50 protein-coding genes and 2 pseudogenes (2 of these 52 only partly in view) are annotated in these 57,372 nt (G+C 65.7%); 23 read left to right on the top strand and 29 right to left on the bottom strand.

Annotation, left to right across the window (positions count from 1 at the left end; translation table 11 throughout):
* From RW112_RS18895 to RW112_RS18885, 4 genes and pseudogenes are all read right to left on the bottom strand, one after another.
* On the bottom strand, positions 1-861 hold the 5' portion of the coding sequence (locus tag RW112_RS18895; protein WP_317783226.1) for an aldo/keto reductase family protein. It extends 138 nt beyond the left edge of the window; the window shows 861 of its 999 coding nt (coding positions 1-861); its start codon is at positions 859-861; its stop codon lies beyond the left edge, outside the window.
* An 11-nt stretch (positions 862-872) separates the two neighbouring features.
* Positions 873-1,778: a substrate-binding domain-containing protein gene (locus tag RW112_RS18890; protein ID WP_317783225.1), complete on the bottom strand. Its 906-nt coding sequence runs from the start codon at positions 1,776-1,778 to the stop codon at positions 873-875.
* Positions 1,779-1,829: 51 nt separating this feature from the next.
* Positions 1,830-1,958, bottom strand: a pseudogene (locus RW112_RS20895) (LacI family DNA-binding transcriptional regulator); the annotation flags it as partial.
* Positions 1,959-2,112: 154 nt separating this feature from the next.
* Complete coding sequence (locus tag RW112_RS18885; protein ID WP_317783224.1) at positions 2,113-2,607, bottom strand: hypothetical protein; 495 nt, start codon at positions 2,605-2,607, stop codon at positions 2,113-2,115.
* A 305-nt stretch (positions 2,608-2,912) separates the two neighbouring features.
* Between RW112_RS18885 and RW112_RS18880 the strand changes: the two genes are divergently transcribed.
* Complete coding sequence (locus RW112_RS18880) at positions 2,913-3,941, top strand: Gfo/Idh/MocA family oxidoreductase (RefSeq protein WP_317783223.1); 1,029 nt, start codon at positions 2,913-2,915, stop codon at positions 3,939-3,941.
* Positions 3,942-3,947: 6 nt separating this feature from the next.
* Here RW112_RS18880 and RW112_RS18875 read toward each other — a convergent pair whose 3' ends face one another.
* The gene (locus RW112_RS18875; RefSeq protein WP_317783222.1) at positions 3,948-5,579 is read right to left on the bottom strand and encodes an alkaline phosphatase D family protein; all 1,632 of its coding nucleotides are present in this window, start codon (positions 5,577-5,579) and stop codon (positions 3,948-3,950) included.
* A gap of 200 nt (positions 5,580-5,779) precedes the next feature.
* Here RW112_RS18875 and RW112_RS18870 point away from each other — a divergent pair, with 200 nt between their 5' ends.
* The 7 genes from RW112_RS18870 (at position 5,780) to RW112_RS18840 (ending at position 12,833) form a co-directional block, all read left to right on the top strand.
* Positions 5,780-6,577, top strand: a complete 798-nt coding sequence (locus RW112_RS18870) for an ABC transporter ATP-binding protein (protein WP_317783221.1) — start codon at positions 5,780-5,782, stop codon at positions 6,575-6,577.
* Positions 6,574-7,398: an ABC transporter ATP-binding protein gene (locus tag RW112_RS18865; protein WP_317783220.1), complete on the top strand. Its 825-nt coding sequence runs from the start codon at positions 6,574-6,576 to the stop codon at positions 7,396-7,398. Before RW112_RS18870 ends, RW112_RS18865 begins: the two co-directional genes overlap by 4 nt.
* Positions 7,395-8,651 (top strand): MFS transporter, encoded by a 1,257-nt coding sequence (locus RW112_RS18860; protein ID WP_317783219.1) that lies wholly within the window; start codon positions 7,395-7,397, stop codon positions 8,649-8,651. The genes RW112_RS18865 and RW112_RS18860 overlap by 4 nt, the downstream gene beginning before the upstream one ends.
* A 46-nt stretch (positions 8,652-8,697) precedes the next feature.
* On the top strand, positions 8,698-10,230 hold the full coding sequence (locus RW112_RS18855) for an ABC transporter substrate-binding protein (RefSeq protein ID WP_317783218.1): 1,533 nt from the start codon (positions 8,698-8,700) through the stop codon (positions 10,228-10,230).
* 29 nt (positions 10,231-10,259) lie between these two features.
* Positions 10,260-12,002 carry an ABC transporter permease subunit gene (locus tag RW112_RS18850; protein WP_317783217.1) on the top strand — a complete coding sequence of 581 codons (1,743 nt, stop codon included), beginning with the start codon at positions 10,260-10,262 and terminating at the stop codon, positions 12,000-12,002.
* Between the two features lie 20 nt (positions 12,003-12,022).
* Positions 12,023-12,343, top strand: a complete 321-nt coding sequence (locus RW112_RS18845; protein ID WP_317783216.1) for a DUF1905 domain-containing protein — start codon at positions 12,023-12,025, stop codon at positions 12,341-12,343.
* Between the two features lie 142 nt (positions 12,344-12,485).
* A complete protein-coding gene (locus RW112_RS18840; protein ID WP_317783215.1) occupies positions 12,486-12,833 on the top strand; it encodes a hypothetical protein in 348 nt (115 codons plus the stop codon).
* Positions 12,834-12,943: 110 nt separating this feature from the next.
* On the opposite strand, the gene RW112_RS18835 is transcribed toward RW112_RS18840, so the two are convergent.
* On the bottom strand, positions 12,944-13,093 hold the full coding sequence (locus RW112_RS18835; RefSeq protein ID WP_317783214.1) for a hypothetical protein: 150 nt from the start codon (positions 13,091-13,093) through the stop codon (positions 12,944-12,946).
* Positions 13,094-13,211: 118 nt separating this feature from the next.
* Between RW112_RS18835 and RW112_RS18830 the strand changes: the two genes are divergently transcribed.
* Entirely contained in the window at positions 13,212-15,014 is a 1,803-nt protein-coding gene (locus RW112_RS18830) for an SARP family transcriptional regulator (RefSeq protein WP_317783213.1), read from the top strand.
* A gap of 390 nt (positions 15,015-15,404) precedes the next feature.
* Complete coding sequence (locus tag RW112_RS18825) at positions 15,405-15,887, top strand: hypothetical protein (RefSeq protein WP_317783212.1); 483 nt, start codon at positions 15,405-15,407, stop codon at positions 15,885-15,887.
* Between the two features lie 135 nt (positions 15,888-16,022).
* On the opposite strand, the gene RW112_RS18820 is transcribed toward RW112_RS18825, so the two are convergent.
* Positions 16,023-16,226 (bottom strand): cold-shock protein, encoded by a 204-nt coding sequence (locus tag RW112_RS18820; protein WP_003806113.1) that lies wholly within the window; start codon positions 16,224-16,226, stop codon positions 16,023-16,025.
* A 148-nt stretch (positions 16,227-16,374) separates the two neighbouring features.
* Positions 16,375-17,631 (bottom strand): FHA domain-containing protein, encoded by a 1,257-nt coding sequence (locus RW112_RS18815; protein WP_317783211.1) that lies wholly within the window; start codon positions 17,629-17,631, stop codon positions 16,375-16,377.
* A 90-nt stretch (positions 17,632-17,721) separates the two neighbouring features.
* On the opposite strand from RW112_RS18815, the gene RW112_RS18810 reads away from it, so the two are divergent.
* Entirely contained in the window at positions 17,722-17,970 is a 249-nt protein-coding gene (locus tag RW112_RS18810) for a hypothetical protein (protein WP_317783210.1), read from the top strand.
* A 16-nt stretch (positions 17,971-17,986) separates the two neighbouring features.
* Here RW112_RS18810 and RW112_RS18805 read toward each other — a convergent pair whose 3' ends face one another.
* A complete protein-coding gene (locus RW112_RS18805; RefSeq protein WP_317783209.1) occupies positions 17,987-19,264 on the bottom strand; it encodes a S8 family serine peptidase in 1,278 nt (425 codons plus the stop codon).
* 805 nt (positions 19,265-20,069) lie between these two features.
* Positions 20,070-20,918 (bottom strand): esterase/lipase family protein, encoded by an 849-nt coding sequence (locus RW112_RS18800; protein WP_317783208.1) that lies wholly within the window; start codon positions 20,916-20,918, stop codon positions 20,070-20,072.
* Positions 20,919-21,381: 463 nt separating this feature from the next.
* Here RW112_RS18800 and RW112_RS18795 point away from each other — a divergent pair, with 463 nt between their 5' ends.
* From RW112_RS18795 to RW112_RS18780, 4 genes are read left to right on the top strand one after another with little or no spacing between them, the layout of a single operon-like run.
* Positions 21,382-22,824 carry a DUF3375 domain-containing protein gene (locus RW112_RS18795; protein WP_317783207.1) on the top strand — a complete coding sequence of 481 codons (1,443 nt, stop codon included), beginning with the start codon at positions 21,382-21,384 and terminating at the stop codon, positions 22,822-22,824.
* On the top strand, positions 22,821-23,453 hold the full coding sequence (locus RW112_RS18790) for a DUF4194 domain-containing protein (protein ID WP_317783206.1): 633 nt from the start codon (positions 22,821-22,823) through the stop codon (positions 23,451-23,453). Before RW112_RS18795 ends, RW112_RS18790 begins: the two co-directional genes overlap by 4 nt.
* The gene (locus tag RW112_RS18785) at positions 23,453-26,860 is read left to right on the top strand and encodes an ATP-binding protein (protein ID WP_317783205.1); all 3,408 of its coding nucleotides are present in this window, start codon (positions 23,453-23,455) and stop codon (positions 26,858-26,860) included. The genes RW112_RS18790 and RW112_RS18785 overlap by 1 nt, the downstream gene beginning before the upstream one ends.
* Positions 26,850-28,088: a Wadjet anti-phage system protein JetD domain-containing protein gene (locus RW112_RS18780; protein ID WP_317783204.1), complete on the top strand. Its 1,239-nt coding sequence runs from the start codon at positions 26,850-26,852 to the stop codon at positions 28,086-28,088. The genes RW112_RS18785 and RW112_RS18780 overlap by 11 nt, the downstream gene beginning before the upstream one ends.
* A gap of 14 nt (positions 28,089-28,102) precedes the next feature.
* Here RW112_RS18780 and RW112_RS18775 read toward each other — a convergent pair whose 3' ends face one another.
* From RW112_RS18775 to RW112_RS18725, 11 genes are all read right to left on the bottom strand, one after another.
* Complete coding sequence (locus RW112_RS18775; protein WP_317783203.1) at positions 28,103-28,429, bottom strand: type II toxin-antitoxin system PemK/MazF family toxin; 327 nt, start codon at positions 28,427-28,429, stop codon at positions 28,103-28,105.
* On the bottom strand, positions 28,426-28,629 hold the full coding sequence (locus tag RW112_RS18770; protein WP_317783202.1) for an antitoxin MazE-like protein: 204 nt from the start codon (positions 28,627-28,629) through the stop codon (positions 28,426-28,428). The genes RW112_RS18775 and RW112_RS18770 overlap by 4 nt, the downstream gene beginning before the upstream one ends.
* A 232-nt stretch (positions 28,630-28,861) precedes the next feature.
* Positions 28,862-29,542 (bottom strand): SDR family oxidoreductase, encoded by a 681-nt coding sequence (locus RW112_RS18765; RefSeq protein ID WP_317783201.1) that lies wholly within the window; start codon positions 29,540-29,542, stop codon positions 28,862-28,864.
* Complete coding sequence (locus RW112_RS18760) at positions 29,535-30,794, bottom strand: sialidase family protein (RefSeq protein ID WP_317783200.1); 1,260 nt, start codon at positions 30,792-30,794, stop codon at positions 29,535-29,537. Before RW112_RS18760 ends, RW112_RS18765 begins: the two co-directional genes overlap by 8 nt.
* 4 nt (positions 30,795-30,798) lie before the next feature.
* Positions 30,799-31,590 carry an HpcH/HpaI aldolase family protein gene (locus tag RW112_RS18755; protein ID WP_317783199.1) on the bottom strand — a complete coding sequence of 264 codons (792 nt, stop codon included), beginning with the start codon at positions 31,588-31,590 and terminating at the stop codon, positions 30,799-30,801.
* A 64-nt stretch (positions 31,591-31,654) separates the two neighbouring features.
* Complete coding sequence (locus tag RW112_RS18750; protein ID WP_317783198.1) at positions 31,655-32,644, bottom strand: aldo/keto reductase; 990 nt, start codon at positions 32,642-32,644, stop codon at positions 31,655-31,657.
* Between the two features lie 56 nt (positions 32,645-32,700).
* On the bottom strand, positions 32,701-33,534 hold the full coding sequence (locus RW112_RS18745; RefSeq protein WP_317783197.1) for an ATP-binding cassette domain-containing protein: 834 nt from the start codon (positions 33,532-33,534) through the stop codon (positions 32,701-32,703).
* Positions 33,531-34,418: an ABC transporter ATP-binding protein gene (locus RW112_RS18740; RefSeq protein WP_317783196.1), complete on the bottom strand. Its 888-nt coding sequence runs from the start codon at positions 34,416-34,418 to the stop codon at positions 33,531-33,533. The genes RW112_RS18745 and RW112_RS18740 overlap by 4 nt, the downstream gene beginning before the upstream one ends.
* Before the next feature lies 1 nt (position 34,419).
* On the bottom strand, positions 34,420-35,367 hold the full coding sequence (locus RW112_RS18735) for an ABC transporter permease (protein ID WP_317783195.1): 948 nt from the start codon (positions 35,365-35,367) through the stop codon (positions 34,420-34,422).
* Positions 35,364-36,299, bottom strand: a complete 936-nt coding sequence (locus tag RW112_RS18730) for an ABC transporter permease (protein ID WP_317783194.1) — start codon at positions 36,297-36,299, stop codon at positions 35,364-35,366. Before RW112_RS18730 ends, RW112_RS18735 begins: the two co-directional genes overlap by 4 nt.
* Positions 36,300-36,302: 3 nt before the next feature.
* On the bottom strand, positions 36,303-37,943 hold the full coding sequence (locus RW112_RS18725; protein WP_317783244.1) for an ABC transporter substrate-binding protein: 1,641 nt from the start codon (positions 37,941-37,943) through the stop codon (positions 36,303-36,305).
* A gap of 137 nt (positions 37,944-38,080) precedes the next feature.
* On the opposite strand from RW112_RS18725, the gene pdxA reads away from it, so the two are divergent.
* Complete coding sequence (pdxA, locus tag RW112_RS18720) at positions 38,081-40,465, top strand: 4-hydroxythreonine-4-phosphate dehydrogenase PdxA (RefSeq protein ID WP_317783193.1); 2,385 nt, start codon at positions 38,081-38,083, stop codon at positions 40,463-40,465.
* 64 nt (positions 40,466-40,529) lie between these two features.
* Positions 40,530-41,309 carry a DeoR/GlpR family DNA-binding transcription regulator gene (locus RW112_RS18715; RefSeq protein ID WP_317783192.1) on the top strand — a complete coding sequence of 260 codons (780 nt, stop codon included), beginning with the start codon at positions 40,530-40,532 and terminating at the stop codon, positions 41,307-41,309.
* Positions 41,310-41,503: 194 nt separating this feature from the next.
* On the opposite strand, the gene RW112_RS18710 is transcribed toward RW112_RS18715, so the two are convergent.
* Positions 41,504-42,235 (bottom strand): hypothetical protein, encoded by a 732-nt coding sequence (locus RW112_RS18710; protein ID WP_317783191.1) that lies wholly within the window; start codon positions 42,233-42,235, stop codon positions 41,504-41,506.
* A 251-nt stretch (positions 42,236-42,486) separates the two neighbouring features.
* Between RW112_RS18710 and RW112_RS18705 the strand changes: the two are divergent.
* Both RW112_RS18705 and RW112_RS18700 read left to right on the top strand, forming a co-directional pair.
* A pseudogene (locus RW112_RS18705) lies at positions 42,487-43,299 on the top strand (ribokinase); the annotation flags it as partial.
* A gap of 122 nt (positions 43,300-43,421) precedes the next feature.
* Entirely contained in the window at positions 43,422-44,036 is a 615-nt protein-coding gene (locus tag RW112_RS18700; RefSeq protein WP_317783243.1) for a helicase associated domain-containing protein, read from the top strand.
* Between the two features lie 12 nt (positions 44,037-44,048).
* Here RW112_RS18700 and RW112_RS18695 read toward each other — a convergent pair whose 3' ends face one another.
* Positions 44,049-44,321, bottom strand: coding sequence for a recombinase family protein (locus RW112_RS18695; protein ID WP_317783242.1), 273 nt, complete (start codon positions 44,319-44,321; stop codon positions 44,049-44,051).
* A 1,029-nt stretch (positions 44,322-45,350) separates the two neighbouring features.
* Here RW112_RS18695 and RW112_RS18690 point away from each other — a divergent pair.
* Positions 45,351-46,388: a hypothetical protein gene (locus RW112_RS18690; RefSeq protein ID WP_317783189.1), complete on the top strand. Its 1,038-nt coding sequence runs from the start codon at positions 45,351-45,353 to the stop codon at positions 46,386-46,388.
* Between the two features lie 99 nt (positions 46,389-46,487).
* Here the strand turns inward: RW112_RS18690 and RW112_RS18685 are convergent, their stop codons facing one another.
* Positions 46,488-46,751: a hypothetical protein gene (locus RW112_RS18685; protein WP_317783188.1), complete on the bottom strand. Its 264-nt coding sequence runs from the start codon at positions 46,749-46,751 to the stop codon at positions 46,488-46,490.
* A gap of 184 nt (positions 46,752-46,935) precedes the next feature.
* Here RW112_RS18685 and RW112_RS18680 point away from each other — a divergent pair, with 184 nt between their 5' ends.
* From RW112_RS18680 to RW112_RS18670, 3 genes are all read left to right on the top strand, one after another.
* Entirely contained in the window at positions 46,936-47,241 is a 306-nt protein-coding gene (locus tag RW112_RS18680; protein ID WP_317783187.1) for a hypothetical protein, read from the top strand.
* Complete coding sequence (locus RW112_RS18675; protein ID WP_317783186.1) at positions 47,238-47,837, top strand: Fic family protein; 600 nt, start codon at positions 47,238-47,240, stop codon at positions 47,835-47,837. Before RW112_RS18680 ends, RW112_RS18675 begins: the two co-directional genes overlap by 4 nt.
* A gap of 161 nt (positions 47,838-47,998) precedes the next feature.
* Positions 47,999-48,961, top strand: a complete 963-nt coding sequence (locus RW112_RS18670; protein WP_317783241.1) for a DUF4365 domain-containing protein — start codon at positions 47,999-48,001, stop codon at positions 48,959-48,961.
* A 144-nt stretch (positions 48,962-49,105) separates the two neighbouring features.
* On the opposite strand, the gene RW112_RS18665 is transcribed toward RW112_RS18670, so the two are convergent.
* From RW112_RS18665 to RW112_RS18645, 5 genes are all read right to left on the bottom strand, one after another.
* Complete coding sequence (locus tag RW112_RS18665) at positions 49,106-50,635, bottom strand: hypothetical protein (RefSeq protein ID WP_317783185.1); 1,530 nt, start codon at positions 50,633-50,635, stop codon at positions 49,106-49,108.
* Between the two features lie 224 nt (positions 50,636-50,859).
* Positions 50,860-51,804 (bottom strand): hypothetical protein, encoded by a 945-nt coding sequence (locus tag RW112_RS18660; RefSeq protein WP_317783184.1) that lies wholly within the window; start codon positions 51,802-51,804, stop codon positions 50,860-50,862.
* Positions 51,805-51,881: 77 nt separating this feature from the next.
* Positions 51,882-52,694, bottom strand: coding sequence for a GIY-YIG nuclease family protein (locus RW112_RS18655; RefSeq protein WP_317783183.1), 813 nt, complete (start codon positions 52,692-52,694; stop codon positions 51,882-51,884).
* Positions 52,691-55,207, bottom strand: coding sequence for an N-6 DNA methylase (locus RW112_RS18650; RefSeq protein WP_317783182.1), 2,517 nt, complete (start codon positions 55,205-55,207; stop codon positions 52,691-52,693). Before RW112_RS18650 ends, RW112_RS18655 begins: the two co-directional genes overlap by 4 nt.
* A 13-nt stretch (positions 55,208-55,220) precedes the next feature.
* Positions 55,221-57,372, bottom strand: the 3' portion of a protein-coding gene (locus tag RW112_RS18645; protein ID WP_317783181.1) for a type I restriction endonuclease subunit R. Its footprint extends 1,088 nt past the window's final position; 2,152 of the gene's 3,240 nt are visible here — the last part of the coding sequence; its start codon lies off the right edge, out of view; the stop codon is at positions 55,221-55,223.

Raw genomic sequence — 57,372 nt, 5'->3', positions numbered from 1 at the left:
CCGGCTGGCGCCGACGATCGCCGCGGAGACGTTGGGGTTTGCCAGGACCCAGGCCACGGCCAGGGTTGCCAGGGGGACGTCCAGACCGGCGGCGATAGGCTGAAGCTTATCGACGGCCTCCAGGACCTCCGGCTTCATGAACCTGTGCTCAGTCTTCAGCGTCCCGTCACCATCACTGAAGCGGGACGATGACGGCACGGCCCGGCCGCCGTCGTACTTTCCACTAAGCACACCCTGGGCCAGCGGTGACCAGCACACCTGGGTGATCCCGAGCTCTTCGCAGGCCGGCACTACTTCCGCTTCGATGACGCGCCACAGCATGTTGTATTGCGGCTGGCTTGAAACGAGCTGGATACCCAGCTCGGCTGCCAGCGCGGCACCGGCGCGGATTTCCTTTACTTTCCATTCGGATACGCCAATATAGTGGGCTTTGCCGGCCCGCACGATGTCCGCGAAGGCGCCCATCGTTTCTTCCAGCGGGGTTTCGTAGTCGTAGCGGTGCGCCTGGTAGACATCCACATAGTCCATCTGGAGACGGCGCAGGGACCCGTTGATGGATTCCATCACGTGCTTGCGGGACAGCCCGCGGTCGTTCATGCCGGGGCCAGTGGGGAAGAACGCCTTGGTCATCACCTCGATGCCCTCCCGGCGGACGCCTTTGAGGGCTTCGCCGAGCATCGTTTCAGCTTTAGTCCCCGCGTAGGCATCAGCCGTGTCGAAGGTGGTGATGCCCAGGTCCAGGGCCTTTTGCACGCATGCGGTGGCAACGTCCTGGTCCACGGTTTCGCCGTGGGTGGCCCAGTTTCCCAGGGCAATGGCACTTACGTACATGCCGCTGTTGCCGAGTTTGCGGTATTGCATGAAGTTTCCTTTCAGAGGTGACCGGAGTGACCGGCAGAATCCCGGGAGTCCGGGCCAACAGGTGTGGTGCGCAGGGCACGGGGTGGTGCGGTACTCTCGCGGACAACAAGCCTGGCGGGCCGGCTAAGGGCCCTGGGCACGCTGCCGTCCAAGGCGTCCAAGGCGTCCAAGGCGTCCAGGAGGATCCCGGCGACGTCCCGGCCCTGTTCGGCCACCGCGTGGTCCATGGTGGTCAGGCCCACCACGTCGCACAGTTCGTGGTTGTCAAAGCCCAGCACGGAGAAGTCCCGGGGAACGTCCAAGCCTGCCTGGCGGAGAACCTTGAGGACACCGAAGGCCATCTCGTCGGATGCTACGAATGCCGCGGTGGGCGCATGTTCCGCGACGAGCAGCCGGGACATGGCAGCCGCGCCACCCGCGACGCTGTTTTCATCGAATTCTTCAAGGAGGTCGCCCCCGGCCAGCCCGGCCTCGCCCAGGGCATCCCGGTAGCCCATGAGCCGTTGAAGAGGCGGCACGCCGCCCAAGTTACTGCCGTCCTCAGCGCGGATACCGATGAACGCTACCCGCTGGTGACCGAGATTCAACAAGTGCCTCACAGCAGCCCGCCCGGCCCCACGGTTGTCCACGTTCACGGATCCGACACCCGGTGACTCGGCTCCGAGCAAAGCGACCCTCTGGCCCTGCGAAGCGAGCGATTCCAGTTCCTCCCGGCTCGGCTGCAGGGCCATGATGATCACCCCGTCCGTGCGACCGTGCAGATGGACGCTGCCAAAGAACCTCTGCCGCTGTTCGGCCGTGGCCAGCTCATAAAGGAGCACATCGAATCCGGCTTGCCGGAGCCTTTGCGTTGCCTCACCGATGACTTTTCCGAAAAACCACTTGGCTAGCACCGGCACCACGATGCCTACGGTCATGGTCCTCCCCGTTGCAAGGCGGGAGGCGGCAGGGGATGCCGCGTAGCCTAACGCATCGGCGGCATCCTGCACGCGCTTGCGTGTGGCTGCCGAAACGCCGGGAATTGAACGCAGCGCTCGGGATACCGTGGAAACCGAAACACCTGCTTGCTCCGCAACCGCTTCAACACTAACCAACATGCTGTCCATGCTAGACATCCTTGCGTTCATTTTGCAAGCGCTTGCATCACGGTGGACTGCTCAGGTTAAACAACCCAAGGCCCGGTTGGGGGAACCGGGCCTTGGGCGTTCCAGGGGCGGGCCCGCCAGGACCCGCCCCCCTCGGTGATGGGCGTCAGTTCGTCATTGAAGTGACGCCGCTGTGGTACCAGCCGGTGTACGGCGACCAGACGCCGTTGCTGCCTTCCTGGAAGCGGACCTTCTGGTAGACCTCCTCGTTCCCGATCTCGCCGTCCACCAGGGTTCGGACGTTGGAAATGGTCACGGCTCCGCTGTACTGGTTCAGGTGACGGCTGAAGTACGAGGTGCCCAGGTGGTCGTCACCGTTGGGCCAGTCGTCTTCCTCCCACCGCTCCTGCGTGATGTTGATGTAGCGGTCGGTGTTGCAGTACACCCGGATCCGGTAGTCCACCAGTTTCTGGCCCGACGAGTTGTGGCCGGCGAACACCGGGGACAGCGGGGTCACCGAGCAGGCGTAGCTGGTTCCGGCCGCCTGCGCCGGGGCGGCCAGCGCGAACGGCGCCGCCACCGCCCCGAGCCCGATGGCGGTCAACAGGGCCACCTTGCGGCGGACGGTGTGCGGCTTCTTGGTGCTTGATGTGTGGGACATGGAAGTGCTCCTGAGGGGACATGATGCGGTGTGGGTGGGGTGCGTTGCCCGGCGACTCCGGGCGGTGGATTGAGCCTTCGGATTGAGGCTCCGGATCCGCCGGGATTCCCGCGCGTTCCGATGTATCCATGGTGACTCCGGGCACCCCTCCCCCACTTCCGTGCTAGCACGGTTTCTACCCGCCGGTACGGAACCGCGCCTGGCAGGGAGACCACACCCCTCCCATATTCACGCAGTTTGTTCTAACATAAGGACAAACTTAGGTACGTATGAATGAACACCCTCACGGGGACGAAGGAGATCTTGTGAAACTTGGACTTGTTGGATTCGGCTTTGGCGGCCGGGTCTTCCACGCACCGTTCATCACGGCCGCGGACGGGGTGGAACTCGCAGGCATTGTCACCCGCTCCCCCGTCCGCCGCGCGGAGGCAGCGGACGAATACCCGGACGTCCCGCTCTACGATTCCCTCACCGACCTGCTGGCAGCCGGTGTGGATGCGGTGGTCATCACCACGCCGCCGGAGACGCGCCGCGAGCTCGTCCTGGAAGCCATCAAGGCCGGCGTCCACGTGGTGGCGGACAAGCCCTTCGCCCCGAATGCGGAGGTGGGCCGCGAGCTGGTGAAGGCTGCTGCCGACGCCGGCGTCATCCTCAATGTCTTCCATAACCGCCGGTGGGACACGGACATCCGCACGCTGCGCTCGGTGCTGGAGTCCGGCGCGGTGGGTCAGGTGGCGCGCTTTGAGTCCCGCTTCGACCTGGACCAGCCGGACACCCTCGAGGCCGGGCCGGCGGGCGGACTGCTGCGCGACCTCGGCAGCCACCTGGTGGACCAGGCACTGTGGCTGTTCGGCCCCGCGGCCAGCGTGTACGCCACCCTCGACTGGGTTAACCTCGACGCCGGCCGCACCGACTCCGGCTTCTTCGTGACGATTGCGCACCGGAGCGGGGTGAAGTCGCACGTCTCCGCCACCAAGAGCAACCGGCTGGTCGCGCGGGAACTGCGCCTGCTCGGCTCCGAGGGAAGCTACGTCTCGCAGCAGGCCGACGTGCAGGCCAACGCCGCGATTGCGGGCCGGCGCCCGGCGGAGGACCCCGCCGGCTGGGGCTACGAGGAAGAGTCACGCTGGGGAACACTCACGACGGCGGCCGGCGCCACGCGCGTGCCGTCCGAGCAGGGCGCGTACCACCGGTACTACGAGCAGTTCGCGCTGGCCGTCGCCGGCAAGGGACCCGAGCCGGTCCCCGGCGCCGAAGCTGTCCACACGCTCGAGGTCCTGGACGCCGCCCGGCTCAGCGACGCCGAGCGCCGCTCCGTGGACATCGAGGGCTGAGCGCCGCTACCGCACCGGCTGCAGCTCCTTGCTCCAGAGCACGGTGCCGTTGGCGTTGCGGAGGCTGACGGTGAAGACGTCGTCCTCGTTCAGGTCCACGTGGCCGAAGAACTGGTTCTCGCCCGTGCGCGGGGACTGGTTGGGGTAGGCGCCCGTCTTGTAAAAGGCGACTTCGGGCCCGAACGTGCCGTCCAGTTCCCCGGGACCGAAGCTGCCGGCGTTGATGGGGCCGGCCACGAATTCCCAGAAGGGGTCGAAGTCGGTGAAGCCTGCGCGCTCGGGTGAGTAGTGGTGGGCGGCGCAGTAGTGGACGTCGGCGGTGAGCCACACCACGTTTTTAACCCGGTTGCGCTTCAATGCGGAGAGCACGCCGGCGATCTCGAGTTCCTTGCCCAAGGGGGCGCCGGGGTCGCGGTTGGCGAGGGATTCCTGGTTGACGGGGCCGTCGGGGACGATCAGGCCGAGCGGGAGGTCGGCGGAGATGACCTTCCAGGTGGCCTTGGACTTGCTGACTTCGCGGATGAGCCAGTCGGTTTGCTCCTGGCCCAGGATGTGGGTGAGGCTCGTTTCCTTGCCGTCGGTGTTGAGGTCCTTGAACGTGCGCATGTCCAGGCAGAAGATGTCCAGCTGGGGTCCGCGGGAGATTTTGCGGTAGATGCGGGCGGGTTCGAAGCCGGTGCTGCCGTCGCCGATGCGGGTGCTGAGGCCGGAGATTGGCTGATATTCCTGCCAGGCCTGGCGGCCGCGGGCGGCGAGCACGTCCACACGGCGTTCGGTGTAGCGGGCGTCGGTGAGGATCTCCCCCGGGTACCAGTTGTTGGTGGTTTCGTGGTCGTCCCACTGGGCGATCACCGGGACCTCGGCATACATGGCGCGGACATTCCGGTCCATGAGGTTGTAGCGGTGCCGGCCGCGGTATTCGTTGAGGGTTTCGGCCACCTTGGACACTTCCTCGGTGACCAGGTTGCGCCAGATCTGCCCGTCCCGCTCGGTGACCTGCGCGGCGATGGGACCGTCGGCGTAGACGGTGTCGCCGGAGTGGATGAAGAAGTCGGGTTTGGTGGCGTGCATGGCAGCGTAGCCGCGCATGCCGCCGATCTCCTCGTTGATGCCCCAGCCCTGGCCGGCGGTGTCGCCGGTCCAGACGAAGCTCTGTTTGCGAGGCGCGCGGCCGCTGCTGATGAGTCCGGTGCCGGGCGCAGTGCTGAAGGAGCCCTGCGCGGTTTCGCCCGCGTTGCCGTCGGCGTCCTCGAAGTGCAGGGTGAGCGCGAACCGGGTGCCGGACGGGAGGTGCTCGGCGTTGATCCGGGAGGTGAAGTCGGTGGCTTCGCTGGCGGCGCTTCCCCGCAGCACACGCTGGAACGCGCGGCCGCCGCTGAGCGGGGCGCCGTCCTCGTCCACGGCGAGCAGGTTGGCCACCAGCCGGCCGGGTCCCGACGCGCGGGACCACAGCACGCCGGAATCGGCGGTGACATCGCCGGTGGCGATGCCGGACGGAAGGGTGAGGCGGTTGCGGACCAGCGCGACGCCGGCCGGGCTGGTGGCGTGGGCGGTAGCTGCAGCGGCGGGTACGACGGCGGCAGCACCGGCAGCGGCCAGCGCACCTTTGAGGACATTTCGGCGAGTGAAAGCAGTCATGTTGCTAATGGTTTCCGGAGTGCATGAACCGGGGGTGGCGGGGGTGTTAATGGGCCGTTGATCGCGGCTGTCGGGATGCCGGCGGTTGAGGCTTGCATCGGGGCGGCAGCCTGCAACAACGGGATGCGATTGCTTAATTGCGAATGATTATTGATAGCATCAAGCCCATTCCCCTAGCCCGTTCCCCTGAAAGTTGGCACATGACTCCCGCTCTCACGGTCCGGGGCCTGACAGTCGCCCTCCACGGCCGCCCCTTGGTTGACGGGCTCACCTTTGACCTCGCCCCGGGCGAGAAGGTTGCCCTGCTGGGTGCCTCCGGCTCCGGAAAATCGCTGACCGCCGCCGCCGTGCTCGGAGCGCTTCCCGCCACGATGGACGCCTCGGGCGAACTGCAGCTGGATGGCAGGGCCCTGCCCCTGATGCGGAAGGGGGTCGGATCCGCAGTGCGCGCGGCGAGAGGAATCGCCGCGGTGCACCAGGACCCGACGACCGCCCTCAACCCCTTGGTGCCGTTGGGGAAGCAGTTGGCGATTCCGCTGCGCCGGGAGGGACACCCGGCGTCGGCGGCACGCGAACTCGCCGCAGGCCTGCTCGCGGCAGTGGGCATCGCGGACCCTGTCCGGGTCCTGGCCGGCTACAGCGGCGAGTTGTCCGGAGGGGAGCTGCAACGGGTCTGCATTGCCCTGGCCTTGGCCTGCTGCCCCCGCGTCCTTGTTGCCGACGAGCCCACCACTGCCTTGGACATGGTGAACCAGGCCAAGGTCCTGGATGTCCTGGCGCAGCCCTCCGCCCAGGGCCACGCCACCCTGTTCATCACCCACGACCTCGCTGTGGCGCAGGTCCTGTGCAGCCGGGCGCTGGTCCTGTGCGCCGGCCGCATCGTCGAACAAGGCCCTTTGGACACCCTTCTCTCGCGGCCCGCGCATCCCTATACGGCCCGGCTCGTTGAAGCTGCCCGCGCCGTCCTTCCCTCTGCCGAACCGGGACTGACGGCATGAGCATCGACCACGGCGTGGTCCTGATCGCCCGCAACCTCTCGCACAGCTACCGCGGCCACCTGGGCCCCGGCCAGCGAGGCCTCGGCGCACGACGGCGGGTCCGGCCGGCCCTGAATGACGTCTCCCTGGCCGTGCCGTCAGGCAGCAGCATCGGGCTCGTGGGCAGCTCCGGAGCGGGAAAATCCACCCTGCTGCGCACCTTGCTGGCACTGGAAAAACCCGGTAACGGCACCGTGGAAATAGCCGGCTGCCCTGTACGTCCCGGCTCCGCGTCCAGCCTGCGCTGGTACCGCCGGCTGGTGCAATACGTGCCGCAGAACCCCGCGGGAAGCCTGGATCCGCGGATGAACGTGGAGGATCTGCTGACCGAACCGCTCAGGCAGCTCTGCGTGGACGGGCACCATGCCGTCATGATCCGGACGGCCTTGGAAAGGGTCGGCCTGGACGACTCACTGCTCCGGCGCAGGCCCGCCGAACTTTCCGGCGGCCAGAACCAGCGCGTGGCCATCGCCCGGGCCCTGGTGCCCGCTCCGCAGATCCTGCTCGCCGACGAGCCCGTCAGCGGCCTCGACCTTCCCCTGCGGAACTCGGCCCTGTCGCTCCTCCGGGAGCTGGTCCACCGGGACGGGCTGGGTCTCCTGTTCGTGTCCCACGACCTCTCCGCCGTCGCCGGCCTCTGCTCCCGCACCGTGGTGCTCGCGGCGGGACGGATCGTGGAGCAGGGCCCCACCCGGGAGCTGTTTTCCGCGCCGCAGCATCCCTGCACGCGTGAACTCATCGAATCCATCCCGGGACCGGTCCGGACGCTGGAAACCGCATGACCACCGCCACCGCACCCGCCGCTGCCCGGACCGTTAGTCCGCGGCTCCTCCTGTCCAGCCAGCTCATCTTCAACATTGGCTTCTACTCCGTGATCCCCTTCCTGGCGGTCGCCATGCGTGAGGACTTCGCCATGGGCACGACGGCGGTGGGAATCGTGCTGGGTGCCCGCACGTTCGCCCAGCAGGGGATGTTCCTGGCCGGCGGAGCGATTGCGGACGGGTGGGGACCGCGCTGTGCCATGGTCACCGGCTGCCTGGTCCGCGTCACCGGGTACCTGCTCCTCGCTGCGGCGGCCGACTTCCCGCTGTTCCTCCTGGGCGCCATCGTCACGGGCATCGGCGGAGCGCTCTTCTCCCCGGCGCTGGAGAGCCTGCTGGGGCAAGCGGAAGCACGCCGCGAAGCAGGCGCCGGCAACAGGCCCACGCTCTTTGCCTCGCTGGTGATCTTCGGCGAGATCGGCGCGGTGGCCGGTCCACTGGCGGGCGTGCTCCTGCTGGGGATCGGCTTCGATGCCGCCCTCTACCTCGGTGCAGGCATTTTCACCGTGATGGCGTGGGTGTTCTGGCGCCAGGTCCCGGCCACGCAGGAGCCGCTGGCACTTCAGGGGCCGGTGGACCGTCCGCACCCCTGGCAAAGCGTGAAGGACAAGCGCTTCATCGGGTTTGCAGCCTTCTACAGCGTCAACCTGCTGGCCCACAACCAGCTCTACTTCGGCCTGCCCCTTGAGCTGGAACGCAGCGGCCTGGGGGCCGGTCCGCTCGGCGCCCTCTTCGCCTTCGCGTCGATCCTCACCGTCTGCCTGCAGTGGCCCGTCGCGAAGCTCACGGGCCGCGTGTCCCCGAAGTCGGCATTCTCAGCGGGCTTCGCCATCCAGGGGGCCGGCTTCGCCGCCGTCGCCGTCCTGGCCGTCTCCCCGCCGGCGGACGGACTCGAGGCGATTCCCGCCGTCGTGCTCGTCACTGCACTGTGCCTCGGCCACATGGTCGTGGGGCCCACCGCCATGGCGCTGGTCCTGGAGTTCGCGGGCGACCGCCCGACGGGCGCCTTCTACGGACTCCTCGCCGGTTGCGGCGGGGTGATGGCCCTCATCGGCAACATCGCCCTGGGACCGCTGTACGAATCGGCCCTCCAACCGTCGCCGTCGGCCTCCGCACCCTGGCTGTTCACGGCGCTCCTTGCAGCTGCCGCAGCGGCAGGGATCCGCCGCTGCCTGCCAGCCGGCCCGACGGCGGATGCCGCCCCGCGCGCCTAGCCCACCTCATCTGCTCCACCCGACAAACCAGAAGGAAAAACACGCCATGCCGCGTCCACGCGCCACAAGACTCCTGTCCGTTCTCTGCGCCACGGCCCTCTCGGCCAGCCTGAGCGGCTGTTTCGCCGCCAGCGGCGCCACGGATCCGTCAACCACCGGTGCCGGCGAGCGCATCAGGGTGGCCATGCTCCAGCCGCCCCGCTCGGGCCTGACACCGCTAAGCGACGACGCTTTCAAGCTCTCCCGCTGGAACACCGCGGAAACCCTCGTGGTCCTGGACAGCCTGGGCGATGCGCAGCCGTCGCTGTCGACCGGGTGGAAGCAGCTGGACGGCAGGAACTGGCGCTTCGAACTGCGGCAGGGGGTGTCGTTCCACGACGGCACTGCCCTGACCGCCGCCCAGGTGGCGGCGTCCCTGACGGCGGCCGCCCAGGCCAGCCCGAAACCGCGGATTCTCGACGGCGTCCAGCTGACCGTCCGCGCTGACGGGGCCAATGCCGTCGTGGTCACCACTGAAGCCGACGACCCCCTGGTCCCGCAGCGGCTCTCCAGTCCGCAGCTGTCCATCCTTGCGGCGTCGGCGTACAAGCCGGGCGGCGTGGTCAACCCGATCAACGCCGGCACGGGACCCTACACGCTCGCGGAGGTGAACGGCACCAGCTCCGCCACGCTCAACCGCTTCGACGGGTACTGGGGCGAAAAAGCGGCGAGCAGCGGCGTGGACGTCCAGTTCGTCCCCGACGGCACCGCCCGCGCGGCTGCCCTCCGGACGGGGGCTGCGGACCTCGTCGAAGCAATCCCCGTGGGCCAGGTGGCCCAGATCGGCCCGGAACTGGTCCATGAGGTTCCCATGCCCCGGACCAATACGCTGTACCTCAACAGCACCACCGGGCCGTTCGCCGATCCGGGCGTCCGGGCTGCCGCCCGCGAGGCGATTGACCGGGCGGCGATTGTGGAGCGAGTCTACGAGGGCCGCGCCAACGTGGCCGAAGGACTGCTGGGGCCGGCCCTGCCCTGGGCGGCCGATGAGCGCAAGAACCCGTCCCACAGCGAGGTCCTGGCAGGCCGCCGCAAGCCGGCGCCCGTCAATGGCGTCCGTATCTCGCTGGGGACCTTCACCGACCGGGCCGAGCTGCCCGAGGTGGCCGTCCAGCTTGAACAGCAGCTGGAAGCGGCGGGGTTCACCGTGGAACAGGACGTCCGCGAATACGCCCACATCGAATCAGACGCCCTGGCCGGAAAGTTCGATGCCTTCATCCTCTCCCGCGCCACCGTGCTGGACTCGGGCGACCCCGTGGCGTACATGGTCAGCGATTTCTCCTGCAAGGGATCTTTTAACATCGCGCAGTTCTGCGACCCGGCGGTGGACTCGGCGCTGGTCCGGGCCGCCGCGATCCCGGCCGGCCCCGAACGCCGGGCGGCGATCGGCATTGCCGAAGCGCTGATCCTGGCCAGCGACGTTGCCGTTCCGCTGCTGCACGAACGGGTCATCCAGGGCGAATCGGCACGGGTCCGCGGCGTGGAACGCGATCCGCGCGAACGCGCCCTGATCACCGGCCGGACGGAGATCTCCGGCTGATGCTGTCCCCCGCTTTCTGGAAACCCGCCGTGTCGCGCACAGTGGCCTTCGGCGCCGTCGTGGTGCTGATCGGCATGCTGCCGTGGCTTTCCGGGCAGAGCCCTGAGTACACCATCCTCCGCGCACGGTACGCGGACCGGGAGGCGACGCCGGAGGCCCTGGCGATGATCCGGGCCGAACTTGGACTGGACCGCGGGCCGCTGCACACCTTCCTGGCGTGGGCCGGCGGGGCGATCCAAGGCGATCTGGGCAACTCGTGGGTCACCAACACGCCGGTGGGTCCCGGCATGCTCTCGGGCCTGGCGGTTTCCCTCACACTGATGGGGTTTGCCGTGGCCGCGGCCGCGCTGACTGCCGCGTGCGTTTGCGTGCCGGACGTCATCCGGGGCCTCCGGGGTGTTCCGGCGCGCGGATCCGGGATGGCGGCGGCCGCCCTGACTGCCGTGCCTGAGTTCCTGCTCGCCGCGATGCTGCTGGTGACCGGCGCGGTGTGGCTCGGCTGGTTCCCGCCATACGGCTGGGACGGCGCCCACTCCGCCGTCCTGCCCGCCCTGTCAATGGGCTTGCCGGCGGGCGCGTTGATCGGACGGTTGCTCTCCGACGCGGTCAGCGAGGCCTTCGCCGAGAAATGGGTGGCCACGTGGACCATGGCGGGTGCCGGCGGAGGCCACGTGGCAGCGGCGGTGTTCCGGCGCGCCCTGCCGTCCGTCACGGGCCAGATCGCCCTGGTGCTGGTGGGGCTGACGGGCGGGGCCGTGGCGGTGGAAGAGGTATTTGCGATTCCCGGGCTGGGCAGGGCCGTGCTCGGTGCTGCGAGCGCGCAGGACATCCCGGCGCTCCAGTCGGGGGTCCTGGCGCTGCTGGGCCTTGCAGTGGCGGTCGGTGCAGCTGGCAGCGCGGCCCGCCGTTTGCTGCTGGGCCCGGCCCTCCGCTCGGGAACCGTTCCGGTTCCCGGGATTCGGCGGGCATCACGACGGCGGGACGCTGCGGTGCCGCTGGCCGCCGCCGGGTTGCTGGCGGTCATCGTGGTGGCGGGCCTGGTCCGTGATCCGTTCACGTCCGGGCATGCGCGGCTGGCCGCGCCGAGCCTACTGTTGCCGTTCGGTGCTGACGCCAGCGGCCGTGACCTGCTGGCCCGCGTTGGCCACGGGGCGGTGGCCACACTGGGAACGGCGCTGCTGGTGGCCGTCGCTTGCCTGGCCATCGGCCTGGTGATCGGGCTGTTCCCGTTGGCCGCAACGGGTCCGGTGGAGGTTGCCAATGCGGCGCCGCCGATCCTTGCCGGCCTCATCATTGCCGTGATCACCGGGCCGTCCGCGCACGGTGCAGCCATGGCGGTGACCGTTGCCAGCTGGGCTCCACTGGCTGCGCACACAGCAGCCCTGGTGCAGGAGGCCAGGGCGCGCCCGTACGTCCGGATCCTGCCCATGCTGGGGGTGGGCAGGATCCGGGTCCTGTGGCGTTACGTCCTGCCCAGCGTGCTGGCCCCGGTATTCAGGCATGCCATGCTGCGTGTTCCCGGCGTCGCCCTGGCCCTGGCTGCCCTGGGCTTCCTGGGACTGGGCCCGCGGCCTCCGGCCCCCGAGTGGGGGCTGGTGCTGGCCGAGGGCATCAACTACGTTGAGCGGGCGCCGTGGGCCGTCGCGGCGCCCTCGTCGGCGCTGGTCCTGGCGTCGGTCCTTGCTGTTTCGCTGGCGGGCCTCGGCTGGCCGGCGTCCCGGCGGCGGCCGGTGGTTGAGCCTGCGCCGGTGGTTGGGCATGCCGGTGGTTGAGCCTGCCGAAACTCCTCCGGGTGCCATACTCAAAGCGTGACAACGACGTATTCGTTCCGCGGCGAGCTGTGGCACTATCCGGAGGAAGCCGGTGGCACTTCATCACGCTGCCGCAGGACCTGGCGGACGAGATCGGGGACGAGGCCGCGCCCTTCCGCAAGGGGTTCGGCTCAGTGAAAGTCACTGCTTCCATCGCCGGAAACAGCTGGTCCACGTCGATCTTCCCGGACAGCAAGAGCGGTTCCTACCTGTTGCCGGTCAAGAAGGCCATCAGAACTGCGGCCGGCATCCGCGACGGGGATGACGTGGACGTGGAGCTGGTCCTGGAGCTCGAGGGCTGATTTCGCTGGCTGGCGGCCCCAGCCGGAGCACTTGCCCGAGGCCCTGTACCGCGTCTTTCCGCAGGACTATCATGCAGGTGCACGGCTGCCGTTGGACACCGCGCCACAACAATGCTGGAGCAACTGCGTGGAAGGACCTGTCATGGAAAGCATCACCTGGTTCGCGCCGATTCTGCCCGGGAAACTGGACGACTGGAAGTCGCTCATCGAGGAGATTACCGGCCCGGGCAAGGAGGAATACGGGCGCTCCCGCGAGCGGATGGGAGTGACCCGGGAAGTTGTCAGCCACATGCAGACGCCGCAGGGTGACTTTGCCTCCTTGTTCCAGGAAGCGGAAGATCTCAACGAGGCCTTCCATGCGCTCGCCACTTCAACCGATCCCTACGATGTGTGGTTCAAGGAGAAACTCCAGGAAGTTCACGGCATCACCTCCGAAATGCTGGAAGGTCCCATCCCGGCGAAGCTTCTTTTTGACTACAAGGCCGGCTGAGCGCCGGGAACGAAGCAGCGCACGACGGCGGGAGGCCGGCAGCGATTGCCGGCCTCCCGCCGTCGTACTTTCCTTGGCTGTTGAGCCTGTCGAAACAGGCTAGATCCCGGCTAAACGTACGGAGCGCTGGGAAGGTTGCCTGCCGTCCACGGCGCCGTGGACCGGACGTGGGGCGTGTGGCCGCGGCCGTCGGTCAGGAGGGCGCGGACGGTGACGCTGAGAACCCAGAGTCCGAGTAGCAGGATGCCGAGCAGTTCCATGGTGTTGCACCTCTTGTGAGTGTGTGCGGATGGGGTGATTTCAGTGTGTCCGGGCGGCGTGTGAGCAAGCGTGTGAAGCCCGCAGACGCCGGAGGACGCCCGGCGTACCATGAGCCGTATGGCCGAGAATTGGATCCGGCTCCTCGGTCCGCCGCGGATCGAGTCACCTGACGCGACTCCCCCGCAGCCCAGGGGCCGCAAGGCCTGGGCGGTGCTGGCCTACCTCGCGCTGCAGGCCGACGGGACCGGCCGCTCGCGCACGGCGTCGCTGCTTTTCCCTGATGCCGAGGATCCCCTCGGCGCCCTGCGCTGGAACCTGTCCGAACTGCGCCGGACGCTCGACGGCGTGACGGTGGCCGGTGATCCGCTGCGGCTGATGCTTCAGCCGCCGTGGCGCTGCGATGCCTTGGAAGTGGTGGACCCGGCCGGCGGCCAGGGCGTTGACCCTCGGCGCTTCACCGGCCAGTTGCTGGAGGGGCTGTCTTTCGCCGATTCGCCCGTCTTTGATTCGTGGCTGGCGGACCAGCGTTACCGCCTGGACAACGTGGTCCAGTCACTGCTCTACGAAGCCGCGCTGGCCGCCCTGGCGTCAGGCAGTCCCGGCGAGGCTGCCGATCTGGCCGCACTGGCGCTGCGCCGGGATCCGTTCCACGCGGACTGCAACGCCGTGCTCGTCAAAGCCTTCGTTGCCCTCGGCGAGCACCGACGGGCCCGCGAGCACGTCACCAAATGCGGAAACCTCTACCGCGAGGAGCTCGGGCTGCCGCTGCCGGCTGAAGTCCGCCGGGCTTTGTCCGCTGCCGCTCCGGAAACGGACCCCGGGATGCCGGCCACCGTGGCGACGGTGCGGTCCTATCTCGACGCCGGGGGCGCGTCGCTCTGGGCCGGCGCCGTGGACCGGGGGCTGGACCAGCTGCGGCTCGCGGTGGTCCTGGCCCAGCGCACCGGCGACGCCCACTTGATCTCCGAGTCCCTCGTGACACTGTCCGGCGCCCTGATCCACCAGGCGGGCGGCCGCGGTGCCGAGGTGGCGGACTTCCTGCACCGGGCGCTGCAGGCGGAAGGGCCCGACGGCGCCTCCCGGACTGCCGCTGCAGCGTACCGGGAGCTGGGGTACTTGTCCGTGCAGCGCGGGGTCCCGGACCGCGCGGCCGGATGGCTGGACCGGGCGATGGCCGCGGCTCAGGGATTCCCCGACGAGCAGGCGAGAATCCTGGCTATTCAGGGCATGCTGGCCTCGGATACGGCGCGGTACGGGGATGCCGTGACGGCGCTGGCCGAGTCCGGCCGGTTGGCCAAAGCGATCCGGAACCGCCGGCAGCAGGCGTTCAGCGAGGCGCTGCTCGGCCGCGTCCACCTGCTCCGCGGCGAGCTGGACCAGGCGGCAGCTTCCCTGGACCGCGCACTGGTCTGGATCGCCGAGGAGCACTGGACGGCGTTCGAGCCGTTCGTGGACGGGATCCGCGGCGAGACCTACCTGGCTGCCGGAAAGCTGGAGGAAGCCGCAGCCATGATCGACCGCTCCTGGGTGATGGCCGAGCTGGCCGGCGACCACTGCTACATGGCGCTGGCCGCAGGCGCCGAAGCGCGGCTGTTCCTGACTCACGGCGATCTCGCAGCGGCCGAACACTGGATAGAGCGGGGGCTGGAACCCAAGCCGTGGTACCTCTGGTATTCGGCCCGGCTGCTGGACACGGCGGCGGAGGTGGCCATCGCCATGAAGTCGCCGCGGGCTGCCGAGTTCGTGGAGCGGCTAGCCGAGCTGGCAAGCCGGAGCGGGATGCGGGAGTTCACGGTGCGGGCGCAGTCCCACCGGGCAGTGCTCGGGGATGAAGCCGCGGCGCAGGCCGTGCCGTGGCTGGCGAAGGAGATCGGGAACCCGGCGCTGGATGCGTACCTGACGGAGCGGGGGCAGGTCTAGGCTGCTCGAGTGCGAATGGCGGGCACCATCGATAAAATTCTGCAATTAGGTCACGTCATTGTGTTGTTAAATGAGTAGACCAATGAGCGTAGATATCACGGTGAGCAATTAGTAAAGAGCGAAAATAAGTTAGATTATAAAATCGCAGAAATAACTTCCCCGCGGTGCTACAAGACGCTAATATCCTGCATCTAAGCATCATTCAAAGACGTTGATGCTGAGAGTCGACACTTACTTTTGGGTAAGGCTAATGAGCTAATTTCCTGGGGTGACTCATTCGCGCTGTTCTCGCGTGAGAACACGCACTCATTGATTGTCCGGCCGACAATGTGCGCAGTAACTGAGTTGAACGAAATGCGCACTTCCCAACTCATTGAAGGGAATCTCCCCATGAAGAAAATTCTTGCCTTACCGCTGCTATTCGTAGCACTCATTGCCGGTTCAGGGACTGTGCATGCGGCACCGCCCACGCCCGTCGAGGACGGCGGCCTCTTGCCAGGAGGGATCTTTTGCGACTTCGACGTTTCGTACACGCTGACCGGCAAGACGAAGACGATCACGAACGGGAACGTGACAACGGTAACGTCACCGGGTCAAAAGATAACCCTGACCAATGAAGAGACAGACGAATCTGTCAGCTACGTCATTACCGGCGTTCGCAGGGAAGTCGTCGTGGACGCAACGCCGCGCGACATCATCGAGACCGTTGTCACCGGCAGAAACATCGTAGTCAACAACCCGGATTCAGACCTACAAGGCATCTACGTGCTGGTCGGCGAATTCAACTACGCGATCTACGCGGACAACTTCGAAGAAAAGAGGGTGTTCAGCGGAGCGGGCCGAGTAATCGATGTCTGTGCTGCGCTGAGCTGAGCTGATCCCCTCCGCTCGGGATGGCGTTCAACCGCCATGCACGGGCTGTGGCACAACCGGGTTAAACAAAAGCAGGGCCTGCCAAACGGCAGGCCCTGCTTTATGAAACCTAAACGGTCCCGGGTATCTACGAAATTAGATAGCCTGGATGTTTACGGCCTGGGGACCCTTGGGGCCCTGCTCGGTTTCGAAGGAGACCTTCTGGTTCTCTTCGAGGGAGCGGAAACCGGAGGAGTTGATCGCAGAGTAGTGTGCGAAAACGTCCTGTGAGGAGTCATCGGGGGAAATGAAGCCGAAGCCCTTTTCAGCGTTAAACCATTTGACGGTACCAGTAGCCATTATTTTTGTCCTTCGTGAAGGTGGAGGAAAAGTCCCGACTTTCGGGTCCTCCGGTGTGGGGTGTTCAAAACCGCTACTTCAGAAGAACGAGGACTTTCGACCCCGCGTACTGCCTGAACTACCAACTGCATAAACACAACAACAGGAACTACTCTACACGGGTTTCGGCAATCGGCACCACCAGGGGCATGAGCTCGATGTCCGGGACGGTGATGGAGCGCGGCCCGTCGAACCCCTGCAGGAAGACGGTGACGAAGCTGAGGGACACCATGCCGCCTGTGTCCGGCAGCTGGCTCTCGAAGTTGATGGTCCCCCTGCGCTGTCCCCCGGGCGGTATCTCGGGCTGCCAGCTGCTCCGGAAGGAATCGGCGTCGAAGGTGGTGCCATCCGGACCCGTGAGGATGGCGTTGTGGAACAGCGGAAGTGACATGGAATTGCTGGTCCCGTTCCTGACATGGATCTCAACACGGGTGAAATGGTCGGTGCTCTGCACTCCGAGGACGGTCACCGTGACGCCCTGCGCTTCCGTCACCACCTGGCGGGCCAGCCGTTGGGTGCCTTCCTCGTTCCCGGAGAAATAGCCGACGGCGTAACTCACCCCTGCAGCCACCAGCCAGCCGCCGCCGCCAAGCAGGAGCAGCGTCGCGATCAGCGTCACGACGATAGGGCGGGAGCGGGGTGCAGTCTGTTCCGGGCGGCCGGGCCGAAGCGGGCGCGGCGGCCGTGACGGTTGCCTTTGGCTAGAGGGGTGGTACGGACGTACCGGCCGCTTGGGTGCCTTCGCGCCCTTGTCCTTCAAGTAGCTCAGCGTCTCCCCGCCCAGGGCCACTGCCAGGCCCATCGCTGGTGTGACGAACCACGTCCAGGTGGGCGTCAGGTCGGTCAGGAACGCCGTCAGGCTGTTGCCGATGAGGCCCACCACGTTGATCGCCGCCGCGAACAGGAGTGCAGCCCCGAGGCCCTTCTTCGGCGCAGCTGCCGGGGCCCGCTGCCGCGAATCGTGGCCGCCAGCCGCGTGCGGCGGGCCGCTGCCGCCGTCGTACGTCCCTTCAATGAAGCGGAGCAGCACCTGCCCGAACTGGACCTCGTCGCCGTCGGTGAGTTCGGTGGGCGCGGTGATCGGGTGGCCGTTGACCCAGGTACCGTTGCGCGAGTTCTGGTCCTCGACGACGGTCCGGCCGTCCAGCGAGGTCAGCACGGCGTGGCGGCGGCTCACTCCGGACACCGGCAGGCGGAGCCGCGAGCCTTCGCCGCTGCCGATGGTGGTGGTGCCATGCGGAATGCGGATCCGGCGTCCCGCAGCCTCCCCGTTGACCACCACAAACTCGTCCCGCAACCCCGATGCATCCACGACTTCCCCGACCAGCCAGGAGGGCGCCGCCCCCGAAAGGAGAAACACCGCCACCCGCGTTAGCGGACGGCATACAGCAAGTCTCCTCGGGGCGGGTGGGCCTGACAAGAACACGAATCCAGTGCTGCGGAGGCCACGTGCCTCGTGACGTCCCAAAGCACCCGGGCCATCACCAATGACGTGCCGCCGGAGCGAGTATGGCCCTGGATCCTCCAAATGGGGATCTACCGTGCCGGGTTTTATACCCACGACCGGGTGGAGCGGGCGATGTTCCGCGCCCGGGACGTCGAAGGAAAGCACTCGGCGACGCGCATTCACCGGGAGCTGCAGGACCTCAAGGTCGGCGACCAGGTGCCCTACGACGGCGGCCGTGCCGCCGTCGTACAGCCCTAAGGGCGGTTACCAGCGGCTAAGGGACGGTGCAACCTACCGCAGCGCAGGCGTTCACGCGGCCGAACGCCCAGTTGGTGCCCGTCCCAGGGATTTTGTCGGCAGTCAATTCGACCCTTTCCCGGACGGATGCGTTGGTAGGGTCTGTCTGCGATCTCCAGACAAGGGCTGCAGTGGCAGCAACTATCGGCGATGCCATCGAGGTGCCGCTGGCAACGTCGTAACCCGTGGAGCGGCCGTTCTGCGTGCCCAGGACGAAGGTGTGGTTCGGGAAGGTCGAATAGACGTTGACACCCGGCGCAGCGACATCCACCCACTTTCCGTACGTCGAGAAGGAAGCTTTGGTGTCGGTGTTGTCGGTCGCGGCCACGGAGATAACGTTGGGATAGGCGCCCGGGTAGATCTTCGCCTGGGTACCGGCGTTGCCCGCTGCGGCCACGATCACCACACCCCGATTCCAGGCGTTGTTCACGGCGGCTTCGAGGGTGCGAGAAGAGACGCGCTGTCCGAGGCTCAAGTTGATCACCTTGGCACCATTGGCCACCGCCCAGTCAATGCCCCTGGCAATGGATGAGCTGGCACCGGACCCGTTGTCGTTGAGCACTTTGGCATCAAGGATGGTGCAGTCCGGGCACACACCGGCGACACCGTTGGTGTTGTGGACGGCGGCAACGATGCCGGCGACGTGGGTGCCGTGGCCGTATTTGTCGTAGTCCTCGGGTTTAGAGATTTTGGTTTCACTGAAGTTGGTCCGTGCAACGACCCTCGGCGAGATGTCCTCGTGGTCGATTGCCACACCCGAATCGACGATGGCAACCCGCGTGCCCGGTTCTCCGGTGACGGTCCACGCTTCGACGGCGTCCACATCAGCGTCCGCTTTGCCCTCGCCAACAGTCATCGTGTTGAGGGTGTTGGCGAAGGACTGGCCGTCGTTTTGGAGGGCATACTGGCGGTCGAAGAAAAGGTCATCGGTTGCGGCGGTAACGAGCTCGTCCGGCTCGGCGTACTCAACTGCCGGGTTCCGGCTCAACGCCTCGATGAGCTTGAGTTCATTACCGGCCGGCACTTTGACGAGTTGGGCTCCGGTGCTGCCGATTCCCGCACCCTCCCTGAGCCCGTGCTGGCGCAAGACCCCGGCTGCCGCGCCGTTGTCCCGAAACTTCACCACGATTTGTCCCGCGACAGGTGAGGATTCGGAGGCTGCGTTGCCCGGGGCTGCGTTGCCCGGGGCTGCCACGGCAATTCCGCCGAGGCCCATGATTACGGCTGCAAAACCGGCTACGAAGATCTTTTTCATTCCGCCATCTTGCGGCAGAATTCACCCACTGGATAGTGCTTTTTAGCAATTCCCGTTTTGTTAATTCCACTCGGGCGGTTTCCGGTTTGACCCGTCGCGCGGACGCGTCGAGACAATAGTGCGGCGAACTAAGCTGCGTGCCATTGTCCGGTTTGAGGGCAGGCGATATCATGCTGCTCTGGGTGAGGTCCTGGTCTTGCATGACGACCGATAGGGGCCCATTCTAGTGACCAACTTCTTCACCATTCATCCTGGCGAGACCGCGGTCCCTGCGCTCTTTCCGGGCCGCGCAATTCCCGACACACTCTGAGACCGACCATGCTCGTGGTGCTCATCCCTGCAATCGGGATCCTGCTGTGGATTGCTGTGTTGGTGGTTGCCTTGGTCTTGGTCGGCATTATCTGGGTCGTGCTCGGTCTCTTAGCCGGCCTTGAAGTACTTACGCACCGGATCACCGGGCGGAAGAACGCTGGCAGATCCAAGCGCAACATACCCCGGGTGCCGCCCCAGCGGAACGCGCCCCGGGGACCTTCCGGGCCTAAGCCGCCACTGAAAACCGCTGGCACCTCCCCGCGCAACACTCCTCCCGCCCGCGAGCAGGCCGCGGCCGAAACCCGCGTCGCATCTGACATCTGGCCCAAGTGGACTCCGTCGCGCAGGCGGGAGGTGGACCAGGAACTGGCCCACTGGCAGGAGCAGTTCGACGCCTTGAACGCCCCTAAGTAGGCATTACGACGTAGTCATGACGACGGCGCGCGGCCGGCTTTGCTGCCGGCCGCCGTCGTTAGTCACTGGTTTAGGACTGCTAGATGCAGGCGGGTTGATATGCCGGGTCTGCAGGACCCGAAGGCGTGCCCAGTGCATGGGCCACGATCTGGTGCACCACGGGGTCGTTCGGCGTCTGGTCGTGTTCGAAGAGATCGGCCGGGCACTTGTCCTGGATGGTGAGGTTCGTGACCTGTCGTGACGGGCCGCTAAGGAACTGGCTGTTGTAGGGAATGACGACTTCGTCGTAGACCGTCGAGATGACGGTGTAGGAAGGTCCCGCCACGGTGTCGCCGATGGAGTTGAGCTTCTGCATGAATGCCGAGCCTGCCTGCTGGTCGGCGCAGGCTGCACAGCCCAGGCCGGTGTAGTCCGGATCCCCCACAAAGCCCGGCGGCGGGACGATGACGCCTTCAGTGCCATGGTTGGAAGGTGCGATGCCGATGAGCTTGTTGACATTCTTGGCACCGCCGAGGAAGCCCATGTAGTAGCGGGGCATCATGCCGCCCTGGCTGTGGCCCACGAGATCCACCTTCTTGGCGCCGGTGGCAGCACGTACCGCGTCCACGAACGGGGCGAGTTCCTGCGCGGAGTCGGCCACGGGGGCGGTGGCATACACGCCGTTCGTCTCGCCGTAATTGAGGGCGAAGACGCAGTACCCGGCGCTCTTGAGGTACGGCGACAGGGTGGACCAGTTCTTCGCCATGCTCTCAAACGTTCCAGGCACCAGGATGACCGGATACGGATGCTCGGCGGTTGGTTTACAGGACCAGTCGTTGGCCCCCGGCGGGGCAACGTCGAGCGTGTTGGCTTGGGCGGGAGCCACAGCCAGGGATCCGGCAAGGACGGCGGCTGCGGCGACGGACAGGGTCTTGGTAAGCAGTGACATAGAAACCTCATTGTTTGTGTGTCAGCGGGGGCGGCCGATGGGGAGATCGCTTGTGGCGTTCAAGCACCGGCCGGGTTTTTCCATGCTGGCATCACTGCCGTCCCAGCGGGGCCGGGCTGCACGAATGTGCGCCAAAAAGGGCCTTGTTGGGCGGAGCATCCTCCGCGCCCTCAGATACCTCAATCCGAAGCGTTGTTACTGGTCAGTAGCTGGTTCGCTTGCACTTGATCCATGGGAGAGCTCCCACGGGCCGCTGCACAAATGTGCATAATCAGCGCTTCAGTCTGCCCGAGCCCTCTCGGACTCGGCCATCCCCAAACCTTGGGGGCCTGCCTCCGACGTACGCCGGAGCCGGCACCGGAACAGGGCCTCAAGCCCGGCGTCGACACCTGAGGGTGAAGATTGTCTTGGGCGTCGCCTAAAGTAAAAACCGACGACGTGACGCACCAAACACAGGATCCGAATGGACTTTTACGCCATCAACTCCCTGCGGGAAAACCATGCAGGTTGGTCACTGCTCCGCGCCCAGAATGCGCCCCTGGCACTGACGTTTTTCATGGCCGCGTTCACAGGACCCAACCAGCGCAACCTGGGCCGGCAGGAGCTGATCGATGTCCTGGATGACGTGCTGTTCGGTTTGCGGGACAGCGAAGGCGAGGACAGGTTCCCACGCCCCGCCGGTGAATACCTGGATGACTGGGCCGCCGACGAGCGCAAATGGTTAAGGAAGTACTACGTCCCCGGCGAGGACGAACCCCACTACGACCTCACGGCTGCGGCCGAGGACGTGGTCCGGTGGGTGGAAAATCTGCGCGGGCGGGACTTCGTGGCCACGCAGTCCCGCCTCACCAGCATCTTCGCGGTGCTCAAACAATTGGTGCAGCAGTCTGAGACGGACCCGGAGGTGCGGCTCGCCGAGCTACAGCGCCAGCGTGACGGGATCGACGCCGAGATGCAGCGGATCCGCGAGGGCAACGTCCGCGTCATGACCGGCCCGGAAGCGCTGGACCACCTCCAGCAGCTCACGGCACTTGCCAAGGATTTGCTCTCCGATTTCCGTGAGGTGGAGCAGAACTTCCGCAAACTCGACCGCCAAGTGCGCGAGCAAATCGCCACGTGGGACGGCACCCAGGGTGAACTGTTGGAATCGATTTTCGAAAACCAGCAGGACATCAGCAGCTCCCTCCAAGGCCGCACTTTCCAAGGGTTCTGGGACTATCTGATGTCGCCGCAGCTGCGCACCGAACTGCAGGACCTGCTTCAACGAGCCACGCGGATCGAGGCGCTGGCCACATCGGACCATCTCCGTAGCTTGGCCACCCTCCACCAGGACTGGCTGCCTGCCGTCGAACAGACCCAGGCCACGGTCCGCCAGCTCTCCCAGCAAATGCGCCGGCTCCTGGACGACAAAGTGTTCCTTGAGAACAAGCGCATCATGCAGCTGATCCGCAGTATCGAATCCGGCGCGTTGGGCACCCGGGAGGCACCGCCGTCGGGCGCTTTTATGGAGATTGAGACACCGTCCGTCGATATGGTGCTGCCCTTCGAGCGGCCCCTCTATGAGCCCAGCCGCAAAGTGCTGCTGGACGACGCCGTCGAAACGGCTGACGACGGCGACGTGGACGCCTCGGCCCTGTTCGGCCAGTTCTTCGTGGATAAAGAACGCCTGCGGGCCAACATCGACGCCGTCCTGGCCGAGGCGGAGCAGGCCACCCTGGCCGAAGTCACCGACGCGCACCCCCTCTCCCAGGGCCTCGCGGAGGTGGTGGCGTACTACCAGCTGGCCACCGAATCGGACTGGGCCACCATCAACCCGGAGCAGTCCCAGCAGCTGGCCTGGGACCTGCCGGACGGCAGCATGCGCGAAGCCACCATCGAACAGATCATCTTCGGAAGGCCGGCATGAACCCCGCCACCCCAGCCACAGCCGACACTGAAACCCGCACGCCGGAGGAGCTTCCCGCCGTCGTCACGCGGCTGTTCAAAGGCGTGCTCTACGCGGAGAACGACGAGAAGCTGTGGCAGTCCCTGCTCGGACTGACCTCCCACGTGCGGGACTACGTCGCGGTGCTGGGCCTGGACCTGGTCCTGGACGAATCCGAGGGCTACGCGTTCCTGCGTTCCAAGGATGATCCGGACGCGACGCTTCCCCGGCTGATTGCCCGCCGCAGCCTAACGTTCCACGTCAGCCTGCTGCTGGCCCTGCTCCGCCGCCGCATGATGGAGTTCGACATCAACAGCAGCGAGGTCCGGCTTATCATGACCGACCAGGAGATCGCGGACATGGTCTCGGTGTTCCTGCCTGAATCCAGCAACGAGGCCCGTGTCCTGGACCGGCTGGGCACCGACATCAAGAAGGTGGTGGAGCTCGGTTTCCTGCGGAAGCTCAAGGGGCAAACGGATACTTACGAGGTGGCCCGGATCCTGAAGGCGTACTTGGATGCGCAGTGGCTGGAAGAGTTCGACGCGCGGCTGGCTGACTACCGAGCGACGCTCGCCGGTGAGCCGCCCGCCAAAGTATCGGAGGAGGGCTAGTGACGGCGGAACTCACCACGGACCTGCAGGGTAGCCTGTTCAGCCTGGATGACTCAGCGGCCGAGGGCGGTACTCCCCCGGGCTTCCGGCTGCACCGCCTGGAGCTGCTCAACTGGGGCACGTTCCACCAGGGGGTGCGCACGTTCCGGCTGGAAGGGGCGAACAGCCTGCTCACCGGCGACATCGGCTCGGGCAAATCCACGGTGGTGGATGCGATCACCACACTGCTGCTTCCCGCGCACAAAATCGAATACAACAAAGCCGCAGGAGCGCAGAAGAAGGAACGCTCCCTGATGTCGTACGTCCGGGGGTTCCACAAGAGCGCCCGGAGTACCGGCGGGGAGTACTCCAAGCCGGTGGCCCTGCGCGGTTCGGGCCAGCTGACCGTGGTGCTGGGGGTCTTCCACAATGCAGTGCTGGGCAAGTGGGTCACGCTGGGTATCACGCTGTGGGCAACGCAGGAGGCCGGGCAGCCCAACCGCTTCTACTCGCTCGCTGAAACGGACCAGAGCATCGCGGGGGACTTCAGCAACTTCGGCCAGGACCCGCTGAAGCTGAAGAAGAAGCTCCGCGCCGCCGGTGTGTCGGTCCATGACACCTTCGATCCGTACGCCGCGGCCTTCAAGCGCCAGTTCGGGATCAGCGGCAACCAGGCCATGGAGCTGTTCCACCGCACGGTGTCCATGAAACAGGTGGAGAACATCACCTCGTTCGTGCGGAGCAACATGCTGGAGGAGGACGATGTCGCCACCCGGATCACCAACCTGATCCACCACTTCGACGACCTGAAGAAGGCCCACGACGCCGTCCTGCGGGCCAAGGACCAGATCGCCCTGCTGACACCCATCAAGGAAGGCGCGGCGCTGCACGCCGGGCTGACCGCCGACGACGAACTGGCCCGCGGGCAGCGCGACCAGCTGCATCCCTGGTTCACGGACCGGAAGCTGCAGCTGAGCCTGGAGCACCAGGCCGAACTGGAGCAGACGGGCGTACGACTCAAGGAGGATTCCGCGCGGCTGAACGGCGAGATCAAGCAGCTGCGCCGGGACCTCGCCGGGGTGGAGGAAGACATCCGCACCAACGGCGGCGGACGGCTCGCAGCGATCGACGCCGAGCTGGCCGCCCTGGCCGCCAAGTCCGCCGAGCAGCGCCAACGGTTCGAGGCCTACTCGGCCGCTGCGGGGGACCTTGGACTGCAGGTCCCGGAGGACCGCGTCCTCTTCGACGCGAACCGCGCCAGGCTCGCCGGGGTGGAGCAGGACCTGGCGGCGCGGTCGGAAGTGCTGCATGAGGAGCGCACCACACTGTCCATCCAGCAGGCAGGGCTCGAGGCCAGGTCTGCGGAAATCAAAGCCGAGCTCACCAGCCTGCAGGCCCGGCGTAACCTGATCCCGCTCCCCCAGCTGGACATCCGCCGCCGTCTTTGCGACGGCACCGGGATCACGGACACCGAACTGCCGTACGCGGGCGAGCTGCTCAAGGTCCGCGACGGCGAGGCCGCGTGGGAGGGGGCTGCCGAACGAACCCTCCGCGGGTTCGCCCTCTCGCTTCTGGTCCCCGCGGAGCACTATGCCGCGGTCAGCAGCTGGGTGGACGCGAACAACCTCCGGGGCAGGCTGGTGTACCTGAGGATCGGCGACTCCTACGCGCCCAGGGCCGCCGAGCCGGGGACGCTGGCGGCGAAAATCGCCATCAAGCAGGGCACCCTGTTCCGGGACTTCCTGCAGGACGAGCTCAGCAGCCGGTTCGACTACTTCTGCTGCGAGAACCTGGCCGACTTCCGCCGCTACCCCAAGGCGCTCACGGCCAACGGCCAGCTCAAAGGCGGCCGGGGCCGGCACGAGAAGGACGACCGCAAGGACCTGGCTGACCGGCGCAACTATGTACTGGGCTGGGACAACCACGACAAGATCGCCGGGTTCCGCGCCGATCTGGACGAGGTGCAGGGCCAGCTGAAGGTAGTGGCCGGGCAACTGGGCCGCGTCAACGGGGAGCTGGGGACGGTGGGCCGGCACAACCAGCAGCTGGGCACCGTCCGTTCCGTCACGGAGTTCGGCGAGATCAGCTGGCAGGCCACGGCCCGGAGCATCGAGGACCTGAAGTCCGAGAAGCGCGCACTGGAAACCACCAGCGACGTCCTGCAGCAGCTGATGGCCAAGCAAAAGCAGGTCACGGACGGGCTGGAGCGGCTGGAGGAGAAGGCGGGCAAGCTGCGGGAACGGCTGGGCGCCAACGAGAAGGACGCGCGGGACATCGCCGAGGCGATCGAGGAGTGCCGGGCCGTCCTGGATGGGACGCCGGTGACGGACGACGCCGGGGTGCGAGCCGCCGTCGAACGCCTCGCCGAAGCGGCGCTCGGCGACAAACCGCTCACCTACAAGAACACGGCCACCGTGGAAAGCACCGTGCGGAGCGGTCTTACGGACACCATCGACGCACTGTCCAAGAGGATCGCCCGTGCAGCGGAGAGCACGGTCCGGCAGATGGCGGACTTCCGCAACAAGTACCCGAACGAAACCACCGACTTCGACGCTGCGCTGGAAGCCGCGGCGGACTACAACCGGCTGCTGGAACAGCTGGCGGGCAACGACCTGCCCCGGTTCGAGAATCAGTTCAAGGACCTGCTGAACCAGAACACCATCCGCGAAGTGGTGGCCTTCAATGCGTTCCTGGACAGCCGGCGGCAGAACATCATCGACCGCATCGGCGAGATCAACCAGTCTCTGGCGGGTATTCCCTACAACACGGGCCGGCATATCCAGCTGGAGCATCAGGCCACGTCGGACCAGGACGTGCGCGAGTTCGGCAGCGATCTGAGGGCGTGCTCGGAGGGGACCATCGGCGAGACGGACCAATACTCCGAGCAGAAGTACCTGCAGGTGGAGCGGCTGATTGACCGGTTCCGCGGCCGGGAAGGACTGACGGACCTCGACCGGAAGTGGACGGTGAAGGTTACCGATGTGCGGAACTGGTTCACGTTCTCGGCGTCGGAGAAGTGGACGGAGACCGGCGAGGAGTACGAGCACTTCACGGATTCGGGCGGCAAGTCCGGCGGGCAGAAGGAGAAGCTGGCGTATACCATCCTGGCGGCGGCGCTGGCGTTCCAGTTCGGGCTGGGGTCCGGCAAGGGAGCGGGCAGGAACGCCGGCAGCGGCAGGAGCTTCCGGTTCGTGGTGATTGACGAGGCGTTCGGCCGCGGCTCGGACGAGTCCGCCCGGTACGGGCTGGAGCTGTTCCAGCGGATGAAGCTGCAGCTGTTGATCGTCACTCCCCTGCAGAAGATCCACGTGATCGAGCCGTTCGTTTCCCACGTTGGCTTCGTGGCCAACACCAACGGCGATGATTCGCAGCTGCGCAACATGACCATCCAGGAGTACCGCGAGGAGAAGGCCCGGCGTGGCCACTAAGGCGTGGACCACGCTGACGGGTCTGCGTGCGCAGTCACTGAAAGCGTGGAACAGCGGCGCGCTGCTGCGCGAGGTTCTGGAACCCAGCGGACTGTACCCCCGCCGTCGTTCGCTGAAACGGCCGACGGCGGCAGAGCTGCTCAGTGATTACGCAGCGGTCCGCGCGTGGGCAGCTGAGCTTTCTTCCGGGGCAGGTGCTTACTCATTGGAGACAGTGGAGATCGGGCGCCGGACTGTGGGCCCGAATGCCATCCCCGCTGCGGCTGTATTTGCCACTGTTGAGGACGAGATTGGCTTTGTTGGGACGGCGCGGGACGTCGGCGTTTTTCAGTCGCTGACCGAAGGTCTTGCTGGGCTGGATCCCCGGCTGGTGGACTGGATAACGCGGCGGCCACTGAAGCTGCTCGAGCTGGGGCCGGATGCCTTGACGGCGGCGCGCGTGGCATTGTGGCTGCGGGACAACCCGGCGCCGGGGATCTACGTCCGGCAGCTCAGCCTGCCCGGGGTTCACACGAAGTTCATCGAGCGGCACCGGCCGGTTATTGACCAAATGCTGGCCGACATCGGATCTTCACCCGGCGACCAGGAAATGTACGCCGGTGACGATGAGCTGGAGTCCTCGAACCACGACGCGGGGCTCGACGACGGCGCAGGAAGGACGCCGGCGGCGAGATTCGCGCGACGGCACGGGTTCCTGCACCCCCCGGAATTGGTGAGGTTTCGTCTGCTGGATCCTGGGACTGACCTGTTCGGCGGGGCGCGGGACATCACAGTGACAGCCGAAGCATTCAGCAGGTTGCGGCTGCCGGTGGACACTGTAATTGCCACGGAAAACCAGGTGAACTTCCTCGCGCTTCCTGACCGCCTGGGGACACTGGCGCTTTACGGGGGCGGGTACGGATTTTCTTCCCTTCGGGACGCCGCCTGGCTCCGGGACTGCCGGGTCCTCTATTGGGGCGACATCGACAGCCATGGCTTCCGGATCCTGGACCAGCTCCGAGCGGTCCATCCGCACGTGGAGAGCGTACTCATGGATGAGCAAACCTTGCTTGCACACAAGGATGTTTGGGGTACGGAAGCAACGCCCTCGCGGGCGGCGCTCACGCGGCTGACAGCGGCAGAAGCCGCGTTATATGAAGCTCTGGGGAACAGCGACTATGGCTCGAATGTCCGTCTGGAGCAAGAACTCATTGACTGGGGCTGGGCGCTCAAGCAGCTGGAGGACTGAGCCTCCTAACCCGGTTATCGAGCCAGGCCGAGGAATACAGCGAGCGACTGCTCAACAGCCACCATCGTTTCTGAATCAATCCGGCCTATCCTGTGGCCGAGATTGGTTCGGCGTACAGTTGTGAGCTTGTCGACCATGATTTGGCTGACGCGATCCAGACCGTTCAGTTGGCCGGGGTCAACGGTCAGCCTCAGCAGTGGAGCATCCGCAAGGTGCGACGTCAGGGGTAGAAGCGTAACGGACTCCGACTCCGCAAAGAGGTCGTCCTGGATGATGAGAGCCGGGCGGGGTTTCTGAGCATACGTTCCCGCGGATACCGTCCACAGCTCGCCGCGGTTCACTCCGGCAAGTCTTCTGAGATCTGTTCGACGAAATCCTGGTCGTCGGTCGCGTGGTCGGAGGCGGCGACAGCGCGCGCCTGACGTTGGGCCTCCCGCTGGAACTCGTCCGAACGCGCATCTGGCACCCACATCTGGATTTGACGAAACCCCCGCTCGCGCATGGCTATCCGGTGCCGCGCGACACGATCCCTAACGCTCATAGAACCAACGTTACATGTAACGCACTCACCTGTCAGCGGCACCTTGCGGACGTGAACATACGAGCGGACACGAGTGCGAGAGGGTCCAGAAAAAGCGCCCCCTAAGTGGGAGAGCGTCCGGGGAAAAGCGGCAGGAAGTGAGAGAGCGTCCGGGGAAAAGCGGCAGGAAGTGAGAGAGCGTCCGGGGAAAAGCGGCAGGAAGTGAGAGAGCGTCGTGGTTAGAGGGTCGGGGTTAGAGGGAGGCGCCTCCGCAGATGACGTAGTTCTGACCCGTGATCGACTTGCCGTGCGGGCCCAGCAGGAACGCAGCGAGGGCGGCCACATCCTCCGGGTCCACCAGGGCGCCCAGGGCCGGCATCCGCACCGGGGTGGCTGCCCGGCCGGGGTCGTTCAGCATCGGAGTGTCCGTCGGGCCCGGGGAGAGCACATTGACCGTGATCCCCCGCGGCGCGAGCTCCTGCGCCCAGGTCCGTCCGAGCCCCATCAACGCAGCTTTGGTGGCCGCGTACTGGCTCTTCCCCGGCGAACCCGTGGAGGTGCGGCTGCCCAGCAGCAGCACCCTCCCGCCGTCGGGCATGGACGGCACCAAGGCGTTGGCCAACACGGAAGCCGCCGCCACGTGCACCGAAAACATGCCCGCCAACGCAGCAGGATCGAGAGAACCCAAGGGAGCGGTCCGCTGGAACCCGGCGGCGTGGACCAGTGCGTCGGCCGGTCCGATGGCCTCGACAACATTGCCCAAGGACTCCGGCTCGGACAAGTCAGCCCGCAGCCACCGAAAGCCCTCCCCCAAGGAGGACTCGCTGCGGCTCAGGCCGGTCACCCGCCACCCGTCGGCGAGCAACTGCTCGGCGATCGCTTTGCCGATCCCCGAGCTCGTGCCGGTGACAACGGCGTGCGCCTGTTCAGTCATTGATGGAGCCGTCCTCGTCCCCGCCCGGCGTGCTGGTGCCTTCGTACGCCCACTGCGGGTCCACCCGGACAAACTTGATGGCCTGCCGGAAGTACGTGTAGGCGATGTTCAGGGAACCGTCCGGGCCCTGGTGGATGGACGGGTAGGAGTATTCGCGGTTGAGCCCGTCGCGGGAGTTGTTGGACAGGCAGTACCCGTCCCCCACATCCAGGTTCCGCCGGATCGGCCAGGAACGCCCGGAATCCTCGGAGATGGCCAGCGTCATCGGCGAGCGCGGCGTCCCCCAGAACGCCTTCCGTGACCCGTCGTCATCAACAGCGGAAGCATCCGGCTCAGCCAGCTGGCCCTGCTCCTCGGCCAGGCCGTCGTCGTCGATTTCGTCGTACAGCGACAGCCGGCGCTCAGTCGAGGCCTCCGCCCGGCTGTGGTTGTAGACCAGGGCCAGGCGGCCGTCGGCGAGCGCCGTGAACTGGATGGAGGAGTTGTTGTTGGGCAGCTCGGTGGGGACCGGCTCGCTCCAGGTGGAGCCGCTATCGGTGGAGCGGGATTCGTAGATCGAGTCGGCCCAGCGGCTGCGGAACAGGGCCAGCAGCGAGCCATCGGCCACGGGCTGGATGTTCATGTGCACGCAGCCCAGGCTCCCCGGAAGGACGTGCTCGGTCCAGGTGGCGCCGGCGTCGTCGGAGATCATCACGGCGCTGTCGTCGCTGTTGCCCACCCACTTCTCCCCCGGTGTGGTGATGCAGCGGAAGATCGGCACGATCAGGCGGCCGGACGGCAGCACCACCGGGAGCTGGCGGACGAACACGCCGCCGGTTTCGTTCGCGGGGAACAGCGTTTCCACCTCGCCCCAGGTGCGGCCGCCGTCCGTTGACGTACGACGGCGGACCTCGGCGGTGTCCTGGTTGCCCGCCAGCTGCGCGGTGTACAGCAGCCACAGGGCCCCATTAGGCGCGGTGAAAAGGATGGGGTTCTGCTCGGAGCGGGTGGAATCGTCGGAGAGCTGTGCCGGTTCGGACCACTGGCTGCTGCCGGGCTCCAGGGTGGAGAACCAGATGGAGATGTCCGGCACGCCTTCCTGGGTGCCGCCGAACCAGACGCAGCCCAGCCGGCCGTCGGGCAGGGTGAGGAGGTTGGCGGCGTGGCTCTGCACGGTGGGCGCCGGGAGGTAGGCGAAGTCGGCGCCGTCCGCCCGCTTGACGGTCCCGTCCGGGGTGATGGTGCTGTAGGCGTCCGTAGTGGTGTTCTGCATGGGGTCAGCTCTCCTTGGTACCGGCATCGGAGCGGGCGGCGTCGAGGTGGGACTTGGCGATCTGTTCCAGGTGCGTCAGGTCAGAGGCGATGGTGGTGAACGTGTAGCCCTGCGTCAGCCGCTGCGCGGCCACCGTGCCGGCGGGAGTGTGGATGCCGGCGGCGATGCCCGCGGAGGCGGCGGCTTCCGCGATGGTCTCCAGTGCGGCGTTGAATTCTGTGTCGACGGCGGGGTCCCCCGGGTAGGCGGCGCCCACCGCGATGGCGAGGTCCGACGGGCCCACGTAGATGCCGTCCAGGCCCGGCGTGGCGCAGATTTCCTTCACGTTGGCCAGGCCGTCCGGGGTCTCGATCATGGCGAACACCAGGGTGGCGGCGTTGGCGTCGGCGGGCTTCGGGCCGATCCGCAGGGCGGAGCGCATGGGCCCGTACGAGCGGCCGCCCATCGGCGGGTACTTGGCAGCGGCCACGGCGGCGGCAGCGTCCTCGGCCGTGTTCACCAGCGGCACGATGACGCCCACGGCGCCGGCGTCCAGCGCCTTGCCGATGGCGGTGATGTTGTTGTCCTCCACCCGGACCATGCCGACGGCGGTGTGCCCGGCGTCGATGGCCATGAGCCCGTTCAGGACGCCCGAGTAGCCGAGCAGTCCGTGCTGCGCGTCCAGGGCCACGTAGTCATAGCCCAGCCGGCCGATGCGTTCGGTGGCCACGGGCGCGTCCAGCACGGCCCAGTAGCCCACGGCCTGTTCCCGGGCGCGGATCTTGCGGGCGAATTCGAGGGCCAGTTCGGATGTCATGGGAGTCCTTCAGTCAGTTTCGGAGGGGCGTCGTTCGGAAGTGCGCGGCTGGTGCCGGAAAAAGTCAGCGGTTGTAGGCGGGCATGGGGCCGCGCAGCGAGGAGCCCACGGCGTCGCAGGCCTCCACCACGTCGGCGGGCAGCGGCCCGTTGGCCACGGCGGCGATGTTGGCCTGGAGCTGTTCCACCTTGGAGCCGCCCAGCAGCATCGAGCCCACGCCGTCGCGGTAGGCCAGCCAGCGCAGGGAGAGCTCGGCCAGCGTGATGCCGGCGCCGTCCGCTATGCGGGAGAGCTCCCCGATCGCGTCGAACAACTGCTTGTCCCAGTAGCGCTGGGTGTACATGGCGGCCAGCTTGGAGTCGCCGTAGCGGCCCTCGGTGGGCTTGGCGTCGAAGCTGTGCTTGCCGGTGAGGAGTCCGCCACCGAGGGGGTTGTAGACCATGGTGTGCACGTTGTGGGTGGCGGCGAATTCGAGGTATTCCTCCTCCACCCGGCGCGCCACCAGGTTGTACAGCTGCTGCGCGACGACCGGCGTCGGTGCCCCCACTTCCCGCGCCGTGTGGATGACGTCGGCGATCTGCCAGGCGGCGAAGTTGGAGACGCCCAGGGCGCCGATCTTGCCCTCGGCGAACAGCTCGGCCACGGTGGCCAGGGTGTCGCGCAGGGGCGTGGCCCGGTCCGGCTGGTGCAGGTAGAACAGGTCGATGCTGTCCACGCCGAGCCGGCGCAGGCTGCCTTCCACGCTGGCCCGCAGACCCGCCGGGGACAGCGGCGAATTAGAGCCATGGTCCGCGTGCGGCATGCCCGCCTTGGAGGCGAGGATGACCTCGTCCCGGCGCCCCTTCAAAAGGCGGGCAAGCATCTCCTCCGTAACACCCCCCACGTAGGCGTTGGCGGTATCGATCGTGGTGATGCCGGCGTCGAGCGCTTCCTCCACCATCCGCCCCGCGGTGGCCTCGTCGACGGTGTCGCCGAACGTCATGGTTCCCAGGACCAGCCGGGAGATGGGGAGTTTCAGGCCGTCCACCTGGGTGCCTTCGGGCTGCTTGCTCATGCGTTGATTCCTTGCGGTTGCGTTGGTCGGAAAGTACAGAAGGCTCAGGCCTGGGCTCAGTTCGATTGCCCGCTGAGCGCCAGGGAGCGGACCAGGTGCCGCGGCTTCAGGCCCGTCATGGTGGAGGGGTCCAGCGCGGCGCGGCGGAGTTTGCGGGTGTAGTCCTCCTTGGGGGCGGTCAGGACGGAGGCGGTGGTGCCGTGTTCAACCAGCTTGCCGCGCTGCATCACCAAGACGCTATCGCTGATCTCCTGCACCACGCCAAGGTTGTGCGAGATGAACACATAGGTGATGCCGGTTTCGTCCTGGATGGACTTCAGCAGCCGCAGCACCTGCGCCTGCACGGACACGTCCAGGGCGCTGGTGGCTTCGTCGCAGACCAGCAGTTCCGGCTTGGACGCGAGCGCCCGGGCGATGCCGATCCGCTGGCGCTGGCCGCCGGAGAACTCGGACGGGTGCTTGTCCAGGGACGCAACGGGCAGGCCCACCTGGTCGATCAGCTTGGCAGCCGCCTTGTGCCGCTCCGCCTTGGACCGGACGCCCTGCAGCTTCAGCGGCTCGGCCACGATCTCCTGCGCGGTCATGTGCGGGTCCAGTGAGCCGTACGGGTCCTGGAACACCATCTGGAACTTGGACCGCAGCGGCCGCAGCTTCGCCTCACTCATCGAAGCGATGTCCGTTCCGTCCAGCTCGATGCGCCCGCTGGTAGGGGTCACCAGCCGCATCAGCGCCTTGGCAATGGTGGACTTTCCGCAGCCGGATTCACCCACGACGGCGATCGTCTTGCCTTTGTCCACGGAGAATGAGACGTCGTCAACGGCCCGGAAGGTGCCGCCGGGCACGTGGTAGTCCACCACGAGGTTTTCGACGGCGAGGAACGGCTTCGTCATGGCTTTGCTCCAGTTGTGGTCAGGGTGGTGGCTGCGGGGGTTTCGTCCCACGGGCCCAGGACGGGCACGGCGGCCAGCAGGGCCCGGGTGTACTCGGTGGCGGGGTGGTCCACAATCTGCTGGACGTCGCCGGACTCCACGAACCGGCCGTCCTTCATCACGTGGATGCGGTCCGAGATGAGCCGGGCCACGCCGAGGTCGTGCGTGATCATCAGAATGCCGATGCCGCGCTGCTCCTGCAGTTCCAGGAGCAGGTCCAGGATGCCGCCCTGCACGGTGACGTCCAGGGCCGACGTCGGCTCGTCCGCCACCAGCAGCTGCGGCTCGCTGGCCAGCGCGATGGCGATCAGCACACGCTGCAGCATGCCGCCGGAGAGCTGGTGCGGGTACTTCTTCAGCTGCTTCTCCGGGGTGGGGATATGCACCTGTTCCAGCAGCCGGACGGCCCGGGCCTGCAGGGCGCCCTTGTCCTTGGCGGAAGCGGCGCCGGCGATCCGGATGGCCTCGAAGAGCTGGCTGCCGATCGAGTGGACCGGGCTCAGCGCCGTCATGGGGTCCTGCGGGATCAGCGCCAGGGTCTTGCCGCGCACCTTGTCGATCGCCTTGGGATCGGCGGTGACGTCGACGCCGTCGATCAGCACGGTGCCGGAAAGCACCGCCAGGTCCTCGGGCAGCAGGCGGAGGATGCCCATCGCCGTCGTCGATTTACCGGAACCGGACTCACCGATGATGGTGACCGTCTCGCCCCGGTGGATGCTGAAGCTGACAGAGTCGACGGCGCGGATGATGCCGGCGTCGGTGATCAGTTCCACCTGGAAGTCGCGGACCTCCAGGAGCGGCTGTTCGGTGAACTTCGGCTGTTCGGTGACGGTTGAAGCGGTCATGTCAGGCACCCTTCTTCTTGCGGCGGGGACGGTCGCGGAGGCCGTCGCCCAGCAGGTTGACGCCCACCACCATGAGCACGATCACCAGGCCGGGCAGGGTGACCATCCACCAGGAGGTGGTGATGTAGTCCTGGCCGTCGGAGATGATGCGGCCCCAGGTGGCGAAGGGGCGCTGCGGGCCGGCACCCAGGAATGACAAAGCGGACTCGAGCAGCACGGCCTGGGCCAGGAGGAGCAGCACCACCAGGGTGGCCTGCTTGATCACGTTGGGGATGATGTGCTGGATCAGGATCTGGATACGGTGCAGGCCCAGGATCCGGGCCGCGGAGACGTAGGGCTTTTCGCGTTCCACCAGCACCATGGAGCGGGTGAGGCGGGCCACTTCGGGCCATTGGGCGATGGCGATCACGAACGTGATCACTGGGATGGAGGGGCCGAACAGGGCCACCACCAGCAGCAGCATCATGAGCAGCGGCAAGGACATCTGCGCTTCGAGGAGGCGGGAGACGATGGTGTCCACCCAGCCGCCGAAGTAGCCGGCGGCCGCGCCGAGGATGATGCCGATGGCGCCGGAGACCAGCACGGCCAGCAGGCCGATGGTCAGCGAGACCTGGCCGCCGTGCAGCACGCGGGAGAGGAGGTCGCGGCCCAGCTGGTCGGTGCCGAACAGGTGCCCGTCCGTGAACGGCGGCAGGCGCCGGGCGGAGAGGTCCTGGAAGTTGGCGTCCGGCAGCGGGAGCACCTGGGCCAGGATGATCGGGATGATCACCAGCAGGGTGCAGACGGTGCCGACGATGAGCTTCCATTTGGCGGCTTTACGACGGCGGGTGGCGCCGGCGGCGGCGATGTCCGCCTTGGTGACGGCGCTGGGGCTCGGCTGCCGGGCCGGCTGCGCTGCCTTTCCGGCGCCGCCGGAAGAACCAGCGGGGGTTGCGGTGTCGAGGCTCATGCTGTTGCCGCCTTTCCAAGACGAACGCGGGGATCAAGGAGCGGGTAGGCGAGGTCGATCAGCAGCTGGACACCCACGGCCAGCAGTGCGGTGAGCAGGACCGTTGCCTGGATGAGGGGGTAGTCGCGGGTTTCGAGGGCACGGACGATCAGGGAGCCGACGCCGGGCCAGGCGAACACCACTTCCACCACCACCACGCCGTTGAGCATGGCGGCGAAGCGGGTGCCCAAGGCGGTGAACACCGGGATGGCGGAGTTGCCCATGGCGTAGCGCCAGGTGAGCACCGAGTTCCGAACGCCGCGGGAGCGGGCCACGGTGAGGTACGGGGCGGCGAAGTTGGCGGTCATTTCCCGCCGGACCATCCGGGAGATCAGGGCGATCTGCAGGATGGCGATGGTGATGGTGGGGAGCACCAGCCCGCCCCAGGTGGCGAAGCCGGAGGCCGGGAAGATCGGGATCAGCACGGCGAAGCCGGTGAGGAGCATGATGCCGGTCCAGAAGTCCGGCATGGACTGCCCGGCGATGGTCAGCACGTTCACGCCGAGTTCCTTGCCGGTGTCCGGCCGGCGGGACATCCACACGCCCAGCGGGATGGCTACGACGGCGGTGAGCAGGATGGACGCGGTGGCCAGGGTCAGCGTGTACGGCATCCGCTCGGCCACCACCTGCATGGCGGGGGCCTGGAAGGAGTAGGACTGGCCGAGGTTGCCGGTGAGCAGCTGCTGCAGGAAGATCCAGTACTGCTCCAGCACCGGCTTGTTGAGGCCGAACTGTTCGCGGACGGCGTCAAGCTGTTCGGTGGTGGCCAGCGGTCCGGCGTAGGAGACGGCGGGATCGCCGGGGGCCATGCGGATGAGGACAAAGACGGTGGAGACCGTGAGGAATACGGTCAGCAGGCCCTGTCCCAGGCGCTTCAGGATGTAGTTCGTCATGGCTTAGGCCTCCAGCCGTGCATCAACGAGCGGGTAGGAGTTGGTGGGTGCCAGGTTGATGCCGGACACCCGCTCGCGGTGGGCGAGGACGGATTTGGGCACGAACGCCCAGGCGCAGGGCCAGGTGTCCCAGATGGCCTGCTGCGCCACGGCCAGGAGTTCCTGCCGGCGGGCCGGGTCCACCTCGGAGGACGCGGCCTGGATCTTGGCCTGCACCTCGGGGATGACGTAGCCCTGGTAGGTGTCGCGGGTCTTTTCCTTTTCCGGGGTGCCGGCGTACATGCCCTGCATCATCGTGATGGCCAGGCCGGTGGGGCTGCTGAAGCCGTTGCCCAGCAGGTCCCAGTCGCCCTGCTTGCCCTGGCGCCAGGCCAGGATGTTGCCGCCGGGTTCGAACTGCTGCAGCTCGGTCTTCACGCCGATGGCGCCGAACATCTCCACCAGGGCCTCCATCACGGAGGTGTCGGAGGCGAACTCGCCGGTTTCCCAGATGATCTTCAGCGTGAGGTCCTTGACGCCGAGTTCCGCGAGCCGGGCCTTGGCCTTCGCCGGATCGTAGGTGTAGGTGCCGGTCTTGTGGTAGCCGGTGAGGCTGGACGGCGTGACGCCTTCGGCCGCGCTGACGGAGTCCACCAGAACGTCCTTCACCAGCGCCTCGCCGTCGATGGCCCAGCTGAGGGCTTCGCGGACGCGGACGTCGGCCAGCGGGTGGCCGGCGGGCTTGCGGAAGTTGTAGAAGATCTGGTTGAGCCGGAGGCTGGAGGCTTCCTTGAGTTCGACGCCGGGAAGTCCGGCCAGCTGTTCGCGCGAGTCGGGTGTGATGGAGTCGATGATGTCCACCTCGCCGCTGCGCAGCGCGATGACGCGGCTGGATTCCTCGGGGAGGAACCGGACTTCCACGTTCTCCACCTGCGGTGCGGGGCCCCAGTAGTTCTGGTTGCGGGCCAGGCTGTAGGTGCCGGCGCCGCGGTTGAACTTGGTGACCACGTAGGGGCCGGTGCCCAGGCCTTCCTGCAGTTCCTCCGGCCTGTTCTGCGCGGCGGGGGTAATCAGGATCATGCTCATGAGCGAGTCCAGGATGGGGACGGGCTTCTTGGACACCATCTTGAAGGTGCGGTCATCCACCGGCACCACCGCGGGGAATTCGGGGAAGAAGCCGGCCACGAAGGAGCCCTGCACCTGCTGGTACATCTTCAGCGCAGTGGCCACGTCCTCGATTTTGACGGGGCTGCCGTCCGAGTAGCGGATGCCTTCGCGGAGCCGGACGGTCCATTCGGTGGGGCCGGTCATCTCGAAGCGGTCCGCGAGGACCAGGACGGGCTTTGTTTCGGGTCCGATGGCGGTGAGGCCCTGGCGGACGGAGCGCTGCACGGTGACGGCGGCGTCGAACTGGTTGAGCTTGTTGTCCAGGCTGACCAGGGACCGGTTGAGCGCTAGGGTCAGGGTGCTGGGGCCCGGCAGTCCGGTGGGGCCGGCGCAGCCGGCGAGGCTTCCTGTGCCCAGCAGAAACCCTGCCGCGGCGCCGAACTGCAGCAGCCTGCGGCGGGAAATCTCACTTCCTTGAGGAAGAACGGTCATCGTTGACCTCTCGGTTTGTACGGGGACGGCGGCCTGCCGGTTGGCTGCGCCGAATGTTGTCTCCATCACTTTGCCACTCCTGCGCAATTTGCGCAACCCTGCTAGCGCGATTCGCGCAACCGTGTCAGAATGAATGCATCCCGCTCCATATGGAATCGAAATACCCATATGGAACATCAGCCGCCTACGACGAGAGGAGCAATGTGGCTTCCGTATTTGTGCAGGCCGACGATTTCTCCGGCGCCGCCGAGGTTGGCTACTGCTTTGTGCAGCACGGGCTGTCCGCGCAGGTCCTGCTCGGAACGGCCGCTCTTCCGGGAACGCACGACGGCGGCGCCTCCTCGCCGGGTCACGCCACCGACGTGGTGGTCACCGACACCCACTCGCGCGGGCTTGCTGAGGCTGCTGCCGGAGCCCTGGTGGCGGAGGCTTTTTCCGATGGCGCCGCTACGAGCGCGCAGGTTTTCTTCAAAAAGATCGACTCGCTGTGGCGCGGGAACGTCCGCGCCGAAGCGGCCGCACTGACGGGCCTGGGCTACCACGCCGTGGTGGCCGGGGCGCTCCCCCAGCTGCAGCGTTCGGTTCTTGGCGGGAGGCCGTTCGTTGCCGGGACTCCCCTGGCGCAGACGGAGCTGTGGCAGACCGAACTGTCCGCGCCGCCTGCCGATATTCCTACGCTCCTCCGCCCGGAGGATCCGGCCTCGGTGAAGACCCTGGACCTGGCCGCGGTCCGGTCCGGCTCGCCTCCCGCGGAGCTGGCCGGGCTGCTGGATTCCGCACAGCCGGCGCTGGTGGTGGCTGACGGCGAGACCGTGCAGGACCTGGAGCACGTGGTGGACGCCCTGCTGGAGATCGGCTTCAACGCGGGCGGCCGGCAGGTGGTCCTCGTGGGTACGGGCGGAACCGCGGACGCTCTCGCGCAGCGCCTGGCCGCGAAACTTGCGCGAAATGCGCAGTCCGGGGCACCGGCTGAGGCAGCCACCGCGGAACTGCACGTAGGCACCCGGCCGGTGCTCGCCGTCGTCGGCTCCGCTTCCGGAACCGCACAGGCGCAACTGGCCCGGCTGGAGGCTCGCGGTTTCACGGTGGTCCGGCTGCACCCGCTATATGCAGGGGCCACCGGCGCGTACCAGCCGCAGCTCGACGAGGTCCGGCAGACGCTGGCGGCGGGCAGCAATGTGGCCGTCACCCTGGCCGCCGCCAAAGTGGACCCGGCAAAGGCCCCCGGCATCGTCCGGGCGCTGTCCGCCTTCGCGGCCGAGGCAGCCAAGGGAACGAACGCTGACATGATCCTCACCGGCGGGGAGACGGCCCGGGAAGTCCTGGACACCGTCGGCCTCCACCGGCTGGTGCCGCTCGCGGCCGTGCAGCACGGGGCGGTGCTCAGCCGCGCCGAGGACGGAACCCTGGTGGGCACCAAGCCCGGCAGCTTCGGCGATGACCTGGCCCTCCTACAGCTTTACGACGAAATCCGGGAGCGCCGCGGCCCATCCGCGCAGGCTCCCGCCAACACCCTTCCCAGCAAGACTTCCGAACGATCTGGAGCAGAAATGACCACCGAAGCAGCAAGCAAGACCAAGCAGGACGCCCTCCCCTATGTGGCCGTCACCATGGGCGACGGCGCCGGGGTGGGGCCGGAGGTGGTGGTGGCCGCCGTGCTGGATCCGCAGAGCAACGCCGAGTGCCGGCCCGTGGTGATCGGCGACGCGCTGCGCCTGCGCCAGGCCGCTGAGGTCCTGGGCATCGAGGCGGACATCCGGACCATCGAAAAGGTGGAGGACGCGGTGTTCACGCCGGGCCGGGTGAACGTGATCGACCTGGCGCTGCTGCCGGAGGACCTGCCGTGGGGGCAGCTCTCCCCTGTGGCCGGCCACGCCGCGTACGAGTACATCCGGGTGGCGAGCGAGCTGGCGATGGCCGGAACGGTGCAGGCCATCTGCACGGCGCCGCTGAACAAGGAGGCGCTGCACGCGGCCGGGCATATCTTCCCCGGGCACACCGAGCTGCTGGCGCAGCTGACGGGCACGGAGGAAGTGTCCATGATGCTCTCCACGCCCAAGATCCGGGTGATCCACGTGACCACGCACATCGGGCTGATGGACGCGATCCGCAAGATCAACCCGGACCTGGTGGAGCGCACCATCCGCCGCGGGCATGAGGCCCTTGTCCGGGCGGGCATCCCGAACCCGAAGATCGGTGTGTGCGCCATCAACCCGCACGCGGGCGAGAACGGGCTGTTCGGCCAGGGCGAGGAAGCGGAGAAGATCGAACCGGGCGTGAAGGCGGCGCAGGCTGCCGGGATCGACGTGACGGGCCCGTTGCCCGCGGACACGCTGTTCTTCCTGGCCGGCCGGGGCGATTACGACCTGGTGGTGGCCATGTACCACGACCAGGGGCACGGGCCGGTGAAGGTGCTGGGCATCGAGGCCGGCGTGAACATCACGGTGGGCCTGCCGGTGATCCGGACGTCCGTGGACCACGGCACGGCCTTTGACATTGCCGGCAAGGCAATCGCTGATCCGCGCAGCATGGTGGAGGCGCTGCACCAGGCGGCGGAGATGGCCACGCGGCCCAGCGTGGCCGTGTAGCAGCACTGTTTTGTTGGGGGCCGGAACTAGCATGGTAACCACGCCCACGCGAAGGAGACCGGGAATGCTGAGCGCAAATGCCAGGCGCGAGGAGATCTACCACCTCGCCGTCACCACCGGCCTGGCGTCCGTGGAGGAACTGTCGGCCCGGTTCGAGGTGACGGCCTCCACCATCCGCCGCGACCTGGCGCTGCTGAACGGGCAGGGCCGGCTGGCCCGCACCTATGGCGGGGCGATGGCTTTGGGCGCGCACCCGGAGGCGTCGCTGCGGCAGCGCACGGGCGAGGCGTTTGAGCAGAAGCACGCCATCGCCCGCTGGGCGGCGTCCGTGATCCGGCCCGGGGAGAACATCCTGCTCGACGCCGGCTCCACCGTGGGTGCCCTGGCGCACGAGCTGCGCGGGTTCGAGAAGCTGTCCGTGACGACGCCGGGCATCAACACTATGCAGGAGCTGGCCGATTCGGAGGGCATCGAGGTGGACTGCCTGGGCGGCCGGCTGCGGAGCCTTTCGCAAAGTTTTGTGGGTCCGCTGGCTGAGGCGGCGCTGGAGCGGATGAGCTTTGACCGCGTGTTCCTGGGCGCCGACGCCGTCACCGCCGAGGACGGCATCTGCGAGGCCGACCACGCCCAAACCCGGCTCAAGGAGCTCATGGCCCGGCGCGGCCGGGAGGTGTATGTGCTGGCGGATTCGTCGAAGCTGGGCCTCCGGCCCTTCCACGCGTGGGCGCGGCTGGCGCTGCCCTGGACGCTGGTGACGGACGACGGCGCGGATGCTGGGCAGGTTGCGAAGTTCAGGGATGCTGGAGTGGAGGTAGAGGTGGCGGATGTCGTACCGGGTGGCTGAGACTGTCGAAACGTACCTACGGATTACCGCCGATGATCCGTTACTGAGAAGTGAGCTTCTTTATCTTTCCTGTAATGAATCTTGAGCGCGGAAACTCGAGAGGGGCTACTTGTCGAGAGGATCTAAGACAGTTGCACTAGGCAGGTTCATGTTGTGAGCTACATGGTCTGGTTGCGAGAAAAAATCGAGCTGATTTACACGCCATCGCCCGCGTCTGTCTTTTTGACCTTGACTGCTTCTTCAAGATTCGGCCCCATCCCCTTCCCACGGCGCATCCTCAAACGAACGCGTTTTACGAAATATTTGAACCTCTCGAAATAGAGGTGCCAACCCACGGTCCTTTCACTTGGATTGAGAGGTATGGGTTTCAGCCAGTCTTCAACGGGGCGGTTCCACCATTGGTCTTCATCGTCCAGTAGCCCATCCTCGCGGTCCTTGGTCTCCATAAGCAGGTTGATAAACAGGTTGTCCGTTGCATGAGGGGCCAACAGCCTGTGGTAGTGGGCCGCGACAACACTGCCCAAGACATGCACAGTTTGATCCAATTGATTACCCCAGTTGTCTTCTCGTTCGGATTCCTCTTCAAATTTAGGATCGAAGGTCATCCCACCAAGAGTTACGATGCGCCGGCATAGAAAGTCGATTAATAGCTTTACGTCTTGGTTATGGATAGTTGGCTCAGTGTTTAGAGCTAACAACATGTCTGCAGAGAAAAGTACAAAGCGATCTTCGTTCGCCTCAGCTCTTCTGCCAGCAAAGATGTTGATCGTAAAGCGCCGTGCAGCGATGAGGAGCTTCTCATACTCAATGCGTTCAAGCTCCCGTCGCTGGTTGCGCCATTGAATGACACGGTCAGCCACAAATACAGAAAAGGCCACAAAGGCGGCGATTGAGGCAGCGACTACCGGGGCGTCGTTAGAGGGCATGTCCAGAGGATACACATACCCGTGATTCCTTTTTTATTTCATGATCATGCCGACCCTGCCCGTTTACACGACGGCGTCGTTCGAGATTCGCGATGGGGGCCGGCAGTGGTGGCACTGGCATGCCACGGCAGCTCAAATTTGGCCGGCCCCGTGGTGCTGGGAGCCCTCGGCGCTCCACCGGTTGCTTCGTCCTGAACGAAGCCCCAGCCATGACTGCCCGCGGAATCCGTGACAGCGGCGAACACTATTGATCCGCGAACAGGCTCCCCTCCCCGGGTGAGACCCTTGGCGGTGGGACTTTGACACAGCAGGCCGGCGGCAAGGGAGCCAACCAGGCAGTGGCCGCTGCACGTTTGGGCGCCAGGACGAGGATGATCGGAGCTGTGGGCGATGACGCCTCCGGCCGCCTGATGCTGGAGGCGCTTTCCGGCGCGGGAGTGGACACCACTGATGTGGCGGTGCTCGACGGCGACGCGACGGGTACCGCGCTCATCGTGGTGGACGCCGACGGCGAAAACCAGATCGTGGTCTGCCCCGGGGCCAATGCTGCGTTTTCGTTGGAGAACGTGGAGTTTACGCCCGACGAGACGGTGCTGTGCCAACTCGAGGTGGGCCTGCCCGTGGTGCTGGAAGCCGCCCGGCGTTCCTCCGGTTTCTTCGTCCTGAACGTGGCCCCGGCGATGGACCTGCCGGCGGAGCTGCTGGAGCAGTGCGACCTCGTGATCGTCAACGAGACCGAGTACCAGCTGATTCCGGCACTGGCCGAAGCCAAGCTTGTCGCGGTGACCTACGGGAAGGACGGCTCGGCGATGTTCGAGCGCGGGCGGAAGGTGGCCGGGGCCCCGGCGTCCGCGGTGACGGTGGCGAACACGATTGGGGCGGGTGATGCGTTCTGCGCGGCCCTGGTGCTGGCGGTCCGGGCTGGGCTGGACTACTCCACGGCGCTGGCGGCGGCCAATGCGGTGGGGGCCGATGCGGTGGGCGATCCTTCGTCGCAGCCGGCGTTGGGTCCGCTGGCACAATATGTTGGCCGGAATACCAACCACACACCCCTCGGGCAATAGGCTTGCTCCGGGCCCTGCATTGCCGCGGCTACGGGCCGGCAACACCCCTCCATGCGTCGTGGCAGGATGGTGGCGTGACTACCAACATTCGGGGCAGGGCACCGAACCAAGAATGGGTACTGATGTATCGTCGTGGCCTCGGCCGGCGCCAAATAGCGGAGTTAGTTAAAGCAGCACCGGCTACAGTTGGCTACCACCTCGGCATCGCCCGAAAGACTGATCCTGGCCTGCAGGCAGAGCATCAGGTGGCAGCGGGTAGAAAGCCCTCAAAAGTCACGGTACAGGGCCTGGAGCGTATGCAGCAGCTGCTCGCTTTCGTGCAGGAGACGGGGCGTTACCCATCAAGGCACAGCGGGACCAAATCAGAGCGCACCCTGGCGGCGTGGCTGCAGCGCAGGCGCCAAGAGGCCCGGACAGGAGCCCTGCCACCAACATTTCGGGACGGCCTGGCTGTGCTGCCCGCTTGGCAGACAGCGCCTCGTGCCGAGGCGGACGAGAGTCGCTGGCTGGAGCGACTCCAGGCCCTGGCCAGATACCGGGCAACCGGCCACGAGTGGCCGAGGCACAAGGCGTCTGTTTCCGGCGAAGAGCATGAGCTAGGAGTCTGGCTGCACAGTCAGCGGTACAAGCTCCGGAACGGTGAGCTCAACTCGGAGAAGACCGACATGTTGGACTCAAACCTGCCGGGGTGGCGGGTAGGGAGAAAGCGTGGCAGACGGCCGCTGATAGATGGCTGAATAAGAAGGGACTTATAGCGCCCCTCTATACCCGATCCAGGTGTTCCGCGAGGAACACCCAAATGAAATTTGAGCATCGCGTGACCGCACGCAGTCTGCGGTTCTTGGGGTATCTAACGAGCCGCATGGGCGAAGCATTCGGAGGCAGAGATCGAACTCGGGTCGCTTGGAGTCCTTGCTGCCTGAGGCCTTCTCGGTGAAAATCCGATCGCAGCCAGCGTCCTGAAGCTCATTGATCTGGCGGACCAGAATCTGGTCGCTGCGCGAGACGCGCGCGTAGCCGATGTCCGTGTCTCTCCACGATCTTTCGGTGGAGAGCTCCGATGTTCGGCGTCTGAGAGCTCAGGGCTCAAAAGTGTCAGTGTTGAACAAGCCCGGGGTCGACGCCTGGTCGACCTTGTCTCTCATGTTATCTAGCGTTTGCGACAAACCAATTCTGAGAGACCGACAATGTCGGCGTGTCCTGCGTAACGACAGGGGTACAGACCCGCCGCCGGAGCTGAGTCGCAGACGCTCGTTTGCGGAGACCCATTCGTCAAGGCTTCAAGCAGGAATACATGACTACGGAATACTGCTCATGCCATACAGTGCTGACATAGCAACACTCGTAAGCGGCACGTACTCAGGTGGTGGTCATGTCTTCTCGCAGCCATAAGCAGCTCAACGTAAGCGCTGGTGGCCCTGAGCCGTTAGCGCGACCCACCGAAGACGAGTGCTGGGCCGACTTCTGGGCAGGTGTTGCAGCTATCTGGATGACCCTCCCCTTGGAAGTGCAGCAAGATTATGCCCGCCGGTTTCCGCCGCCGGAGCAGGTCGCAAGCCGAAGGTTCGTGGTTCAGTCTGTCCTGTCTCTTGGCTCCGACAGGCCATAACTGTCCGAAGCCCGGCGTAGGGTTCTCACCATGACAAGCAACGGCGACGATTTGGACTCTGGCGGGATCCGGGAGGCGATCTTTCAGACAGAGGAGAACATGAATCGCTGGTGTCCGTCAAGCGGGGAGAACGTCGGCTCGATGATCGAGTTCCGCGGCACGGATGAGTGGCACATCGTGTGCCCTACGTGCGGGACCCGATGGGCCGGAGGGAGCACCGTGCTCAACGACCACAACCTACCGGGTTCCCGATGAGCCCCCTTTAATGACGGGGAGATCTCGATCGCGTGAGATGGCGAAGTGATGGGCACAGCATCTCACCGACCGCGTTCAGCGACTTTCGGACACGAACATGCCGGCTGGTTACCCGCGACGCCCCTGACGGACGAGGACAAGCCGCAAGGTCGAACGCATCACGTGCTGGCAGCACTATGGTCGAAGAATGACGACTCAAAGCACGCGGATCACCCTCGATACGAACTTGTGGTCCACGCTGGATGATGGGTCACTTCCCCGGTTGGAGACCCTCCTTGAAGAACTGGACCTGCAGGTGCAGGTATTGCCCAGCACACTGCTGGAGATCATCGACATCCCGCTCGAGGAGGTCCGCAGGAAACTGGTGGCCGGCCTTGCCAAGGGTTCCAGGAGAACGCGCGTTCGTACCGAGGCGGATCTGTTCGCTGAGGAAGTCGTAGAGCTCATCAGACGCACTCATCCTGAGTGGCTTCGCCGGATTCCTGACCGTGCCGAGGTGGAACGTCTCCGGACCTTCTGGTTGAAGAAAATCTGGAGGCAGGCTCTGGAGGACTCCACGCCCCTGCATGAGCATCAACGAGGCCAGTCCCGCATGAGGGATCACATCGTCGAAGGCCAGAAGCAGAACCGCAGAGGGCTGTTGGAGGAGAAGTTCAAGGTGGGCGACCTCACCGAGCTTCACGGAAAGGATGATCCGGAGTCGGACAGGGCTTCCCTTCACAGGAACCTGCCCGGATGGGACCGCTCCACCAGGGCGCTGTGGCGACTCAATCTCGCGCACGTCACTTGGTACGAGCTGGGAGTGATCGGTCCTCGAGCCCGCATCACTGGCGAGGACCGCACCATGACCGACTGGATCGAGCCTTGGGTGGACCTCGGGAAGCTGCGGTCCAGCCCGGAGAGCTTCGTAAACATGTGGCTGGATGAGGCCCGCGTTGCTGATGTCCCTCGAAATTGGCTGAACTGGGCAATCAATTTTGTGCAGCTGACAGCCAAGGTCGGCCAGGGCAACCCGGTGGATGCTCAGCACGCGTCCTACTTGGTCGACTGTGACCTGTTCCTGACCGCAGACAGGCGCTTCGTCGAGGTCCTGGAACGCGTTCGCGAGGACGCTCCATTTTCCTTTGCCGAAACGGTCCTGGTGGATGGTGACCGCGGGAAGCCCACAGCAGAGCGGATTGAGCAGGCCCTGTCTCACGTCGCCCAGGCGAGGGACTCTCATTGACGCTCGACGCGCCGTTCAGTTGTCGAGGCGCAGACGGAGCCCGCTGGCGTCCGGGAGATCAGCACTGATGCCTTGACCCTCTGGTGGTGCTTGCCTGAACTAATGGAGCAGGAAAAAGAGAGCCCCGACGAAGAGCGCGATCGCGCATCCCCGTCCGGGCTCAAGGTGGTGCTCGGCAGCCAGACGGTGCTCGTCGGGCGCAGCGCCGGCTGGGCCGGTGCGGGTCTTAGGCAGCCATCCGAAGCCGCCGATGGCGCGAATCCGCACGGGGGCCTGCAGCTCCAGGTGCTTCAGCTTGCCGTCGAGCACCTCGAGCGCCCGCTCCAGCTGGGCCAGGCTGCACTTGTGGTCGTCGTTACTCATCGTGCTGCTCCTTTCTGGTCGGGAAGGAGCGCGTGTCGTCTTTCGAGGCCAGATCCGGATCGGCTGTGCCGATCTGAAGAGCCGCCCATCAGAAAAGAAAGGAGCCGGTAACCGGGCCCCTGCCTGCTGCCGGGTTGATTGTGCCGACGTAGACTGTGAACAGTGACCGGCGGAAGGAGGAGGGATGAAAAAGGTCAAGTACACAGCGGGTCTGGTCAAGCGGGCAGCGACAGCCAAAACCGAACATCTCGGCCTCTCGTTCAAATCCTTTGAGATAAGGCCGGCCATGAAGCCGGTCAAGGTGGACGACCGGGTTATTGCCGAGCAGGTGGCAGCTTCGATGGCCATCGAGGATCGTGCAGTCCAGCCGGAGCACATTGTTGTGGAATCCACTGAGGAGTCGAGGAAGGCTCTCGCAGACGTACTCTCGATCCGCATGCGGGACCGGAACCGCCGTCAGCCGCCGGACGATGACGTGGCGGCTTGGTGAGCCCAGGCTACGACAGCACACCGGTCGATCCTGAGGACGCGACGGCGTTCGTGGACGGAGTGTCTTTCGACACCAAACTGCAGGTATATGAGGCCGAGGCCAATGCCATTTCCGCGGTTCAGGCAGAGATGATGTCAGCCATAGGCGAGGGTGCAGTCACTGCCATCGACTTGTCCACGCACGGCATCCTCGAGTCCCTCCATAAGAACTGCTACTCCCCGATCTGGAAATGGGCAGGAAAGATCAGGACCCGGGAGGTCACCATCGGTGTTGCTCCGGAGCAGATCCGCGAGCAGCTGGCCGCTGAGGTCGGAAATATCAGGTTCTGGGTAGAACAGGATCAGATGGACCCGGGTTGGGTGGCGATGACCGCGCATCACCGGCTTGTCAAAGTGCACCCCTTTGTGGATGGAAACGGGAGAATTACGCGCCTGTTCGCCGATCTGCTGCTGTTCAGCCTCACCTTGCGGTACACCTTCGACTGGCAGCCGGCCCTGGAGTCGCATCTGTACTTCGAGGGGTTGAGGGAGGCGGACCGTATTCTGGACGTTGGTACCCTTCTCGATACAGTCGGGCTCATCGACCTCGAAGGTTAGGGGTCCTGTACCGACGGACAAAGAAGAAGGAGCCCCGACGCCGGGGTTTCTTCCTCTTGCGTCCGGGCTCAGCAACTGCTGTTCAGAGTGGCAAATCCGGTTGGCCGCGCGCCGCACGCCTTCATCACGTCGGGCCCGCAGTGCGGCAAGATGGGTCTGTGATGCGCCGTAAACCTAGTGCCAAAGTCGGCAGTGCAGGCCTGACTCACACACGTCTTGCTGTCGAGGATGAGCTCGGATGGCTTTTTCGCGATCAGCCCACCGAGGATTACGGTATCGATGCTCACGCGGAGCTCGTGGACGGTGAGGATGTCCGTGGCCGGCTCCTGGCTCTCCAGATCAAGGGCGGCAAAAGCTGGTTCAGTGAACCCGGTCCCGGTGGCTGGTGGTTTCGCCCTGACGCCGCACACGTCCGCTACTGGACGAACCACTCGCTGCCGGTTGTTGTTGTCCTCTACCACCCTGAGACCAAGCAATGCTACTGGCAGCTTGTGAATCGCGAGACGCTCGTCGAAACATCGACCGGCGGATGGAAGCTGCTCGTGCCAGCTGCGCACTTGCTTGATGAGACAGCCCGAATTCCGCTCAAGGATGCTGCGGCCGGCGATCCCTATGTTCTCCGAATCCGCGAACTCCAGCTGGCGAGACCCTGGATGGAGATGCTCGCGGGTGGTACGCGGCTTCTGGTTGATATGGAGGAATGGATCAACAAGTCTTCGGGCCGCGGTTCGATCTCGATTGGCATCGATCACGAGGACAGTCATGACCCAGAGGAACTTGTCACCTGGCAGTTCTTCGTGGGGCCAACGAGTTACTCTGATGCGGTAGCGAAGCTTTTTGCCTGGGCCGACCTCGATGTCCACGAGGAAACCTATGACGATCCGGAGTACGACCAGTACGAAGCGGAGTGCTCGATTTGGGATGAGGCTGATCAATTTTTCACCGAGTCGTTTGATGACTGGAGACGCGGGCGCATTGCAACCGGTATCCGTCCCTTTAAGAACGCCGAAGGTGAAGTTGACTACTTCCGCCTCGAACTGACGCTCAACGATCTGGGCAAGGCCTTCTTGGTGGTAGACAAGTTCGCCACCGAGGGTGATCGGCAGCTGACAATCGACCACTAGCCGGCATAGGTCCGTGACGGCGACATCGTCCGCGTGAAGTCACCGGACCGCGTAGACTCTGACCATCATGATCAGCCCGTTGCCGTCAGGCGCGGGCTGATTTTCTTGGCCGATGGAGGCTCCCCGTTCTCGGCAGGGCTGCTCTCAGTTCTTCGACTGGTTCGGGACGAGGTGGTGCGGCCCGACGAATCCGACATGCACCTTTTTGGTCGCGCCGCCCGTGTCGTCGTAGAAATAGACTCGCGGGGCGAGGCTGCCGCCGCCCTCGGAGATCTTCAGATGCGCGAGCATCGTGGTCTCGCCCGAGGGATCCACTGCAGGGTCGACTTCGAAGTCACGCGTGCCCTTGAACTTTCCGCCCGTCTGAACGCCCTCGCTCTCAGTCATCGACAGCTTCTTGGTCGAGGCCGGCCAGCCGAGCAGGGGGCCCGAGGCACACCATTCCCAGAACCCGCCCTTGTCCCATCCGGCAGCCCGCTCCTGGGCGTAGGCCGCGAGGGCGCGCAGTCCGCGCCACGTCTTGTTGCCCCAGTTGTAAGCCTCGGGCGCGGTGTCGATGTCCTCGAGCTCACGGACCGCGGACTCCGGCAGAGCGAGCCACTCCGAAAGGTACATCTGGGCCGCCATCACGGCTTCCGAGGCGTACTGCACTTCATCCGGTACCGACGCTCCATCGGAGTGCTGCGTCCCCCAGAGGACATCGGCCAGTCCGAGGCTGATCAACTCGTCCTTGAGCCTTGCCAGATGGCCGTTGGCGCTCGCAAGCTCCTTCTCCAACGAGCTCTGCTCGTCACGGGCCAACTCGAGCTCGAACTCCCAGTGATCACGGGCATCAACCAGCTCCTTCGCCGGGACCATGCCGTCGAGTGCGTCCGCCGGCAGGCCGCTCTGCACACCGAAGACTCGGAAGGCATCGGGCACACGACGCCTGGTGGAGAGCTGCGCGACGGAGTAGACAATGCGGTCGACCGTGCCTGCCCGCGACTCTTCGAACCGCGTCCGGAGGTAATAGCGGTGACGCCACCCGTCAGCGTCCCTGGTGACGATGCCAGGCGCGTAAACCCGCACGCCGCCATCCCAGATCGCGAGGGATCCGAACTCGTTCCGGAACGCTGCGACGGCACTGCGCTCAAGGGTGATGACGGTGGCGACACCCTCGGCGCGCGCGGCAAGACCCCCCGCTATGCGCAACCAGGAGCCATCATGCTCGCCGAACGGCTCTGAACAGACGATAACGGGAAGGGTCCGGTCCGGCTTCGCAAGCATCTCGGCCAGGATGTCGATCCCGTTCGAGGGCACGGGCAGAGGTTCGGTGAGGATTGGGCTCCCGCCGAGGTGGGGCTTCTCGACGGCGGTCAGCAGGTCGTGCACGATCTTCGGCCGCCCCACTGTGACCCGGCGGGCGAGGTCGTCCGAGGACATACTCAATTCAACGAGGGCATAAACCCCGTCCCCGTCGGCGACGACCCGGATCACGGTCGTCCAGTCGGTCGGGTCTGCGGGGAGCTCGTCCGTCACGGTGACTTCGAAGGCTTCCGGGCCGATCGACCGGAGCAAGACGTCACGGTGCCGGCTTTGGGAAACGTCGAACTCGGTGCGCCCCTCGACCATCGGCACAGGCTCGGAAGTCTCCTGGATCCACCCTGCGACCAAGATCTTGAGCCGTTCGACCACAGCCCGAGGATCCGGGCCCGATGTGTCCGACCACACCGCTCTATAGAGAACACTCATGCAGCCGACGCCCCCGCTTCCCCTGAGAAGCGCCCGGTCGGCTCCTCTTCATCTATGAGATGACTCTATATCCATGAGATGGCTCTACTGGGGTCCTCCGACATGACATCCACGTTCGCTGGCTGCGACCGTGATCGACAAAGTTGAATCGCGCTGCCTTCGATCCTCTACCCGTCCGAAGGCAGGCCTAGCTGCAGACGCAGCCGGCGTGCTTCGGCCTCCACTTTTGCCAGCCGGGCCTCGGCCTTCCTGCGTTCGGCGTCCGTGTGCGTGACCGCGACCTTCTTCGTGTCCGGCCTGCGGGTCAACCAGCCGATCCTCTGGTATCCGGTGATGCGCCGGGCGTAGCGGCACGTGCTGCACTCCTGCTCGGGCTCGGGCGTCTGCCAGCGCAGGTCCACCATCTTGCGGATGTGGTCGCGCTCCGCTCCTTCCCTGGGCCACCCGGTGTGGCCTTCCGCCGACCATATCGCCTCGAACTCGCTCCGTATCAAGGCGGTGCGGGCCTCGGTGGCCAGCTTCGGCCCGTCCTCGGGCTTCCAGCCCACCTCAGCCAGGACGGGCTCGTGCACGTGCCCGCAGGCGAGCCGGACCCGCCAGAACGCCCACGAGTGCGGCTCGGGCCTCCTCGTCTTGGCCCAGGTTTCGGCGTCGATCCCAGCGTAGGGACACTCCTCCGGGTCCGGCGGGATTTCCTCGACACACGAGTCGATCCACTCGACGACGTCGCGGTACACCTTCTGCACTTCGCCGTGCTCGTTCGGGCACCAGAACTCGCTCGCGGGCAGACGGCGCTCAGCCATCGGGTCGAGCCAGCGCCGGGCGTCCGGGTAATCGTCCTCCCCACGCGTGTAGAGCTCGTGCACGCAACCGCACTCCAGCTGGACTTGCCAGCGGTACATGTCCTTGGCCTTGGGCACGAAGACCGGCCAGAGGACTGGTTGGTAGCGGCGATGGAGAGCCTCGGCGTTCTCCTCGAACTCCTTCAGCGCCTGCATCTGGGGACGGGCGCGGCCCGGCACCCGGGTCAGCAACGAACCCGGTGCAGCCACAGGTGCATACTGTGAAGTCCCGCCTGTGCGTGAAGGACCGGTCTGATTCAACTGAGTCATCGTCGTCCAGTCTGCCAGATGTAACCGACGCGGAAATACTGGGACGGAATGAGGCCCGAACAGGAGACGCTCAACGGTCAGTTCCGGTTCAGGCCGCCCTTCCTCGTGCCGAGGGCGAACTTGAAGTGGCTCTCGGTCTCGTCGATCACCCGTGTCGGGGTGGCAGGATCAAACACTCTGAGAGTCGAGTAGCGGAACGTCGTCGGATCCAGGCCGCGCAATTCGACGTTGCCCCCGTGCCCGTTCGCCGCGTACGCGCCCCAGCGCTGGCGGATGCTCTCCACCCCGTCGGCCTTGCCAACGTACTGCCGGCCATCCAGCATGTCGGTGATCAGGTACACACCCACGACCGATGACAGGGCTGTCCGCCAGGCGGCGTACCGGTGGTCGCGCATCACAGCCTGCAACTGGGCGTGGTCCAGGACGAGGCGGTCGAAGCCCGGGAACGGAATGGGCTGTGCGTCCGCGATCTCCATCACGGGATAGTTTGCTGCCGTGGGGCCGTTGAGCCGCCAGGTACGTGGAGACTTCCAACCGATCACGAGGCGGTTCCTCAGATCGGCCAGAAGGTCCGAGACCACAAGGTCGAACGTGCGGAGAGCGCCGTCGTTCGAGACCTCACCCCGATTCTCCAGGGCCGACCATAACCGGGCACGGTCGCCGCCTTCACGGATGCACACGATCCAGATCCTGGGCGGATTGGCGGGGAAGATTTTTGGTTTCATTGACTGCTGCGAGGTGTATCGCAGGATCTCGGCGTCGGTGGAGTCAGCATGGATGCCTGGCAGACCAGTGTCCTCGTGTTCACGCACGAAGGCGTGGCGGATCACTTGGGCATCAGCAGGGGCGATGCCGGCGCTCCGGAGGATCGCGTCAAGAGTCAGGGTCATTCGAGCACCAAGGCCCCGAACTCTTCGCGGAACCTCGCCGCATCATCTCCGACTTCGCTCTCCGGCCCGTACTGGTAGGTGACCATTCGAACATTGGACCCTTCGGTGCGGTTGTAGAAGTAGCTGGTGTAGTGTGCATTCTTCGGAGCCGCCCGAAGCTGGACAAAATGCCCGACCCGAAGCGGCGACAGAGAGCCGTCCCGCACAAGGTAAAGCTCGCCGTCTAGCATGGCGTCGCCGACGTGGAACTCCTTGGACACAAAGGGCGAGCGGGTGCCGACGGCGACCTCCGCGGATTGGACGTAGCCATCTTTCACACGCCGCGCGGCTCCGGCTCGGACCAGAGGCAACTGCGCCCACACATTCCCCAGGATCCGGCGGATATCGCGGAGATCGGATACAAGCGAGTCGATTCTTATTTGTCGCTCGTCATCCGACACGTGCCCTCCGTGTCCTTGCCAGCGGTTCCGTTTCTGAACTACGTCGTTGAACTTCCTGGCGATCTCCTTCGAGAGCAAGCGCTCGATGGCAGGCTCACGAAGGCCGCTGAAGACCGCGCGCACGCGTGCTGTCTCATCCGGGTCATCGCTGAGCAGCGCGGTCCGGAGGGTCTTCGACGTGTTCTCGACAATGACCATCCAGGTACCCAGCGAGGCACGCTCGATCCCGATGCCATGTTTGAGGAGTGTGCGTCGAATCGCGCTTTCCACCTCGGCGCTGCGGCCCGGGTCGCTTCGGCAGGCTGAGAGTAGAACGGTCGCATGAAAGACTACCAACGCTTCCCAAGCGTGGAGGTATGCCTGCAGCTTGTCCCCGGGCGATGAGGCGGTCTCGGCGGTCCACAGGGCTGATGCCACCGGGAATGGCAGCTCTTCGAGCCATCCGACAAGTGAGTCGTCGAACACCTTGGCGAACTTGTCCACCGCGGCCTCGGCGTCTTCAAGTGAAGCCCAGATACGTTCTCTTTGGCTGCTCAGCTCATCCTGGAACGAGGCCAGACGGTCGTCTGCTTCAGCCAGCGATCGCTGCACATCCAGGGCCGGGACCGGAACGACGAGCTCGTCAGCCCAGCTCATCAGCGAATTCGCGTCCGAACGGAGCATCTTGAAGCTTTGCCCGGTACTGCTTGCTTCGATGGCACTCCATCGGCTTGCGATCCCCTGCTCCGAATTGAGCCACGCTGCAAGGAATCCCGGATCCAGGCGGGCCTGGTCAACGCCGCAGGTGAGGATCCTGCCGCTGGCGTCCATGTCCGGAACGCCCGCAGACGCCCGGCCGCTTCGCGTGGTCGGCACGAAGATCCGTCCCCAATCCGCGTCCTGCGATGGATCTGCCAGCTCAGGCTTAGCCTCGAGGAGCCCGGTGAGCCGCAGTGCCTGCCATCCTCTAGAGCGGATGTCTTTCGGAACGCTCCGCGAGTCGTCGCGCAGGAGGTGCCCGGGATCCAGGTCGATAAACTCTTTAGGCCCTTCAGTAAGGGCGACTCCTGATCCCTGTCCGTACCGGGAGTCGAGCTCTCCTTGGTCAATTACGGTGTCGGCAAACGTCGTGACACGCCATGACAGGGTCTGTCCACTGGGTGTGGTTCGTGAGACGCGCCCTTCCCGGCGAATGAACTTCTGCAGAGTGACGCTGCGGTTCCGCGGACCCTGTTTGCCGGTCCTGAGGCCGGACTCGAGTTCGCGGAGCGCAGTCTCGAGGATCCTCCGGCGACGCTGCTCTGTGGAGTACTGCGTCTGGAAGTCGGCGACAAACGCCTTGCCGCGCCCGGCCTCACCCTCCCTGTTGCTGAAGGTCAGCAGGTACAGAGGAACTGACGTGTTCGGCGCAAGTCCTTCCGGGAGCCGGGTCACTGACTCGAGGAAACCTGCTTCGAGCACGCGTCGCCGGACCTTGGCGGTAGCACCCTTGGCACTGAGCGCGCCTGGATGGACGAGTGCCGCCACCCGACCGCCGCCCTCCGAAGGCGCGCGAAGCTTTTCCAGCGCGAGCGAGATGAACAGCCACGTGCCGTCTTTGTGTTCGGGCAGCCCGAAAGTGAATGCACCGCCTCTCCGCCGGGTTTCGACTGGCCCGCTGGAGCGCCTCCAGTTCAGAGCCCACGGCGCGTCGACGATGACCAGGTCGGCAGCAAAGTCCTTGAAAACATCCACGGCGAGTGTGTCCCCGACCGCGATCTCGGAATCGGGCACAGCAGCAAAGCGGTTCCGCCCCTCAACGACCACAGACTCCGAGATGTCCTGGCCACGGTAGCGTGCCTGCACGCCTGCAGACTGGAGCGCTTCGACAAGGAGCGACCCGGCGAAACCCGTGCCGGCCGCAGGATCCCAGATGTTAACGACTTCATGAGCTGGGTCGAGACGACTGAGACAGCTCACAGCAAGGATTCGTGCGAGCGAGGAACTGGTCGTGTGCTCTTCGGCGAAACGTGAGCCACCGCGAACGGGAATCGGACCTTCCTCCGTGTTGGCGAGGAGATGCTCGACCGCGGGATGCGGTCCTTTTGGTCTCATGTATTGACGCTCATCACGGACGCTCCGCGGGTGAAGCATCATCTTCGCCGCCCTCGGTCTCGTCAGTCACCCGGAGCCGACGCGACTGGTAGAGGTACTCACCGATCAGCCGAATGAACTCGTCAGCGCGATCGTTCTCGCCGATCAATGCCTCCGTGAGCTTCCCGAACGCGCCCTCATTCAATACGGCCGCATCGGTGAGCGTCTCACGCAGTTCCGGGGAAGACATGAACTGATCTAGGGCGTTGTGATCGATCTGGTCGGCGATCCGGGGGTCCTCCTCGGCCATGCCGGCGGCGGCGACGATGAAGCCCTCGATCTGCGGGTCGGCGAACTCGGCACCGAACAGTGCGTTGATCCGGGCCACCACCTGCGACAGCAACTCCTCCTGCGGGTCCTGACCCGAGACCCCCGACCCCACCCCGGTGATGCCACGCAGACCCGGCGTGTCCTGGTCTCCGGACAGACCAATCTCGGCTTTCCCCTGGTCGATCTGCCGGACGCGTCGCAGCTCGAGCCCCGACACGTCGACATCCACCGTGGTCCCATCCGAGGGCAGGAGGCGGGTCAGTTGGCGCAGGAACTCGGCGAGCTTCTCCAGGTCACTGGTGCCGTAGTCGACGACCTGCGACATAAAGTCGTACAGCCGCACGTACGAGCCGCAGTCCTTGCGGAACGTCCGCAGTTCGTCGAGCGCCTGGCTGTCGTGCTGCTCGCCCGCTTCCGCCCACCGGCTCGCGAACTCGTCGCGCGCGGGCGTTACGGCGGCCACGAGGGCTGCGTGGGACTGGGTCGGGGTCCACCATGCCCTGGCGTAGCGCTCCACGTCCGCCGGAGTGTAGATCCGCGCCTGTGAGAGCTTTGTTGCGAGCCGGTGCACGAGGTTCGGATCAGTCTCCGTTTCAACGTAGGCCTCGAGGTAATACGCGAGGAACGCCTCCCGGATCTCGCTCGGATCGTTGACGAAGTCGAGCACATATGTGCGGTTCTTCAGCTCTCCCGAGGGTGCACGGTATGTGCGGTTCAGCCGTGACAGCGTCTGTACCGCGTGGACATCCGGGAGGCGCTTGTCGACGTACATGGCGCACAGCAGCGGCTGGTCAAAGCCGGTCTGGAACTTGTCCGCCACCAGCATCAGCCGGTACTCCGGGCGGCGGAACTCCTTCGCCAGGTCCGAACCGAGGCCGGGGTTCATGGACGCCTCTGTGACGTCGACCAGTCCGTACTCGTCGTCACTGATCTTGTCGCTGAACGCGACGATGGACTGGTAGCCGTACCCCCTCTGCGCCAGGTACTTATCCACCTCTACTTTGTACCGCACGGCCGCCTGGCGGGAATCGGTAACGACCATGGCCTTTGCGTGCCCGTCGAGGAGATGGGCGACGTTGGCCCGGAAATGCTCGACGATGATCTCGACTTTCTGGCCGACGTTGGTCGGGTGCAGCTTCGCGAACCGCATGATCTTGCGCGTCGCCGCTTGAGGGTCCACGAGCCTGTCCTCGTCTCCGGCTTCGTTTTCAGTGATGCTGGTGACGATGCCGTCATCACCGCGTTGCTCGATCTCGAACGCCGTCCTGTAGGTCTGGTACCCCCGCAGCACGTCGAGGATGAAGCCCTCTTCGATAGCCTGGCGCATTGGGTATACGTCGAACGAGACCGGCTTGCCCTCGTCATTGCTCCGCCCGAAGAGTTCCTTCGTCTTCGCCTTGGGCGTCGCCGTGAACGCCAGCAGTGACACATTCCGAGCGCCGGCGCGCGCCGCGGTCTCCTGGGCGATCTGCTGCTCACGAGCCACGTCGGATTCGACCATCTGGTTGACGATGTCCTGGCTGTCCAGCTCGTCTTCGTCGGTAAGCTGACCGCCTTGGGTGAGAACCTTCTTCAGATCCGCCGCCGTCTTGCCCGACTGCGAGGTGTGAGCCTCGTCGACGATAACCGCGAAGTTCCGGTCGCCCAGCGTCGTCTCCAGCAGCCCCTTCAGATACGGGAAGGTCTGGATTGTGACCACGATGATCAGCGCTGACCCGGTCAGCGCGTCCAAAAGTGCCCGCGACTTCGAACCGCCGGAGCGCCGCACTGCTGAGGAGTCGATTACAGCCACGGTCCCGACCGTGTCGTCGACCTGCTCCACCGCCTGCTGTAGCTGAGCATCAAGGACCCGGCGG

The organism is Arthrobacter sp. B10-11 (assembly GCF_033142195.1).
Taxonomy (GTDB): Bacteria; Actinomycetota; Actinomycetes; order Actinomycetales; family Micrococcaceae; genus Arthrobacter; species Arthrobacter oryzae_C.
Note: the sequence above shows the minus strand (reverse complement) of the source record. Positions and strands in the feature narration are given on the sequence as shown.

Coding starts and splice junctions, on each gene's coding strand:
- RW112_RS18865 (WP_317783220.1), top strand. CDS start 6,574: ATGAGCATCGACCACGGCGTGGTCCTGATCGCCCGCAACCTCTCGCAC.
- RW112_RS18715 (WP_317783192.1), top strand. CDS start 40,530: ATGCTGAGCGCAAATGCCAGGCGCGAGGAGATCTACCACCTCGCCGTC.
- RW112_RS18770 (WP_317783202.1), bottom strand. CDS start 28,629: ATGAGCGTTAGGGATCGTGTCGCGCGGCACCGGATAGCCATGCGCGAG.
- RW112_RS18840 (WP_317783215.1), top strand. CDS start 12,486: ATGGAAAGCATCACCTGGTTCGCGCCGATTCTGCCCGGGAAACTGGAC.
- RW112_RS18790 (WP_317783206.1), top strand. CDS start 22,821: ATGAACCCCGCCACCCCAGCCACAGCCGACACTGAAACCCGCACGCCG.
- RW112_RS18710 (WP_317783191.1), bottom strand. CDS start 42,235: ATGCCCTCTAACGACGCCCCGGTAGTCGCTGCCTCAATCGCCGCCTTT.
- RW112_RS18680 (WP_317783187.1), top strand. CDS start 46,936: ATGAAAAAGGTCAAGTACACAGCGGGTCTGGTCAAGCGGGCAGCGACA.
- RW112_RS18890 (WP_317783225.1), bottom strand. CDS start 1,778: ATGACCGTAGGCATCGTGGTGCCGGTGCTAGCCAAGTGGTTTTTCGGA.
- RW112_RS18875 (WP_317783222.1), bottom strand. CDS start 5,579: ATGACTGCTTTCACTCGCCGAAATGTCCTCAAAGGTGCGCTGGCCGCT.
- RW112_RS18730 (WP_317783194.1), bottom strand. CDS start 36,299: ATGACGAACTACATCCTGAAGCGCCTGGGACAGGGCCTGCTGACCGTA.
- RW112_RS18725 (WP_317783244.1), bottom strand. CDS start 37,943: ATGGAGACAACATTCGGCGCAGCCAACCGGCAGGCCGCCGTCCCCGTA.
- RW112_RS18760 (WP_317783200.1), bottom strand. CDS start 30,794: ATGCAGAACACCACTACGGACGCCTACAGCACCATCACCCCGGACGGG.
- RW112_RS18835 (WP_317783214.1), bottom strand. CDS start 13,093: ATGGAACTGCTCGGCATCCTGCTACTCGGACTCTGGGTTCTCAGCGTC.
- RW112_RS18755 (WP_317783199.1), bottom strand. CDS start 31,590: ATGACATCCGAACTGGCCCTCGAATTCGCCCGCAAGATCCGCGCCCGG.
- RW112_RS18800 (WP_317783208.1), bottom strand. CDS start 20,918: ATGTCACTGCTTACCAAGACCCTGTCCGTCGCCGCAGCCGCCGTCCTT.
- RW112_RS18750 (WP_317783198.1), bottom strand. CDS start 32,644: ATGAGCAAGCAGCCCGAAGGCACCCAGGTGGACGGCCTGAAACTCCCC.
- RW112_RS18660 (WP_317783184.1), bottom strand. CDS start 51,804: ATGACTCAGTTGAATCAGACCGGTCCTTCACGCACAGGCGGGACTTCA.
- RW112_RS18825 (WP_317783212.1), top strand. CDS start 15,405: ATGAAGAAAATTCTTGCCTTACCGCTGCTATTCGTAGCACTCATTGCC.
- RW112_RS18885 (WP_317783224.1), bottom strand. CDS start 2,607: ATGTCCCACACATCAAGCACCAAGAAGCCGCACACCGTCCGCCGCAAG.
- RW112_RS18805 (WP_317783209.1), bottom strand. CDS start 19,264: ATGAAAAAGATCTTCGTAGCCGGTTTTGCAGCCGTAATCATGGGCCTC.
- RW112_RS18700 (WP_317783243.1), top strand. CDS start 43,422: ATGTATCGTCGTGGCCTCGGCCGGCGCCAAATAGCGGAGTTAGTTAAA.
- RW112_RS18860 (WP_317783219.1), top strand. CDS start 7,395: ATGACCACCGCCACCGCACCCGCCGCTGCCCGGACCGTTAGTCCGCGG.
- RW112_RS18745 (WP_317783197.1), bottom strand. CDS start 33,534: ATGACGAAGCCGTTCCTCGCCGTCGAAAACCTCGTGGTGGACTACCAC.
- RW112_RS18655 (WP_317783183.1), bottom strand. CDS start 52,694: ATGACCCTGACTCTTGACGCGATCCTCCGGAGCGCCGGCATCGCCCCT.
- RW112_RS18765 (WP_317783201.1), bottom strand. CDS start 29,542: ATGACTGAACAGGCGCACGCCGTTGTCACCGGCACGAGCTCGGGGATC.
- RW112_RS18870 (WP_317783221.1), top strand. CDS start 5,780: ATGACTCCCGCTCTCACGGTCCGGGGCCTGACAGTCGCCCTCCACGGC.
- RW112_RS18670 (WP_317783241.1), top strand. CDS start 47,999: ATGCGCCGTAAACCTAGTGCCAAAGTCGGCAGTGCAGGCCTGACTCAC.
- RW112_RS18830 (WP_317783213.1), top strand. CDS start 13,212: ATGGCCGAGAATTGGATCCGGCTCCTCGGTCCGCCGCGGATCGAGTCA.
- RW112_RS18685 (WP_317783188.1), bottom strand. CDS start 46,751: ATGAGTAACGACGACCACAAGTGCAGCCTGGCCCAGCTGGAGCGGGCG.
- RW112_RS18795 (WP_317783207.1), top strand. CDS start 21,382: ATGGACTTTTACGCCATCAACTCCCTGCGGGAAAACCATGCAGGTTGG.
- RW112_RS18740 (WP_317783196.1), bottom strand. CDS start 34,418: ATGACCGCTTCAACCGTCACCGAACAGCCGAAGTTCACCGAACAGCCG.
- RW112_RS18690 (WP_317783189.1), top strand. CDS start 45,351: ATGACGACTCAAAGCACGCGGATCACCCTCGATACGAACTTGTGGTCC.
- RW112_RS18735 (WP_317783195.1), bottom strand. CDS start 35,367: ATGAGCCTCGACACCGCAACCCCCGCTGGTTCTTCCGGCGGCGCCGGA.
- RW112_RS18650 (WP_317783182.1), bottom strand. CDS start 55,207: ATGAGACCAAAAGGACCGCATCCCGCGGTCGAGCATCTCCTCGCCAAC.
- RW112_RS18820 (WP_003806113.1), bottom strand. CDS start 16,226: ATGGCTACTGGTACCGTCAAATGGTTTAACGCTGAAAAGGGCTTCGGC.
- RW112_RS18855 (WP_317783218.1), top strand. CDS start 8,698: ATGCCGCGTCCACGCGCCACAAGACTCCTGTCCGTTCTCTGCGCCACG.